The organism is Kitasatospora sp. NPDC048296 (assembly GCF_043201815.1).
Taxonomy (GTDB): domain Bacteria; phylum Actinomycetota; class Actinomycetes; order Streptomycetales; family Streptomycetaceae; genus Kitasatospora.
Genome location: NZ_JBICZB010000030.1, coordinates 626 through 58296 on the forward strand (window position 1 = coordinate 626; position 57671 = coordinate 58296).

44 protein-coding genes, 1 tRNA gene and 1 pseudogene are annotated in these 57671 nt (G+C 73.1%); 37 read left to right on the forward strand and 9 right to left on the reverse strand.

From position 1 onward, the window contains the following. Positions 1-858: pseudogene (locus tag ACGF12_RS19360) on the forward strand (tetratricopeptide repeat protein); the annotation flags it as partial. A gap of 84 nt (positions 859-942) precedes the next feature. Further along, complete coding sequence (locus ACGF12_RS19365) at positions 943-1830, forward strand: tetratricopeptide repeat protein (protein ID WP_393031313.1); 888 nt, start codon at positions 943-945, stop codon at positions 1828-1830. 75 nt (positions 1831-1905) lie between these two features. Here ACGF12_RS19365 and ACGF12_RS19370 read toward each other — a convergent pair whose 3' ends face one another. Beyond that, on the reverse strand, positions 1906-3276 hold the full coding sequence (locus ACGF12_RS19370; protein ID WP_393031138.1) for a DUF1015 family protein: 1371 nt from the start codon (positions 3274-3276) through the stop codon (positions 1906-1908). A 92-nt stretch (positions 3277-3368) separates the two neighbouring features. On the opposite strand from ACGF12_RS19370, the gene ACGF12_RS19375 reads away from it, so the two are divergent. Next, entirely contained in the window at positions 3369-3953 is a 585-nt protein-coding gene (locus ACGF12_RS19375; RefSeq protein ID WP_393031141.1) for a tetratricopeptide repeat protein, read from the forward strand. A 65-nt stretch (positions 3954-4018) separates the two neighbouring features. Beyond that, positions 4019-5056 carry an HAD-IIA family hydrolase gene (locus ACGF12_RS19380; protein ID WP_393031144.1) on the forward strand — a complete coding sequence of 346 codons (1038 nt, stop codon included), beginning with the start codon at positions 4019-4021 and terminating at the stop codon, positions 5054-5056. A gap of 31 nt (positions 5057-5087) precedes the next feature. On the opposite strand, the gene ACGF12_RS19385 is transcribed toward ACGF12_RS19380, so the two are convergent. After that, a complete protein-coding gene (locus tag ACGF12_RS19385) occupies positions 5088-5435 on the reverse strand; it encodes an SCP2 sterol-binding domain-containing protein (protein ID WP_393031147.1) in 348 nt (115 codons plus the stop codon). 162 nt (positions 5436-5597) lie between these two features. Between ACGF12_RS19385 and ACGF12_RS19390 the strand changes: the two genes are divergently transcribed. From ACGF12_RS19390 to ACGF12_RS19405, 4 genes are all read left to right on the forward strand, one after another. Further along, entirely contained in the window at positions 5598-6410 is an 813-nt protein-coding gene (locus tag ACGF12_RS19390; RefSeq protein ID WP_393031150.1) for a hypothetical protein, read from the forward strand. Continuing rightward, positions 6394-6591, forward strand: coding sequence for a hypothetical protein (locus tag ACGF12_RS19395; RefSeq protein WP_393031153.1), 198 nt, complete (start codon positions 6394-6396; stop codon positions 6589-6591). Before ACGF12_RS19390 ends, ACGF12_RS19395 begins: the two co-directional genes overlap by 17 nt. Positions 6592-6627: 36 nt before the next feature. Then, positions 6628-7434 carry a TlyA family RNA methyltransferase gene (locus tag ACGF12_RS19400; protein ID WP_393031316.1) on the forward strand — a complete coding sequence of 269 codons (807 nt, stop codon included), beginning with the start codon at positions 6628-6630 and terminating at the stop codon, positions 7432-7434. 96 nt (positions 7435-7530) lie between these two features. Then, on the forward strand, positions 7531-8439 hold the full coding sequence (locus tag ACGF12_RS19405; RefSeq protein WP_393031156.1) for an NAD kinase: 909 nt from the start codon (positions 7531-7533) through the stop codon (positions 8437-8439). Between the two features lie 19 nt (positions 8440-8458). Here the strand turns inward: ACGF12_RS19405 and ACGF12_RS19410 are convergent, their stop codons facing one another. Further along, a complete protein-coding gene (locus ACGF12_RS19410; RefSeq protein ID WP_393031319.1) occupies positions 8459-10075 on the reverse strand; it encodes a PLP-dependent aminotransferase family protein in 1617 nt (538 codons plus the stop codon). 257 nt (positions 10076-10332) lie between these two features. Between ACGF12_RS19410 and ACGF12_RS19415 the strand changes: the two genes are divergently transcribed. The 3 genes from ACGF12_RS19415 to ACGF12_RS19425 all read left to right on the forward strand — a co-directional run bounded on the left by ACGF12_RS19415 (position 10333) and on the right by ACGF12_RS19425 (position 14261). After that, positions 10333-11028 (forward strand): YitT family protein, encoded by a 696-nt coding sequence (locus ACGF12_RS19415; RefSeq protein ID WP_393031158.1) that lies wholly within the window; start codon positions 10333-10335, stop codon positions 11026-11028. 88 nt (positions 11029-11116) lie between these two features. After that, the gene (gene recN, locus ACGF12_RS19420) at positions 11117-12850 is read left to right on the forward strand and encodes a DNA repair protein RecN (RefSeq protein WP_393031322.1); all 1734 of its coding nucleotides are present in this window, start codon (positions 11117-11119) and stop codon (positions 12848-12850) included. Between the two features lie 232 nt (positions 12851-13082). Next, positions 13083-14261: a glycosyltransferase family 4 protein gene (locus tag ACGF12_RS19425; protein ID WP_393031161.1), complete on the forward strand. Its 1179-nt coding sequence runs from the start codon at positions 13083-13085 to the stop codon at positions 14259-14261. Here the strand turns inward: ACGF12_RS19425 and ACGF12_RS19430 are convergent. After that, entirely contained in the window at positions 14258-16255 is a 1998-nt protein-coding gene (locus ACGF12_RS19430; protein ID WP_393031164.1) for a glycoside hydrolase family 15 protein, read from the reverse strand. The genes ACGF12_RS19425 and ACGF12_RS19430 overlap by 4 nt on opposite strands. A gap of 718 nt (positions 16256-16973) precedes the next feature. Between ACGF12_RS19430 and ACGF12_RS19435 the strand changes: the two genes are divergently transcribed. The 10 genes from ACGF12_RS19435 to ACGF12_RS19480 all read left to right on the forward strand — a co-directional run bounded on the left by ACGF12_RS19435 (position 16974) and on the right by ACGF12_RS19480 (position 29596). Next, a complete protein-coding gene (locus ACGF12_RS19435; RefSeq protein ID WP_387623955.1) occupies positions 16974-18653 on the forward strand; it encodes a CTP synthase in 1680 nt (559 codons plus the stop codon). Positions 18654-18759: 106 nt separating this feature from the next. Then, positions 18760-19407 carry an NUDIX domain-containing protein gene (locus tag ACGF12_RS19440; RefSeq protein WP_393031167.1) on the forward strand — a complete coding sequence of 216 codons (648 nt, stop codon included), beginning with the start codon at positions 18760-18762 and terminating at the stop codon, positions 19405-19407. Positions 19408-19648: 241 nt separating this feature from the next. After that, positions 19649-21688: a tetratricopeptide repeat protein gene (locus ACGF12_RS19445; RefSeq protein ID WP_393031170.1), complete on the forward strand. Its 2040-nt coding sequence runs from the start codon at positions 19649-19651 to the stop codon at positions 21686-21688. Positions 21689-21949: 261 nt separating this feature from the next. Then, on the forward strand, positions 21950-23065 hold the full coding sequence (ald, locus tag ACGF12_RS19450) for an alanine dehydrogenase (RefSeq protein ID WP_393031173.1): 1116 nt from the start codon (positions 21950-21952) through the stop codon (positions 23063-23065). Positions 23066-23490: 425 nt separating this feature from the next. Then, the gene (locus ACGF12_RS19455) at positions 23491-24558 is read left to right on the forward strand and encodes a ParA family protein (protein ID WP_030245868.1); all 1068 of its coding nucleotides are present in this window, start codon (positions 23491-23493) and stop codon (positions 24556-24558) included. Then, positions 24555-25124: a hypothetical protein gene (locus ACGF12_RS19460; RefSeq protein ID WP_393031175.1), complete on the forward strand. Its 570-nt coding sequence runs from the start codon at positions 24555-24557 to the stop codon at positions 25122-25124. Before ACGF12_RS19455 ends, ACGF12_RS19460 begins: the two co-directional genes overlap by 4 nt. Before the next feature lie 151 nt (positions 25125-25275). After that, positions 25276-26202 (forward strand): segregation and condensation protein A, encoded by a 927-nt coding sequence (locus ACGF12_RS19465; protein ID WP_393031178.1) that lies wholly within the window; start codon positions 25276-25278, stop codon positions 26200-26202. A gap of 257 nt (positions 26203-26459) precedes the next feature. Further along, positions 26460-27053: an SMC-Scp complex subunit ScpB gene (locus ACGF12_RS19470; protein ID WP_393031325.1), complete on the forward strand. Its 594-nt coding sequence runs from the start codon at positions 26460-26462 to the stop codon at positions 27051-27053. Between the two features lie 62 nt (positions 27054-27115). Then, positions 27116-28351, forward strand: coding sequence for a pseudouridine synthase (locus ACGF12_RS19475; RefSeq protein ID WP_393031181.1), 1236 nt, complete (start codon positions 27116-27118; stop codon positions 28349-28351). A 237-nt stretch (positions 28352-28588) separates the two neighbouring features. After that, positions 28589-29596, forward strand: coding sequence for a helix-turn-helix domain-containing protein (locus tag ACGF12_RS19480; protein ID WP_393031183.1), 1008 nt, complete (start codon positions 28589-28591; stop codon positions 29594-29596). 15 nt (positions 29597-29611) lie between these two features. Here the strand turns inward: ACGF12_RS19480 and ACGF12_RS19485 are convergent, their stop codons facing one another. From ACGF12_RS19485 to ACGF12_RS19495, 3 genes are all read right to left on the reverse strand, one after another. Further along, positions 29612-29974 carry a DUF952 domain-containing protein gene (locus tag ACGF12_RS19485; RefSeq protein WP_387623976.1) on the reverse strand — a complete coding sequence of 121 codons (363 nt, stop codon included), beginning with the start codon at positions 29972-29974 and terminating at the stop codon, positions 29612-29614. 90 nt (positions 29975-30064) lie between these two features. Further along, positions 30065-31615 carry a mucoidy inhibitor MuiA family protein gene (locus ACGF12_RS19490; protein WP_393031186.1) on the reverse strand — a complete coding sequence of 517 codons (1551 nt, stop codon included), beginning with the start codon at positions 31613-31615 and terminating at the stop codon, positions 30065-30067. Positions 31616-31618: 3 nt separating this feature from the next. Next, on the reverse strand, positions 31619-33874 hold the full coding sequence (locus ACGF12_RS19495; protein WP_393031189.1) for a DUF4139 domain-containing protein: 2256 nt from the start codon (positions 33872-33874) through the stop codon (positions 31619-31621). A 347-nt stretch (positions 33875-34221) separates the two neighbouring features. On the opposite strand from ACGF12_RS19495, the gene ACGF12_RS19500 reads away from it, so the two are divergent. From ACGF12_RS19500 to der, 4 genes are all read left to right on the forward strand, one after another. Beyond that, a complete protein-coding gene (locus tag ACGF12_RS19500) occupies positions 34222-35307 on the forward strand; it encodes a prephenate dehydrogenase (RefSeq protein ID WP_393031192.1) in 1086 nt (361 codons plus the stop codon). A 44-nt stretch (positions 35308-35351) separates the two neighbouring features. Beyond that, positions 35352-36743, forward strand: coding sequence for a DUF4419 domain-containing protein (locus ACGF12_RS19505; RefSeq protein ID WP_393031195.1), 1392 nt, complete (start codon positions 35352-35354; stop codon positions 36741-36743). 86 nt (positions 36744-36829) lie between these two features. Beyond that, positions 36830-37567, forward strand: a complete 738-nt coding sequence (cmk, locus tag ACGF12_RS19510) for a (d)CMP kinase (protein WP_393031198.1) — start codon at positions 36830-36832, stop codon at positions 37565-37567. 154 nt (positions 37568-37721) lie between these two features. Beyond that, positions 37722-39179 (forward strand): ribosome biogenesis GTPase Der, encoded by a 1458-nt coding sequence (gene der, locus ACGF12_RS19515; protein WP_393031201.1) that lies wholly within the window; start codon positions 37722-37724, stop codon positions 39177-39179. Positions 39180-39359: 180 nt separating this feature from the next. Here der and ACGF12_RS19520 read toward each other — a convergent pair whose 3' ends face one another. Together ACGF12_RS19520 and ACGF12_RS19525 are read right to left on the reverse strand one after the other, a co-directional pair. Beyond that, the gene (locus ACGF12_RS19520; RefSeq protein WP_393031203.1) at positions 39360-39989 is read right to left on the reverse strand and encodes a hypothetical protein; all 630 of its coding nucleotides are present in this window, start codon (positions 39987-39989) and stop codon (positions 39360-39362) included. A gap of 200 nt (positions 39990-40189) precedes the next feature. Continuing rightward, the gene (locus ACGF12_RS19525) at positions 40190-41017 is read right to left on the reverse strand and encodes a hypothetical protein (RefSeq protein WP_393031204.1); all 828 of its coding nucleotides are present in this window, start codon (positions 41015-41017) and stop codon (positions 40190-40192) included. Positions 41018-41609: 592 nt separating this feature from the next. Between ACGF12_RS19525 and ACGF12_RS19530 the strand changes: the two genes are divergently transcribed. The 12 genes from ACGF12_RS19530 to ACGF12_RS19585 all read left to right on the forward strand — a co-directional run bounded on the left by ACGF12_RS19530 (position 41610) and on the right by ACGF12_RS19585 (position 57497). Beyond that, positions 41610-42410, forward strand: a complete 801-nt coding sequence (locus tag ACGF12_RS19530) for a transglycosylase family protein (RefSeq protein ID WP_393031207.1) — start codon at positions 41610-41612, stop codon at positions 42408-42410. Positions 42411-42661: 251 nt separating this feature from the next. Beyond that, positions 42662-43015, forward strand: coding sequence for a transglycosylase family protein (locus tag ACGF12_RS19535; RefSeq protein WP_393031210.1), 354 nt, complete (start codon positions 42662-42664; stop codon positions 43013-43015). Positions 43016-43059: 44 nt separating this feature from the next. Next, complete coding sequence (locus tag ACGF12_RS19540) at positions 43060-43749, forward strand: alpha-ketoglutarate-dependent dioxygenase AlkB family protein (protein ID WP_393031328.1); 690 nt, start codon at positions 43060-43062, stop codon at positions 43747-43749. Positions 43750-43919: 170 nt separating this feature from the next. Continuing rightward, positions 43920-44780 (forward strand): acyl-CoA thioesterase, encoded by an 861-nt coding sequence (locus ACGF12_RS19545; protein WP_393031213.1) that lies wholly within the window; start codon positions 43920-43922, stop codon positions 44778-44780. Between the two features lie 194 nt (positions 44781-44974). Beyond that, entirely contained in the window at positions 44975-45763 is a 789-nt protein-coding gene (locus ACGF12_RS19550; protein ID WP_393031216.1) for a DUF1684 domain-containing protein, read from the forward strand. 307 nt (positions 45764-46070) lie between these two features. Next, the gene (locus tag ACGF12_RS19555; RefSeq protein WP_393031219.1) at positions 46071-47321 is read left to right on the forward strand and encodes an MFS transporter; all 1251 of its coding nucleotides are present in this window, start codon (positions 46071-46073) and stop codon (positions 47319-47321) included. Positions 47322-47456: 135 nt separating this feature from the next. After that, a tRNA-Pro gene (locus ACGF12_RS19560) sits at positions 47457-47530 on the forward strand. A 525-nt stretch (positions 47531-48055) separates the two neighbouring features. Beyond that, positions 48056-49240 (forward strand): hypothetical protein, encoded by a 1185-nt coding sequence (locus ACGF12_RS19565; protein WP_393031222.1) that lies wholly within the window; start codon positions 48056-48058, stop codon positions 49238-49240. A 41-nt stretch (positions 49241-49281) separates the two neighbouring features. Then, positions 49282-50193, forward strand: coding sequence for an endonuclease domain-containing protein (locus tag ACGF12_RS19570; protein ID WP_393031225.1), 912 nt, complete (start codon positions 49282-49284; stop codon positions 50191-50193). Between the two features lie 323 nt (positions 50194-50516). Beyond that, positions 50517-52157 (forward strand): hypothetical protein, encoded by a 1641-nt coding sequence (locus ACGF12_RS19575; protein WP_393031228.1) that lies wholly within the window; start codon positions 50517-50519, stop codon positions 52155-52157. After that, entirely contained in the window at positions 52154-52897 is a 744-nt protein-coding gene (locus tag ACGF12_RS19580) for a hypothetical protein (RefSeq protein ID WP_393031231.1), read from the forward strand. The genes ACGF12_RS19575 and ACGF12_RS19580 overlap by 4 nt, the downstream gene beginning before the upstream one ends. Before the next feature lies 1 nt (position 52898). Beyond that, positions 52899-57497, forward strand: a complete 4599-nt coding sequence (locus ACGF12_RS19585) for a hypothetical protein (protein ID WP_393031234.1) — start codon at positions 52899-52901, stop codon at positions 57495-57497. The last annotated feature ends 174 nt before the right edge of the window (positions 57498-57671 follow it).

Here is a 57671-nt window from a genome sequence, read left to right on the forward strand (position 1 = left end):
CGTCCGGCCGGCGGTGGTTTCCGTCGCGACGACCGCCCCTCCGGTGGCGGCTTCAACCGTGACCGCGGCGACGACCGCGGTGGCTTCCGCCGTGACGACCGCCCGGCCGGCGGTGGTTTCAACCGTGACCGCGACGACCGCGGTGGCGACCGTGGCGGCTTCCGTCGCGACGACCGTCCGGCCGGTGGTGGTTTCCGTCGTGACGACCGCCCCTCGGGTGGTTTCCGTCGTGACGACCGTGATGACCGTCCGCGTCGTGACGACCGTCCGTTCCGTGACCGCGATGACCGCGGTGGCGACCGTGGCGGCTTCCGCCGTGACGACCGTCCGGCCGGCGGTGGTTTCCGTCGCGACGACCGCCCCTCCGGTGGCGGCTTCAACCGTGACCGCGGCGACGACCGCGGTGGCTTCCGCCGTGACGACCGTCCGGCCGGCGGTGGCTTCCGCCGGGACGACCGTCCGGCCGGTGGTGGTTTCCGTCGCGACGACCGCCCCTCGGGTGGTTTCCGTCGTGACGACCGTGACGACCGTGGCGGGTTCCGCCGCGATGACCGCCCCAGCGGTTTCCGTCGTGACGACCGTGATGACCGTCCGCGTCGTGACGACCGTCCGTTCCGTGACCGCGATGACCGCGGTGGCGACCGTGGTGGCTTCCGCCGTGACGACCGTCCGGCCGGCGGTGGTTTCCGTCGCGACGACCGCCCCTCCGGTGGCGGCTTCAACCGCGACCGCGGTGACCGTGGCGAGCGCGGTGGTGACCGTGGCGGTTTCCGTCGCGACGACCGTGGCGGCGACCGTGGCGGCTACCGCCGGGACGACCGTCGGGACGACCGTGGCGGCGACCAGGGCCGTCGGGACTACGACGACCGCCGTGGCAACTACGAGCCGGTCAAGCGACTGCCGATCCCGGAGGACGTCACCGGCTTCGAGCTGGACGCGGACGTGCGCCAGGAGCTCAAGAGCCTGCCCAAGACGCTCGCGGACGACGTCGCCCGCAACCTCGTGATGGTGGCCCGCCTGCTCGACGGCGAGGCGGAGGAGGCCTACCAGTACTCGCGCGTCGCGCTCCGGCTGGCCTCCCGCGTCGCGGCCGTCCGCGAGGCGGCCGGGTTCGCCTCGTACATGACGCAGCGCTACTCCGAGGCGCTGACCGAGTTCCGCGCCGCCCGTCGGATGACCGGCCGCGCCGACCTGTGGCCGGTGATGGCCGACTGCGAGCGCGGTCTGGGCCGTCCGGAGCGGGCGCTGGCGATGGCCGGTGAGCCCGAGGTGAAGCAGCTGGACAAGGCCGGCCAGGTCGAGATGCGCCTGGTCGCGGCGGGTGCCCGCAGCGACATGGAGCAGTTCGACGCCGCCGTCGTGACCCTGCAGAGCCCGGAGCTGGCCTCCAGCGCCGTGCACCCGTGGACCGCGCGGCTGCGGTACGCCTACGCCGAGGCGCTGATCGCGGCCGGCCGTGGCGACGAGGCCCGCGACTGGTTCGCCAAGGCGGCCGAGGCCGACACCGACGGTTCGACCAACGCCTCCGAGCGCCTGGCCGAGATCGACGGCGTCGAGTTCACCGACGCGCTCGACCCGGAGCTGGCCGAGGAGGAGGCCGACAAGGCCGAGGCCCCGGCGAAGAAGCGCGGCGGCGACATCGCCGACGACCGCGTGATCTTCGAGGACGAGGAGGACGTCGAGGAGTACTACGACGAGGACGACCTCGAGATCGACGAGGACTTCGACGGCGTGGTGCCCGAGCGTTCCCTGGACGCCAAGACCGAGGCCGAGGCCGAGCAGGCCGAGAAGGCCGAGAAGGCCGAGGACAAGGGCGACGCCCAGAGCTGAGCGCCCTGACCTGGCACACCGTGAGGCCCTGTTGTTCCCCGAGGGAGCGGCAGGGCCTCACGGCGTCCAGGGCGGTCAGCCCAGGGTGAGGTTGCGCAGCACCAGCCCGGTGGCCGGCTTCGGCCCGAAGGAGGTGGACTTGCGCGGCATGGTGACGCCCTGCTCGGCGAGCCGCCGCACCACGCTCTCCCGGACCGGGTGCAGCAGGACGGCGGTGCCGCCGGTGCGGGCCGCCTCGCGTTCGGCGGCCACTGCGGTGTGCAGGTAGCCGATGTCGTCCGGGCCGTCGGGGACGTGCCAGGTGTGGTCGAGCAGGGTGGCGTGCAGGACGGTGGCGTCCAGGTGGCGCCACTCCTCGGGCCGGTCGTGCGGCACGGTGGCGTCCAGCAGGGACTCCTCGGGTTCGCCGAGCAGCCAGTAGACGCCGTCGCCGCCGGTCAGCACGAAGCCGTTGCCGCCGTGCCGCTTCTGCTCGGCGAGCGCCTGGAGCGCGGCGGGCAGCGGGCCAGGGACCTCCTTGACCTTCCAGTGGTCACCGAGCTTGTTCAGCGCCTCGGCCACCGGCAGCCGGTACAGCACGCGGTGGATGGCCCGGACCCGCAGCGGGTAGCGGGCGGTGTCCACCAGGAGCACCATGCCGCGGTCCCACGGGCTGCGCGGCAGGTGGCGGTGCTCGCGCTGGAGCCGCAGGTACATCTCCCAGCGGTGGTGGCCGTCGGCGATCAGCGCCCGGCAGGTGGCCAGGTCGCGGCTGATCTCGGCGATCTCGGCGGGGTCGGTGACCGCCCACAGGCGGTGGTGGGTGCCGTCGCTGGTGGCGGTGGAGAGCAGCGGCTCGCCCTCGACCGTCCGTTCGAGGACGCCCGAGGCGCCGCCGTTGCCGCGGTAGGTGAGCAGCAGCGGTTCGAGGTTGGCCCGGGTGGTGCGCATCAGGCCGACCCGGTCGGCGACCGGCTGGGGCATGACGTCCTCGTGCGGGAGGACCACACCGGCCTCGGGCCCGCTCACCGCGAGGGCGCCGATCAGACCGCGCTGGAGCAACTCGGGGGAGTCGGCGGTGGCGGGCACCCGCTGCTCGTAGACGTAGATCGCGGGGAGCGGGTCGGCGGCGAGCACGCCCTCGCGCTGCCAGGCGGCCAGCAGCCGGGCGGCGTGGCGGTACTTGGTGTCGCGGTCGGGGCGGTCACCGGCGTCCTCCGGCTCGGGCCGGGGCAGGATCAGCCGGACCACGTTGAACGGGTCGGCGGTCTCCAGGTCGAGCCGGCGCCCCGGGTCGACGACGTCGTACGGCGGGGACATCACCGCGGCCAGCGCGCCGACCCGGTCGGGGACGTAGCGCAGTCCCCGGAAGGGGGACAGGGACAGGCCTGCGGTGGCGACGTGCCCGGGATCGCCGGGGCCGCCCTCGGGAGTCTCGACTCCGTCTTCTGCACTGGGTGCGCTCATTCTGGGCATGGTAACCGGGTACACGTTGTTGAAAGATCTGTATACCCGTGCCGTCTCGTGGGGCGGGCGAGCGATCGAGGGCGAGGTACGGCATGGACGACGGGCAGGGACGGTCGGACAGCGGCGGCCCGGGGGAGGGCGTGCCGATGGGGGGCATCCCGGCCCAGGGACGGTCCGGGGAGCCCGCCGGGGACGTGTACGACTGGTTCCGCCGGGGCGCGAAACTGCTGGCCCAGGGGCATCCGGCGGCCGCCGAGCAGCTGCTCACCCGGGCGGCGGACGCCGAGCCGCACTCGCGCAGCATCCGGGAGGCGCTGGCCCGGGCGCAGTTCGACGCCGGGTCGTACGCGGCGGCGCTGGAGAACTTCCGGGCCGTGGCGCTGGCCGATCCGGCGGACGACTACGCTCAGTTCGGGTGGGGCGTCGCGGCGGCCCGGCTGGGCGACTTCGAGACGTCCGTCGAGCACCTGGCGCTGGCCGTGGCGATGCGGCCGGAGACCGACCACTACCGGGAGGCGCTGCGGCAGACCCGGGCCACCCTGGCGGCCCGCGCCGGGGCGTTCGGCCCGCTGCTGCCCGGGGTCCCGGCCAGCGGCAGGAGCCAGGGCGGGGAGCCCGTGGCGGACGCCGGGGAGCAGGCGGGGGGAAAGCCCGAGGGCGTCAACGGCGACGCCTGAACGGGCAGGTACGAGCAGTGCAGTTGTCGAACGCGGTGAACCGCAGTGAATGAGGTAGCGCAGCCATGACCGAGACGGCCACCACCGTGCGACGCACCGCCCCCGGCGGCAGCGAGGGCCCGCTGACCGGGGCGTACGACACCGCGCTGCTGGACCTGGACGGCGTGGTCTACGCCGGCCCGCACGCGATCGAGCACGCGGTGGACTCGCTGGCGGCCGCCCGGACGGCCGGGATGCGGCTCGCGTACGTGACCAACAACGCCTCCCGCCCGCCGCGGGTGGTGGCCGAGCACCTGACCGAGCTGGGCGTGCCCGCCGAGCCGGCGGACGTCATCAACTCGGCCCAGGCGGCCGCCCGGGTGGTCGCCGAGAAGGTGCCGGCCGGGGCGAAGGTGCTGGTGGTGGGCGGTCTGGGGCTGGAGGAGGCGCTGGCCGAGCGCGGGCTGGTGGCGGTTCGTTCGCTGGACGAGGAGCCGCTCGCGGTGGTCCAGGGCTTCGACCCGTCGGTGGGCTGGCCGCAGCTGGCGGAGGCCGCGTACGCGGTGCGCGCCGGGCTGCCGTGGGTGGCCTCGAACACCGACATGACCGTGCCGACGGCGCGCGGGATCGCGCCGGGCAACGGGACGCTGGTCGCGGCGGTCAGGGCCGCGGCCGGGGTGGAGCCGGAGGTGGCGGGCAAGCCGCTGCCGCCGATGCACCGGGAGACGGTGCTGCGGACCGGCGCCCGGCGGCCGCTGGTGGTCGGGGACCGGCTGGACACCGACATCGAGGGTGCGTTCAACGGCGGGGTGGACAGCCTGCTGGTGTTCACCGGTGTGACCACCCCCGCGCAGCTGCTGGCGGCCCCGGTCGAGCACCGGCCGACCTACCTGGCGGCGGACCTGCGCGGCCTGCTGGTCCCGCAGCCAGCGGTGACGGCCCGGGACGGCGGCTTCGGCTGCGGCGGTTGGGTCGCGACGGCCGAGGGCGGCGAGCTGCTGTTGACCGGTGCCGGGGACCGCTGGGACGGCCTGCGGGCGCTGTGCGCGGCGGCGTGGACGGCGCTGGACGCGGACGGCGGGCCGGCGGACGGACGGAAGGCGCTGGCCGAGCTCGGCTTCTGAGGCTTCTGAGGCTTCTGACCCCCGGTGGCGGTCAGAGCAGGGTGCGCAGCCGCAGCAGGTCGCGGAAGCCGGCCTCCAGCCTGACCCGGCCGCTCGCCCAGGCGGAGGCGAAGTTGAGCGTGCCGCGGACCAGGGCGAGCAGGTCGTCGCTGGCCATGGTGAGCTGGATCTCCGCCTTCGCGGCAGGCGCGCCGGACGCGGCGATGACGTCCTGGATCCGGCCCTCGCGCAGCCGCCCGGTGAAGGTCAGGTCGAGGTCGGTGATCCGGCAGCTGAGCGAGCGGTCCATGGCGGCGGCCTTGCGGACGTCGCCGGTGGAGTCGGCCATGTTCCGGCTGAGCTGCTCCAGCGCCTCCCGGCACTCCTCGACGTTCGCCATGGCGGTGGCTCCATCCCCAGGTCACTACGGTGCTCTGAACTGCCCGGGCCACGGTACCTCAGGAGGGTTTTGGCGGTAGCGTCGTCAGTGGGGTGCCCGGAAACGGCCCGGGTACCGACGGCGACGGAGCGATGCGCGCGTAGGCGCTAAGGAGGCACCCGGATGCTGCCGAGGACGGTGCGGGGAGCGGTGGCGGCCGCCGCCGTGGTGGTGGAGGAGGTCGGCAAGCGGGTCGTCGAGACGGCGGCCGCGGTCCTGGAGAAGACCGGTGTCGACGTGACCGAGGTCGAGCGCAAGCTCGGCGGGCAGTTCCCGCCGTCCGCCAAGACGCTGCAGACGATGGCGGAGGAGGCCGTCACCGCCGGGCGGGCCGGGGTGGACCTGGCGGTCGGGGTGGCGCGCAACGAGGTGGAGAAGGCCTTCGAGCGGGTCGGCGACCAGGTGACCAAGGTCGGCGTGGTGCTGGCGTACCTGGAGAGCAAGCTGCGCGAGATCGAGGAGGAGCCGGTCGCGGCGAAGTCCGGGCCGGACCTGTACGAGGCGGCGGCGGAGGAGCCGACGCCCGCGCCGCGGGCGGACGATCTGTTCGGACGCGGCTGGGAGTACGAGAGCGAGCGCGTGGCGGGGGAGCCGATAGTGGCCGAGCGGGTGGATGTGGACGAGCCGGTCGAGGTCGATCCGCCGGTGCCGCCCGCGCCGCGGGCCGGGGAGCCGACGGCCGCGAAGAAGACGACGGCCGCGAAGAAGACGACGGCGAAGAAGGCGACGGCCGGGAAGGCTGCCGCGACGAAGACGACGGCCGGAAAGGCCGCCGCGAAGAAGACCACCACCGCCAAGAAGGCCACGGTCGAGAAGACCACCACCGCGAAGCAGCCGGACGCCCAGCCCAGGACCCCCGCCAAGCGCACGGCGACGAAGAAGACCACCGTCCGCAAGGCCACCAGCACGAAGAAGCCCGATGCCCGAGACAAGTGAGCACAGCCAGCCGGTCGAGCCGCTCGGCGTTGAACTGCTGCCCACCGGCCACCCCGGGGTGGACGCCGGGCTGGCCCGGCTGGAGGCCCTGGACGGGGTCCCCGCCGAGGCACACGTCGCGGTGTACGAAGATGTTCACCAGCGGCTCGCCGACACGCTGGCCGCACTCGACCAGGAATGACCCGTAGGACCCGTAGGAGCTGAAACACCAGTGGCAGTGGCACGACGCCGACTCGACGCGGAGCTGGTCCGCCGTAAGCTGGCCCGGTCGCGTGAGCACGCGTCCGAGCTGATCGCTGCCGGTCGGGTGACCGTCGGCGGCACCACCGCGACCAAGCCGGCCACCCAGGTGGAGACCTCGGCGGCGGTCGTGGTGGCCAAGGACGACAACGATCCCGACTACGTCTCGCGCGGCGGCCACAAGCTGGCCGGGGCGTTCGCGGCCTTCGTGCCGCAGGGCCTGGTGGTCGAGGGCCGCCGGGCGCTGGACGCGGGTGCCTCCACCGGCGGCTTCACCGACGTGCTGCTGCGGGCCGGGGCCGCCCACGTGCTGGCGGTGGACGTCGGCTACGGGCAGCTCGCCTGGTCGCTGCAGAGCGACGAGCGGGTCACCGTGATGGACCGCACCAACGTGCGCGAACTGACCCGGGACGCGATCGGCGGCACCCCGGTCGACCTGGTGGTGGGCGACCTGTCCTTCATCTCGCTGGGCCTGGTGCTGCCGGCGCTGGCCGCCTGTGCGGCGGAGGACGCGGACCTGGTGCTGATGGTCAAGCCGCAGTTCGAGATCGGCAAGGAGCGCCTGGGCAGCGGCGGGGTGGTGCGCAGCCCGCAGCTGCGTGCCGAGATGGTGCGCCAGGTGGCGGGGCAGGCGTGGGAGCTCGGGCTGGGCGTGCGGGCGGTCACCGCGAGCCCGCTGCCGGGGCCGTCCGGGAACGTCGAGTACTTCCTCTGGATGCGCCGGGACGCCCCGCAGCTGGACCCGGCGGAGGCGGAGCGGGCCGTGGCGGAGGGGCCCCGGTAGGTAGGGTGCTCAGCGAGCGTCCGGCCCGTCATGCTGTATGGCGCGGCCGCACCGGGCCAAGGGCGACCCGGGCAGGCGTAGGGAGAGGGCAGCGGCATGAGCGATGAAGAACGTACGGTCTTCCTGATCGCGCACACCGGCCGGGAGGCGGCGCTGCGCAGCGTCGAGGGCCTGGTGCACGGGCTGCTGAAGGCGGGGCTCCGGATCAGACTGCTGGAGGCCGAGGCGGTGGACCTCGACCTGCCGGACGGGGTCGAGAAGGTGGCCGAGGGACCGGGGGCGGCGGACGGCTGCGAGCTGATCCTGGTCGCCGGCGGTGACGGGACGCTGCTGCGCGGCGCCGAGCTGGCGCGCTCGCACGGGCTGCCGATGCTGGGGATCAACCTCGGCCGGGTCGGCTTCCTGGCCGAGGCCGAGCGGGACGACCTGGCCGTGGTGGTCGAGCGGGTGGTGGACGCCGACTACGAGGTCGAGGAGCGGATGACGATCGACGTGATCGTCCGCACCAACGGCGATGTGGTCCACCAGGACTGGGCGTTGAACGAGGCGTCCATCGAGAAGGCGTCCCGGGAGCGGATGTTGGAGGTGGTGACCGAGGTGGACGGCCGACCGGTCTCCAACTTCGGCTGCGACGGGGTGGTCTGTGCGACGCCGACCGGCTCGACCGCGTACGCGTTCTCCGGCGGTGGGCCGGTGGTGTGGCCGGAGGTGGAGGCGCTGCTGATGGTGCCGATCTCCGCGCACGCGCTGTTCGCCCGGCCACTGGTGACCTCGCCGGACTCGGTGCTGGCGGTGGAGGTGCAGCCCAAGACCCCGCACGGGGTGCTCTGGTGCGACGGGCGGCGCTCGGTCGAACTGCCCGCCGGGGCACGGGTGGAGGTGCGCCGGGGGCAGACGCCGGTGCGGCTGGCCAGACTGCACCGGGCGCCGTTCACCGACCGGCTGGTGGCCAAGTTCGCGCTCCCGGTGACGGGTTGGCGCGGGCGGTCGAAAACCGGACACTGAGGCGGAGTCCGGCGAACGGTCAGACCGCCAGCGGCTGGGCCCCGTCGGCCGAGCCGAGCCGGCCGCCCGCCGCCGCGCGGGCGGCCACCGCGGCGAGCCGCTCGACGGCGGTGGGCACGGCCGCGGCGGGCACGGTGAGCGGCAGCCGGATGTGGTGCTCGAAGGCACCGTCCGAGCCGAACCGGTTGCCGGAGGCGATCCGGATCCCGGCGCGCTCCCCGGCCTGGGCCAGTGCCGCGCCGGACAGGCCGCCGGTGGAGACCCACAGCGCCAGGCCGCCGAGCGGCATCGGGAAGTCCCAGCCCGGCAGGTGCCCGGGCAGCGCGGCGGCGAAGGCGTGCGCGGTGGCCCGCAGCCGGTCCAGCTGGTGGGCCCGGACGGCCTGGAGCGGCTCGCCCATCAGCTCGGCGGCGATCAGCTGGTCGAGGACCGGCGTGCCGACGTCGCTGTAGACCCGCTCGGTGGCCAGCCGGCGCACGAGCGCGGGCGCGGCGCGGACCCAGCCGATCCGCAGGCCGCCCCAGAGCAGCTTGCCGGCCGAGCCGACGGTGACCACCTGGGCCGCGCGGTCCAGCGCCGCCATGGGGCGCGGCAGCGGCGTGGACTGCGGCACGCCCCAGCCGAGTTCGGCGGTGGTCTCGTCGACCAGCACGATGCTCCCGGCGGCCCGGGCTGCGGCCAGCAGCTCGCGGCGCTGCTCCTCGTCGATCAGCGCGCCGGTGGGGTTGTGGAAGTCCGGGATGACGTAGGCGACCTTCGGCGCGGCGCCGCGCAGCACCCGCTGCCACTCCTCCAGGTCCCACTGCTGCTCGCCCGCTCGCCTCCGGGGCGCTCGGACCTGGTGCCGACGCTCCTCGCTCCGGCGCTCCTTCGTCGCTTGTCGCTCGTCGCTTTCGGCGCCGGCGCGCCCCTTCGGCTCGGGGCGGGACTGCGGCAGGGCGTACGGCACCGGCACCAGGCGCGCCCCGGTGAGGCGCAGGGCCTGCAGGGTGTGGGCGTAGCTGGGGGCCTCGACGGCGACCCGGTCGCCGCGGCCGATCAGCACCCGCTGGACCAGGTGCAGGCCGCCCATCGCGCCGGTGGTGATGAGGATCTGGTCGGGCGTGGTGGGCAGTCCGCGCTCGGTGTAGCGGCGGGCGACGGCCTCGCGCAGCACCGGGACGCCGGTCGGGTAGTGGCCGTGTCCGGCGGCGTAGTGCGGGAGCAGCTCGACGGCCCGGGCGGCGGCCTGCCCGATCCAGGGCTGCGGGGCGGGCAGCGCGGCGACGCCGAGGTCCAGGGTGCTGCCCTGCTCGTCCGGCGGGACGGGGTGCAGGGCGTCGCTGGGCGGCGGGGCGCCCTCGGGCAGGGTGGTCCAGCTGCCGGCGCCGCGGCGGCTGAGCAGGTAGCCGTCGCCGCGCAGGGTCTCGTAGGCGGTGGCGACGGTGGTGCGGCTGAGCTCCAGGGCGGAGGCGAGCTCGCGTTCGGCGGGCAGCCGGGCGCCGACCGGCAGCCGGCCCTCGGTGACCAGCAGCCGGATCTGGCCGGCGAGGGTGCGGTAGGCGGGGCGGCGCCTGGTGGCCGGCTCGGGGAGCCGGGCGGTGGCGAGCAGCCGGGCCAGTGCGGGCGGGGTGACGGTGGTGTGCCAGTCGGCCATGGCGCTCATTAGAGGACCATCCCTTCTGCAGCCCATAGGGGTTGACTCAGGAAACTCATGCGCCCACCTCGCTGCGCTCGGCAGGCGCTTCGCGCAGCCGCACCTCTTCGATGATGAGCTCGCGTCGCTCATCAGTCCACTTGCTCGTAATTGGCCCTGGAAGGGGCCTGTTTGGCCTGCTCATCATGGCAGGGCGGCCGTCGAGCCGCCACCACCGGGGCTGCCCCGGGGTGCGGAACCATCCACAGGAGCACCGATTGGCCACCACGACCACGACCCCGCCCGCCCCCGGGCCGACCCGGCCGGGCCCGGTCGTCCGGATCCTCGGCGACACCCACGCGCTGGGCCGCCGGCTCCCGCAGCTCGCCGTCGGCCTGGTCCTGTACGGCGTGAGCATGGCGCTGATGCTCCGCTCCGGCCTCGGCCTCGATCCCTGGGACGTCTTCCACCAGGGCCTGCAGCGGGTGCTCGGGCTGACCGTGGGCGCCTGGGTGACCATCTGCGGGGCCCTCGTGCTGCTGCTGTGGATCCCGCTGCGCCAGCGCCCGGGCCTGGGCACCGTCGCCAATGTGCTGATGATCGGCGCGGCCATGGACCTCACCCTGCGGCTGGTCGGCGGCCCCGCGGGCCTGCCCGCCCGGATCGCGCTGATGGCCGCCGCGGTCGTGCTCAACGGCCTGGCCTCCGGGCTCTACATCGGCGCCCGCTTCGGCCCGGGCCCGCGCGACGGCCTGATGACCGGCCTGCACCGGCACACCGGCCGCTCGCTGCGGCTGGTGCGCACCGGCATCGAGGTCATCGTGCTGGCGGCCGGTGTCCTGCTGGGCGGTACCGCCGGGGTCGGCACGGTCGTGTACGCGCTGGCCATCGGCCCGCTGGTACAGCTGTTCCTGCCCTGGTGCACCGCGTCGCCAGCCCAGGACACCTCGCCGCAAACGCCCCGGATGGGATGAACTTCCGGGCACGGAGTTGCCGCGCGCCGTTGCCGCTCGTCGCGCTCCGGGGCCGGAACCTCGTAAGGTCGTCTCCGTGTTGGACGAGATGCGGATACGGGATCTTGGGGTCATCGACGACGCGGTGGTCGAGCTGGCCCCCGGCTTCACCGCCGTGACCGGTGAGACCGGCGCCGGCAAGACCATGGTCGTGACCAGCCTCGGCCTGCTGCTCGGCGGCCGCGCCGACCCGGGCCTGGTGCGCAACGGCTCCGGACGCGCGGTCGTGGAGGGCCGGCTGGAGCTGCCCGCCGACTCCTCGGTGGCGGCCCGCGCCGTCGAGGCCGGGGCGGAACTGGACGACGGCGCCCTGCTGATCAGCCGGACCGTCTCTGCCGAGGGCCGCTCCCGGGCCCACGTCGGCGGACGGGCCGTCCCGGTCGGGCTGCTTGCCGAGCTCGGCGAGGACCTGATCGCGGTGCACGGCCAGACCGACCAGCAGCGGCTGCTGCGCCCGGCCCGCCAGCGCGGCGCGCTGGACCGGTACGCGGGCGAGGCGGTGGCCGAGCCGCTGGCCCGCTACCGGGAGACCTACCGCGCCCTGCGCGAGGTCTCGGCCACCCTGGAGGAGCTGACCACCCGGGCCCGCGAGCGCGCCCAGGAGGCCGATCTGCTGCGCTTCGGCCTGGACGAGATCGCCGCCGCCGAGCCGGTGGCCGGGGAGGACGTCGAGCTGGCCGCCGAGGCCGAACGGCTCGGCCACGCCGACGCGCTCTCCTCCGCCGCGACCCTCGCCCACGCCGCCCTGGCCGGCGACCCGACCGACCCGGAGGCGCTGGACGCGGGCACCCTGCTCGCCCAGTCCCGCCGCGCCCTGGACGCCGTGCGCCACCACGACGAGCGGCTGGCCGCCCTCGCGGACCGGCTGAACGAGGTCGGCTACCTGCTGGCAGACGTGGCCGGGGACCTGGCCGGTTACGCCGACGACCTGGACGCCGACCCGGTGCGCCTGGCCGCCGTCGAGGACCGCCGGGCCGTGCTGGCCCAGCTGCTGCGCAAGTACGGCGGCGAGGAGAACACCCTCGCCGAGGTGATCGCCTGGGCCGAGGCCGGGGCCGCCCGGCTCGCCGAACTCGACGGTGACGACGACCGGATCGACCGGCTCGGTGCCCAGGAGACCGAGCTGCGGACCGAGTTGGCCGAGCTGGCGGCCGAGGTGTCGGCCGCCCGGCGGGCCGCCGCCGGCCGCTTCGCCGGGGCCGTCTCCGCCGAACTCGCCGAACTGGCCATGCCGCACGCCCGGGTGACCTTCTCGATCACCCAGCTCGACGACCTGGCCGGGATCGAGGTCGACGGCCGCACCGTCGCGTACGGGCCGCACGGCGTGGACGAGGTCGAGGTGCTGCTCGCCCCGCACCCGGGCGCCCAGCCGCGCCCGATCGCCAAGGGTGCCTCCGGCGGTGAGCTGTCCCGTGTGATGCTCGCCGTCGAGGTGGTCTTCGCGGGTGCCGACCCCGTCCCCACCTACCTGTTCGACGAGGTGGACGCGGGCGTCGGCGGCAAGGCCGCGGTCGAGATCGGCCGCCGACTGGCCAAACTGGCCGAAACCGCGCAGGTCGTGGTGGTTACCCATCTCCCGCAGGTCGCCGCCTTCGCGGACCGGCACCTGGTGGTGGAGAAGACCAACGACGGCACCGTGACCCGCTCCGGCGTCAAGGTGCTGAACGACGAGGAGCGGGTGCGCGAGCTCTCCCGGATGCTGGCCGGCCTGGAGGACTCGGAGCTGGGCCGCGCCCACGCCGAGGAGCTGCTGGCCACCGCCCGGGCCCCGCGCCAGCGTTAGGCCTGTCCGGCGGATCCTCGCCGGACCCGGCGAGGATCCGCCGGACAGGCCCTGAGCCGGTCGCTCCGTCGGGTCCGGCGGCCCTCGCGGCACCACGACGCGCCCTGGTGGCGCCGACTGTCCAAGAGGGCCGCCGACCTGGCATGGTGGCGGCTGGACACTGGCTTTCCAGTCCCGAGTGCCGCCGGGCGGGCAATCCTCGCGAAGCGGCGCGCGAACCTGATCGAGTCGGATGCGAGACGACGTGGACCATTCCGCCGCCCGGGCCACCGCGGCCGCCCCGGAACCGGGGCAGCTGCACGTGGTGCTCGTCCTGGCCGCCAGCACCGGCGGCATCGGTGCGCACGTGCGCTCCCTGGCCCAGGGCCTGGTCGCGCACGGGGTGATCGTCACGGTCTGCGCGCCGGCGGGCACGGACGAGCTGTTCGGCTTCTCCCGCACCGGCGCCCGGTTCCACACCGTCGACATCACCCCCACCGCGGGTGCCCGCAGCGACGCCACCGCGATCGGCGAGCTGCGCCGGGCCTTCACCGGCGCCGACCTGGTGCACGCCCACGGGCTGCGCGCCGGGCTGCTCTCGGACCTCGCGCTGCGCACCGCCGGCCGCTTCCCGGGCCTGCGCCCGGAGACCCCGCTGGTGGTCACCTCGCACCACGCGCTGCTGGCCACCGGCATGGAGCGCCGGCTGCAGCGGCTGATGGAGCGCCGGGTGGCGCGCGCCGCCGACCTCGTCCTCGGTGCCTCCTCCGACCTGGTCGCCCGGGCCCGCGAACTGGGTGCCACCGACGCCCGGCTGGGCCCGGTGGCCGCCCCGCCGATGCCCGAGGGCCGGCTCGGCCGCCCCGAGGCGCGCGCCGCGCTGCTCGGTGACGGCCCGGACCGCCCGCTGGTGCTGGCGGTCGGCCGGCTCGTCCCGCAGAAGGCCTTCGGGCTGCTGCTGGACGCCACCCGGGAGCTGTCCGCGCTGGACCCGGAGCCGCTGGTGCTGCTCGCCGGGGACGGCCCGGAGGCGGGCCCGCTGCGCGAGCGGGTGACGGCCGAGAAGCTGCCGGTGCGCCTGCTCGGCTACCGCACCGACGTGCCCGACCTGTTGGCCGCCGCCGATGTGGTGGTGGTCTCCAGTCGCTGGGAGGCCCGCTCGCTGGTGGTCCAGGAGGCGATGCGGGCCGGTGTGCCAGTGGTCGCCACCGCCGTCGGCGGCATCCCCGAGCTGGTCGGTGACGCCGCCGTGCTGGTGCCCCCGGGCGACCCGGCGGCGATCGGACGGGCGGTGCGCGGGGTGCTGGCCGACCCGGCCCGTCGCGAGCAGCTGGTGGCGGCGGGCCGGCAGCAGGCCGAGACCTGGCCGGACGAGGCCGCCACCGTCGCGCAGGTGCTCAGCACCTACGACGAGTTGGTGCAGCGTTCCTAGACGGTCGCCTGCTCGACCCGGTCGGCGGCCAGGCCGTCCGGCTGGGCCGACAGGTAGGCGGCGCCGCAGGCGGTCAGCCGCAGGGCGGTGTCGATCAGCGGGACGTGGCTGAAGGCCTGCGGGAAGTTGCCGACCTGGCGCTTGAGCCGCGGGTCCCACTCCTCGGCGAGCAGCCCGAGGTCGTTGCGCAGCGAGAGCAGCTTGTCGAACAGCTCGCGGGCCTCCTGCACCCGGCCGATCATGGCGAGGTCGTCGGCCAGCCAGAACGAGCAGGCCAGGAAGGCACCTTCGTGGCCGGACAGGCCGTCCACGTTGTTCCCCGACTCGTCGTGGGTCGGGTAGCGCAGGACGAAGCCGTCCTCGGTGGACAGTTCGCGCTGGATCGCCTCGATGGTGCCGATCACCCGCTTGTCGTCCGGCGGCAGGAAGCCCACCTGCGGGATGAGCAGCAGCGAGGCGTCCAGCTCCTGGCCGCCGTAGTACTGGGTGAAGGTGTTGCGCTCGGGGTCGTAGCCCTTCTCGCAGACGTCCCGGTGGATGGTCTCGCGCAGTTCCTTCCAGCGCTCCAGGTGGCCGTCGGAGGGGGCGTCCTCGGGGGTCTGCTCCAGCAGCTTGATGGTGCGGTCGACGGCGACCCAGGCCATCACCTTGGAGTGGACGAAGTGCCGGCGCGGGCCGCGGACCTCCCAGATGCCCTCGTCCGGGTTCTGCCAGTGGTCCTCCAGGTACTCGATCAGGCGCAGCTGGAGGTGGAGGGCGTGGTCGTTGCGGACCAGACCGGTCATGTGGGCCAGGTGCAGGGCCTCCACCACCTCGCCGTAGACGTCGAGTTGGAGCTGTCCGGCGGCGCCGTTGCCGACCCGGACGGGCTGGGAGCCCTCGTAGCCGGGCAGCCAGTCCAGCGAGGACTCGGTGAGCTCGCGCTCGCCGGCGATGCCGTACATGATCTGCAGGTTCTCCGGGTCCCCGGCCACCGCGCGCAGCAGCCACTCGCGCCAGGCGCGGGCCTCCTCGCGGTAGCCGGTGCGCAGCAGCGAGGAGAGGGTGATCGCGGCGTCGCGCAGCCAGGTGTAGCGGTAGTCCCAGTTGCGCTCGCCGCCGATGTCCTCCGGCAGGGAGGTGGTGGGGGCGGCGACGATGCCGCCGGTGGGGGCATAGGTGAGGCCCTTGAGGGTGATCAGCGAGCGGATCACGGCCTCGCGGTAGGGGCCCTGGTAGGTGCACTGGTCGGCCCACTCGTGCCAGAAGTCGGCGGTGGCGTCGAGCATCGCCTCGGCGTCCGGGACGGCCGGGGCGTCGAGGTGGGAGGCCTGCCAGGTGAGCGCGAAGGCGATCCGCTCGCCGGCCGTGACGGTGAAGTCGGCGTAGGTGGTGAGGTCGCGCCCGTAGGTCTCGGCCTCGCCGTCCAGCCAGACCGAGTCGGGCCCGGCCATGGCGACGGTGCGGTGGCCGCCGTCGGCCTGCGCGACCCGGTGCACCCAGGGGACGATCCGGCCGTACGAGAAGCGCATCCGCAGGGCCGAGCGCATCCGCACGGTGCCGGCCACGCCCTCGACGATCCGGATCACCTGGGGGACGGCGTCGCGGCCGGCCAGCGGGCGGGGCGGCATGAAGTCGATCACCCGGACGGTGCCGCCCTGGGCGTCCCACTCCTGCTCCAGGATCAGCGAGTCACCCCGGTAGCGGCGCCGGTCGGCGGGCAGGGCGGGGGCGGCGGCGGTGGCCGGGGGGACGCGCAGGTCGGCGGTGTCGGTGAAGAGGGTCCGGCCGTCGGCTCCGGCAGGTGCGGTGGCCGGAGCGGGGACCTCGGTCGCGACGGCTTCGGCCGGGCCGATCCGCCAGAAGCCGTGTTCATCGGTGCCGAGGAGGCCGGCGAACACCGCCGGCGAGTCGAAGCGGGGAAGGCAGAGCCAGTCCACCGCCCCGTCCCTGCTGACCAGGGCAGCGGTCTGCATGTCCCCGATGAGTGCGTAGTCCTCGATACGGCCGGCCACGTGGATCTCCAGTTCGCAATGTGGTCAGGGCATCGGCGAACGGGGGAGCGAGCGGTCTGCGGGGCCGGAGGTTCACCCCGGGACGTCCGGTCCGCCGGGGGGTGGTGGCGGGCCTTGCTGGAGTGTCCGCGCGGGGCTCGGTGGAGCCCCTGAGGTGGGTGGGGAGGAGCTGGAATACGGGGAGGTCCGGTCGCGCATCGGGGACCGGGAGTGTCCTGACGCTCCCACGCCCTCCGCGTGCTCGTGCTGTCGCGATGCGTCCGTGCAGCTTACGACGGACGAAAGGGGCGAAGCACGCGGACGCTGCCCCGTGTGGCGCCGCAATTCGGCGGAAATGCCGTGCATCGCGGAGGCGTGGCGCAGGATGGTCCGGAAGGATCATCACCGGGTGGCCGTAACGGAGGAGCCGGGATGGCCCGGACGGAGACCGCGGGCTGGCCCGGTCCGGCCGGTCGTGCGACCGGTGTGACCCGTGCGGCCGATGGTGCGCCGGTGGTGCGCCAGGCGCACGCTCCCGGAGTGCCGCGCGCGGGCCGCACGGCATCCGGGTCAGGTCACTGATACCCTGGTATCCCGTGGACCGGCGGGATAAAACGCCCCGGACCAGCCGAACCGACGACCCTTCGAGCGCCGCCTACCGAGTCGGCCTCCCGTCGCCCGGCAGTCGCGAGCCTCCCGCCCACGTCACCTTCGACACGCGACCCACGGGAGCCCCCTCTTGGCACAGCCCCATTCCGGCAAGGCAGCGAACGGCCGCGCCGTGACGACCAAGCACCTCTTCGTCACCGGGGGTGTCGCCTCTTCGCTCGGCAAGGGGCTGACCGCCTCCAGCCTCGGCGCGCTGCTCAAGGCCCGCGGCCTGCGCGTGACGATGCAGAAGCTCGACCCCTACCTCAACGTGGACCCGGGCACCATGAACCCGTTCCAGCACGGTGAGGTCTTCGTCACCGACGACGGTGCCGAGACGGACCTGGACATCGGTCACTACGAGCGGTTCCTGGACACCAACCTGCACGGCTCGGCGAACGTCACCACCGGCCAGGTGTACTCGACCGTCATCGCCAAGGAGCGCCGCGGCGAGTACCTGGGCGACACCGTCCAGGTCATCCCGCACATCACCAACGAGATCAAGTCCCGGATCCGCCGGATGGCGACCGAGGACGTCGACGTGGTGATCACCGAGGTCGGCGGCACCGTCGGCGACATCGAGTCGCTGCCGTTCCTGGAGGCCGTCCGCCAGGTCCGCCACGAGGTCGGCCGGGACAACGTGTTCTTCGTGCACGTCTCCCTGCTGCCGTACATCGGCCCCTCGGGCGAGCTGAAGACCAAGCCCACCCAGCACTCCGTCGCCGCGTTGCGCAACATCGGCATCCAGCCCGACGCGATCGTGCTGCGCGCCGACCGCGAGGTCCCGCAGGCGATCAAGCGCAAGATCTCGATGATGTGCGACGTGGACGAGGAGGCCGTGGTCGCGGCCATCGACGCCAAGTCGATCTACGACATCCCCAAGGTGCTGCACGGCGAGGGCCTGGACGCCTACGTGGTGCGCCGCCTCGACCTGCCGTTCCGCGACGTGGACTGGACCACCTGGGACGACCTGCTGCGCCGCGTCCACGAGCCGCAGCACATCGTCAAGGTCGCCCTGGTCGGCAAGTACATCGACCTGCCGGACGCCTACCTGTCGGTGACCGAGGCGCTGCGCGCCGGCGGCTTCGCCAACAACGCCCGGGTCGAGATCAAGTGGGTCACCTCGGACGACTGCGAGACGCCCGAGGGCGCCCAGGCGCAGCTCGGCGACGTGGACGCGATCTGCATCCCCGGCGGCTTCGGCGACCGCGGCGTCAACGGCAAGGTCGGCGCGATCACCTACGCCCGCGAGAACAAGGTCCCGCTGCTGGGCCTGTGCCTGGGCCTGCAGTGCGTGGTCATTGAGGCGGCCCGCAACCTGGCCGGTCTGCCCGAGGCCAACTCCACCGAGTTCGACGCCGCCGCCAAGCACCCGGTCATCTCCACCATGGCCGAGCAGCTGGCCATCGTCGACGGCAAGGGCGACCTGGGCGGCACCATGCGCCTGGGCCTGTACCCGGCCAAGCTCGCCGAGGGCTCGATCGTCCGCGAGGTCTACGGCGGCGAGCAGTACGTCGAGGAGCGCCACCGCCACCGCTACGAGGTCAACAACGCCTACCGCGCGGACCTGGAGAAGACCGGCCTGCAGTTCTCCGGCCTCTCGCCCAAGGGCGACCTGGTCGAGTACGTCGAGTACCCGCGTGAGGTGCACCCGTACCTGGTGGCCACCCAGGCCCACCCGGAGCTGAAGTCCCGCCCGACCCGCCCGCACCCGCTGTTCGCGGGCCTGGTCAAGGCCGCCATCGACATCAAGACCGCGGCCTCCGAGTAGTCATATCCTTCTCGGCCTCGGTCGTTCACCGGACGGCGGCCCCGCGATTCCCGCGGGGCCGCCGTCCGGCGTTAGATTGTGTCGCACTGACGAAAAGGGGAGAGCGATGGACGAGCAGAGCGACCAGGTGATCGCCGACGTGGCCGAGGAGTGGGAGGTCCGCGGCAGCGCGACGCCGTTCCAGGGCAAGGTCACCGGCGTGCGCAGCGAGGAGGTCCGGATGCCCGACGGCAGCTGGGCCCGGCGCGACTACCAGACCCACCCCGGCTCGGTCTCGGTGCTCGCCCTGGACGACAAGCAGCGGGTGCTGGTCCTGCGCCAGTACCGCCACCCGGTCCGCCAGCGGCTGTGGGAGCTGCCGGCCGGCCTGCTCGACGTGCCCGGCGAGAACCCGTGGCACGCCGCGCAGCGCGAGCTGTACGAGGAGGCGCACTGCAAGGCCGACACCTGGCGGATCCTCGCCGACTACTACACCTCCCCGGGCGGCACCGACGAGGCGCTGCGGATGTTCCTGGCCACCGACCTGTCGGCCGCCGAGGGCGAGCGCTACCAGGCCGAGGGCGAGGAGCAGGAGATCGAGGTCGCCTGGGTCCCGGTGCCCGAACTGATCCGGCTGATCCAGGCCGGGCAGCTGCACAACCCGACCCTGATCACCGGCACCCTCGCCGTGCACGCCGCGCTCACCGCCCCGGACGGCCTGGACGGGCTGCGCCGGCCGGACTCGCCGTGGCCGGCCCGGCCCTTCGAGGCCTGAGCGTCCTTCGAGGATGCGGGGCCGTTCGAGGCACGGGCGGACCGCCCGGGTTGATGCCTTGGGGTGATTTGCCGGTTCGTACGACCGGATGTCATCTCGGCTGAGCCGGACGGTCGAACTACGCTTCGCAGACGGGGCGCCCGTGCCGGGCCGCCTTCGCCGAGCGCCGGACGCTGACCAGCCGGACGCCGGGCGCGGGATGACGTCGGGAGTGGCACGGGTGGCGAGGAAGACGGCGACGATGGACCCCGGCCCTGACATGCCCGCGAGCGCCGTCCCCGGACTGGAGCGGCTGCCGGCCGGGCCCACGGTGTTCGCCGGGCGGCGCGCCGAACTGGCCGCGCTGCGGGCGGCCGCCACCCGTCCGGTGAGCGGCCGCTGCCCGGTGCTGGTGCTGGCCGGGCGCCCCGGCTCCGGCCGGACCGCGCTGGCCGCCCGCTTCGCCCGTACCGTCGCCGCCGACTACCCGGACGGCGTGCTGTTCGCACGGCTGTCCGCCCCCGACGGCGGGCGGGTGCAGCCGGCGCGCGCGGCCCGACTGCTGCTGGAGCAGCTCGACCCGCAGGCCGCCGTGCCGCTGCCCGGGGCGGTCGAGGACGGGCGGGACGAGCCCGGTTGCGTGGCGCTGCGGGAGGCGCTGGCGGGGCTGCGCGTCCTGCTGGTGCTGGACGACGTGCGGGACGCCGGGCAGGTGTGGCCGCTGCTCGCCGACGAGCCCGGCTGCCTGGTGCTCGCCACCACTGCCGGGCCGCTCACCGGGATCGAGGACATCGACCCGGTGATCCTCGGCGGGCTGGACCGGCAGGCCTCCGGCGAACTGCTGGCCGACCTGGTCGGCGGCACCCGGATCTCCTGCGACCCGGTCGGCGGGGCCGACCTGGCCGAGGCCTGCGCCGCCCGGCCGGCCGCCCTGCGGCTGATGGCGGGGTGGCTGCGCGGCAACCCGGAGATCGCGGTCACGGACGCGGCGCGGCAGCTCAACCTGGTGGTGGGGGAGGAGTCGGCGGCCGCCGGTGGCGAGGGCGGCAAGGCGGGCAAGGCGGGCAAGGCGGGCAGGACCGGTGGGGCCGGGGCTGCCGCCGAGGCGGGGAAGAAGAGGGAGGGCCCGCAGCAGTCGGCGGAGGACAAGGCCGCGGAGCCCGTCGCCGCGCCCGAGCCAGCCGGTGACCCGTCGACCTGGGTCAGGCCGGAGCCCGAGCCGGCCGAGCCGGTGCCCGTACCCGACAACGATCCGCTGATCGGCGCGTTCACCCTCGTCTACCGCACCCTGTCGCGCGCCCAGGCGCGGATGCTGCGCACCCTCACCCTGGCCCCGGCGCAGACCGCCGACCCGCGCACCGCCTCCGCCCTGGTCGGCTGCCCGGCGGCGGAGGCCGCCGCGACGCTGGCCGTGCTCGCCGAGCGGGAGCTGCTCGGCGAGGAGGCGCCGGCCGGCGACGGCGCCCCGCGCTACCGGGTGCCCGGACGGCTCTACCCGCGGCTGGTCCGGCTGCGCGAGCGGGAGGACCGGCCGGCCGAGACCGAGCTGGCCCGGGCCCGGCTGCTGGAACGGCTGGTCCGGCTCACCGAGTCGGCCCGCGCCCTGCTCGACCCGGCGGGCGGCCCCGGGCCCGAGCCGTTGCCCGCCGCGCTGCGGTTGCGCTCGGCCGCGCAGGCCCGGGACTGGCTGCTCGGCGAGCGGGAGCTGCTGCTCGGCGCGGTGGCCGACGCGATCGGTCAGGGCGATCTGGACGGCTCGGCCGGGCGGCTGGTCACCGCGCTGCTGCGGTCGCTGCCGCTGACCGGCGCCGCCCCGGCCGACCTCTACCGGCTGCACGAGCTGGTGCGCACCGTCGCCGAGCGCAACGGCCGGCCCCGCCGGGCCTCGGCCGCGCTGCTCAACCTGGGGGACCTCCAGGTCGCGGCGGGCCGCTGGGAGCAGGCCGCCGTGCACTACCGGGCCGCCCTGGAGCACGCCCGTACGGTCGCGGACGAACCGCTCTGTGCCCGGGCCCTGGAGGGCGCGGCCGGCTGCCACCGGGCGCTCGGCGACGCGGTGCGCGCCGCCGACTGGTACGGGCGGGCGCTCGGGCTGCGGCAGTCGCTCGGGGACCACGCGGCGGAGGCCCGGCTGCTGGCGCGGGTGGCCGAGGCGCACACCGCGCAGCGCCGTTTCGAGGAGGCCGATCGGGAGTACCGGGCCGCGCTCGCGGTGCTGCGCCGGATCGGCGACGAACGGGGCCGGGAGGCCGTCGGGGCGGCCCTCGCGGACCTGCGGGAACGCGTCGCCGCCGGGTTGTGAGGGCGCTTTCGGATGTATCGTCGGAAGTGCCGGGTTGCGACACTTATGGCAGGTAAGCTCCGGCGGAAGCCTACGAACCTGCCAATGTGTTCAGCGAAATTATTCGATTTGGAAGGCTGACAGGCCGCCTGGGCTTCATTACACTCGAACTCAGTCGCGCAGCGATCCCCTGCCCCGGGCTGCCCGGAGGCTTCCCCACGTGCGCGTCGCCCACCGGTCTTCTCCGGTCGGGACCCCCATGGCAAGAGGACGTGTTTAGCCGTGAAGGTCGGCATCCCCCGCGAGGTCAAGAACCACGAGTACCGCGTGGCCATCACGCCCGCCGGCGTGCATGAGCTGGTCCGCAACGGACACGAGGTCTACATCGAGGACAACGCCGGTCTCGGCTCCTCGATCCCCAACGAGGAGTACGTGGCCGCCGGCGCCACCATCCTCCCCACCGCCGACGAGGTGTGGGCCACCGCCGACCTGCTGCTGAAGGTCAAGGAGCCCATCGCTTCCGAGTACCACCGGCTGCGCAAGGGGCAGACCCTCTTCACGTACCTGCACCTGGCGGCCGACCGGGCCGGCACCGACGCGCTGATCGCCTCGGGCACCACCGCCATCGCGTACGAGACCGTCCAGCTGGGCAACGGCGCGCTGCCGCTGCTCGCCCCGATGTCCGAGGTCGCGGGCCGCCTGGCCCCGCAGGTCGGCTCGTACCACCTGATGCGTCCGGCCGGTGGCCGCGGCGTGCTGCCCGGTGGCGTGCCCGGCACCCACCCGGCCAAGGCCGTCGTCATCGGCGGTGGCGTCTCCGGCTGGCACGCGGCCACCATCGCCATCGGCATGGGCTACGACGTGACCCTGCTCGACCGCGACATCAACAAGCTGCGCGAGGCCGACCGGATCTTCGGCACCAAGATCAAGGCCATCATGTCCAACTCCTTCGAGCTGGAGAAGGCCGTCCTGGACGCCGACCTGGTCATCGGCGCCGTGCTGATCCCGGGCGCCAAGGCCCCGAAGCTGGTCACCAACGAGCTGGTCTCCCGCATGAAGCCGGGCTCCGTGCTGGTCGACATCGCCATCGACCAGGGCGGCTGCTTCGAGGACTCGCGCCCGACCACGCACGACGACCCGACCTTCCAGGTCCACGACTCGGTCTTCTACTGCGTGGCCAACATGCCGGGCGCCGTCCCGAACACCTCCACCTACGCGCTGACCAACGCCACCCTGCCGTACGTCATCGAGCTGGCGAACCGCGGGTGGAAGGAGGCGCTGCGTCGCGACGAGGCGCTCGCCAAGGGCCTCAACGTGCACGAGGGCCAGATCACCTTCCCGGCCGTGGCCGAGGCCTTCGGCCTGGAGTCGGTCACGCTGGAGAGCGTGCTCGCCTGAACACCCTGACCGCTCGGCGGTCGTTCGCCCTCGACCCGATCACTTCGGGTCGGGGGCTTCGCCATGCCCGTGAACAGTCGGTGGACCGGGCGGGTCGCTCTGTCGTCAATTCCCGTGGGTCGTATCACTCGACCGCAGAAACGTTAGGGTCATAGGCCTACTCATCCCTTGACAGCAGCCCGCCCGATAGTCGACACATCGTGCCCACTACCGTGGATTGTGTTGCTGCGAACGCCTTGAACGGCCTAGAGTCGCAAACCGTCGGCGTGCTGCCACGCTGACGAATCGACATAGAGTCCTGGATCCCCAAGGAGGTAAGACGACTTGTGAATGAGTCGACAATTGCTCCCGGGGGTGGTCAGCCAGGACTGGCGGAGCTCACCGCCGGCCAGCCGAGTGAGGGGTCCGGGGCCCGGCAGTCCACCGTGGGCTCGGCCGAGGTCGGCTCGGTCGCACTCCGTACCTTCGAAGCACGCCAGAACACAGCGCAGGTGACCACGGTGACCGATCACGACGCCGACTTGGCCGCCTACGGCCTGGCCTACGGCGAGTTCGCCTACGGCGCCTACGACGACCCGGACGCCGAGTACGAGCCGGACCCCGAGTACGCCGCCACGCTGGCCCCCGACGCCGCGCGCCAGCGCCGCGAGCGGGTCGGCCCGACCGGCCGTCCGCTGCCGTACTTCCCGATCCCCGCGCCGGTCGCCGAGCACGGCCCCGCCCAGATCATCGCCATGTGCAACCAGAAGGGCGGCGTCGGCAAGACCACGTCGACCATCAACCTGGGCGCGGCGCTGGCCGAGTACGGCCGCCGGGTGCTGCTCGTCGACTTCGACCCGCAGGGCGCGCTCTCGGTCGGACTGGGCGTCAACCCCATGGAGCTCGACGTCACCGTCTACAACCTGCTCATGGAGCGGGGCCTGACGGCCGATGAGGTGCTGCTGAAGACGGCCGTCCCGGGCATGGACCTGCTGCCCTCCAACATCGACCTCTCCGCCGCCGAGGTGCAGCTGGTCAGCGAGGTGGCCCGGGAGTCCGCGCTGGCGCGCGCCCTGAAGCCGCTGCTGCCCGACTACGACTACGTCATCATCGACTGCCAGCCCTCGCTGGGCCTGCTGACGGTCAATGCGCTGACGGCCGCTCACAGCGTGATCGTGCCGCTGGAGTGCGAGTTCTTCGCGCTGCGCGGTGTCGCGCTGCTGACCGAGACCATCGAGAAGGTGTGCGAGCGGCTCAACCCCGAGCTGCGCCTGGACGGCATCCTCGCGACCATGTACGACTCGCGCACCGTGCACAGCCGTGAGGTGCTGGCGCGGGTCGTCGAGGCGTTCGGCGAGCACGTCTTCCACACCGTCATCGGGCGGACCGTGCGCTTCCCGGAGACCACCGTCGCCGGCGAGCCCATCACCACCTACGCCACCAACTCGGTCGGTGCCGCCGCCTACCGCCAGCTCGCCAGGGAGGTGCTCGACCGGTGCCGCCCCGCCGAGTGAGTCTCCCGGGTGCCGACGAGCTGTTCCGGACCACCGGCGGGATGGCGCTGTCGCCGTCCCTCGCGCCGCGTCCGGCCGCCGAGGCATCCAGACCGGAGACCGCGCGGACCGTCAACGGCACGGACGGCGCCGAGGGCGCCCGGCAGGAGCAGCAGTCGGCCGCCGGGGTGCCCGCGCAGCCGCCCGCCCAGCGACAGGCCGGGGACCAGGGTGCCGGATCGGCCGGACAGGCCGTCTCCGGCGGCCGCGGCGCCGCAGCCGCCCCGGCGGGCCGGGCGCACGCGGGTGCCGCCGAGGAGCAGACCGGTGCCGCCGGGCGCGCCCGGCCGCGGGGACGCGCGCCGCGCCGCCCCAGCGGGCGCGAGCGGCACGACGAGAAGATCACCGTGTACGTCTCCGCCGAGGAGCTCATGGACCTGGAGCACGCCCGGCTGGTGCTGCGCGGCGAGCACGGCCTGGCCGTGGACCGCGGGCGGATCGTCCGGGAGGCCATCGCGGTCGTCCTGGCGGACCTGGAGCAGCGCGGCGAGGCCTCCATCCTGGTCCGGCGGCTGCGCGGTCGGTAGGACGGCGTCCAGGGCTGTCCGCCGGGCGTTGAGCGCCGCCGGCCGGGCGGCCGGGCGCTGAGGCCGTCGTCCGGGCCCCGGGGTCCGTCGGGCGGCGTGTCGACGGCCCCGCGGCGGGGTGGGCGGCGGGGCCGGGCGAAAATGGACCGTCATGCCGAGCACCGTCGAACCAGCCGCCACCGCCGTGAACCCCACCGAGGAGGAGTCCCGGGGCGGTTTCCGCGTACGGCTGGACAACTTCGAGGGCCCCTTCGACCTGCTGCTCGGCCTGATCGCCAAGCACAAGCTGGACGTCACCGAGGTGGCGCTGGCCACGGTGACGGACGACTTCATCGCGTACATCCGGGCGATGGGACCGGACTGGGACCTGGACGCGGCGACCGAGTTCCTGGTCGTGGCCGCCACCCTGCTGGACCTCAAGGCCGCGCGGCTGCTGCCCGCGGCCGAGGTCGAGGACGAGGAGGACCTCGCGCTGCTGGAGGCGCGGGACCTGCTGTTCGCGCGGCTGCTGCAGTACCGGGCGTACAAGCGGGCGGCGGCGCTGTTCGGCGAGCGCTGGGCGGCCGAGCTGCTGCGACGGCCGCGGACCGTCGGGCTGGAGCCCCGGCACGCCGAGCTGCTGCCCGAGGTGGTGATCACCGTCGGGCCGGAGCGGCTGGCCCAGCTGGCGGCCAAGGCGATGGAGCCCAAGCCGAAGCCCGTGGTGTACGTCGACCACATCCACACCCCGCCGGTCAGCGTGCGCGAGCAGGCCGGGCTGGTGGTCGACCTGCTCACCGGCCTCGGGGAGGCCTCCTTCCAGCAGCTCGTCGCGGACGCGCCGGACACCCTGGTGGTGGTCGCCCGGTTCCTGGCGCTGCTGGAGCTGTACCGGGAGCGGGTGCTCGCCTTCGAGCAGCCGGAGGCGCTCGGGGAGCTGCGGGTGCGCTGGGTGGCCGAGGAGGGTCGGTGCGCGGTCGAGGTGACGGACGAGTTCGACCGGCCGGCGGGCGAGGTCGCGGGCGAGGTCGCGGAGAAGGCCGGGGACAAGGCCCCGGACGGGGTCGCGGGCGAGGCGAAGGAGGACGGGCGGCGATGAGTGCCGGGAACGACGGCGGGCGGCCGGTGCGGCGCCCGCTCGGGCTGCCGGGGCAGCCGCGGGCCGAGGAGTGGCTGGAGCCGGCCTTCGAGCTGCTGCCGGAGCCCGTGCCGGAGCCCGTGGCGGCCCCTGTGGCTGCGGTGGGCACCGAGCCGAGGGTGGTGCACCAGAAGTCGGCCCCGTCGGCCTCCGACGTGCCGGGGGAGCCGGAGGAGCCGGCCGGGCCCGGGCTGCGGGCCGAGCTGGAGGCCGTCCTGATGGTCGTCGACGAGCCGGTCACCGAGGAGCGGCTGGCCGGGGTGCTGGAGCGGCCGCGGGCCGAGGTGGCCGCGGCGCTGCGCGAACTGTCCGCCGAGTACGAGGCGGCGGGCCGCGGTTTCGACCTGCGGCCGGTGGCCGGCGGCTGGCGGTTCTACAGCCGGGACAGCTGCGCCCGGGCCGTCGACCGCTTCCTGCTGGACGGCCAGCAGGCCCGGCTGACCCAGGCCGCGCTGGAGACCCTGGCCGTGGTCGCGTACCGGCAGCCGGTGTCCAGATCGCGGGTTTCCGCCGTCCGCGGTGTGAACTGTGACGGCGTGATGCGTACCCTGGTACAGCGAGGACTGGTGGAAGAGGCCGGATCCGAGCCCGAAACAGGTGCGATCCTGTATCGGACGACGAACTACTTCCTGGAACGGATGGGGCTCCGCGGCTTGGACGAGCTGCCGGAGCTCGCTCCCTTCCTGCCCGAGGTCGACGACGTGGAAGCGGAGTCCCTGGAGGGCACGATGATCGCGGAGGCGGTCGCCTCCGCTGCCGCACAGGCCGCGGACGGCAGTGGCGAGGCCGGTCGGGCAGCGCCTGATCGGTAGGGGGAGGTGAGGTCGGCCGAAACGACCGCACATCCCAGACGGAACGACGTACGGACACTTTGATGCGTAGCAGTGGCAACGGCAGGAACAGCAGCGGCGGCGGCAGCGGTCGCGGCGGACAGGGCGGGGGCCGGGGCGGCTCCTACGGCGGCAGCGGCGGCGGCCGCGGCGGCTCGGGCTCGCGCGGGGGTTCGTACGGCGGTGGCTCGGGTTCGGGCTCGTACGGTGGCAGCTCGGGCTCGCGCGGCGGCTCGTACGGGCGGGACAGCCGCCGGGACGACCGGCGCGACGACCGGCGCGATGACCGCCGCTACCCGGACCGCCCGCTGCGGCCCGAGGAGCGCAAGTACGACCGCCCCGAGTACGGCGGCGGCCCCAACGCCACCCCGGCCCGCGGCGGCTTCGCCGGTCGGCGCCCCGGCCCGGCCCCGCGCCCGCGCCGTGAGGGCCAGGGCGCCCCGGGCGACCCGCGCCGCCAGCCGCAGCGCTCGCGCGAACTGCAGGCCAAGATCGAGGACGCCGTCCTCGCCCGGCACGACAAGCCGGCCGTCAAGCTGCCCAAGACCTTCGGCGAGCCCGAGGGCGAGCGCCTGCAGAAGGTGCTGGCCCGGGCCGGCGTCGGCAGCCGCCGCGCCTGCGAGGAGCTGATCGAGCAGGGCCGGGTCGAGGTCAACGGCAAGCGCGTCACCGAGCAGGGCAAGCGGGTCGACCCCGAGAAGGACGAGATCAAGGTCGACGGTCTGACCGTCGCCACCCAGTCCTACCTGTTCTTCGCGCTCAACAAGCCGGCCGGCGTGGTCTCCACCATGGAGGACCCGGACGGGCGCCAGTGCCTGGGCGACTACGTGACCAACCGGGAGACCCGGCTGTTCCACGTCGGCCGCCTGGACACCGAGACCGAGGGCATCATCCTGCTCACCAACCACGGCGAGCTGGCCCACCGCCTCACCCACCCGCGCTACGGCGTGACCAAGACCTACCTGGCCGCGATCCAGGGCCCGATCCCGCGCGACCTGGGCAAGCAGCTGGCCCAGGGCATCGAGCTGGAGGACGGCTTCGCCCGCGCCGACAGCTTCAAGGTGGTCTCCAACGTCGGCAAGAACTACCTGGTCGAGGTGACCCTGCACGAGGGCCGCAAGCACATCGTCCGCCGGATGCTCGCCGAGGCGGGCTTCCCGGTGGAGAAGCTGGTGCGTACCCACTTCGGCCCGATCGCGCTCGGCGACCAGAAGTCGGGCTGGCTGCGCCGTCTGACCAACCCCGAGGTCGGCCAGCTGATGCGCGAGGTCGGCCTGTAGGCCCTGGGGTCCGTCCCCCGGGTTTTCACCGGTCGTTCGTCGGAGGGTCCCCCGCCCGTGGTGGCGGGGGACCCTCCCGCGTGTATGTGAGTCGGGACGCAACCCCTGGTCACGGCCTTGTCAGCGTCATGATCCGTGGCAGAGGATGGCCACTGGACCACCGCCCCGCCCTGTGGCGGGACTGCGCCAGGACGGGCGCCGGTGGGGTGTGCGGGGCGAGCAGGGGGAGACGGCGTCGTGTCCGATGCAGTACTGGGGCGGTCGGCCGGACAGGCCCTCGGCCCACTGGGGCTGGCCGAGCCGGACGGGCAGGTCTACGCGGCGCTGGTGGCCAATCCGCAGTCCACCGCGGAGGAGCTGGCCGAGAGCTGCGGCCTGACGCTCCAGCAGAGTGTGCGCGCGCTGGACCGGCTGGCGCAGCAGGGCATGGCCACCCGCGCGCCGGTGGACCGGCAGCGCTTCCTGGCGGTCGCCCCGGACGTGGCGATCGGCACCCTGATCGGCCACCGGGAGTCCGAGCTGCGGCACGCCCGCGCCGAGATGCACCGGCTGATGGACGCCTTCCGGGAGGCTTCGCGCTACACCGACCCGGCGCACTCGGTGGAGGTGCTGACCGGCGGCGAGGCGATCGCCCAGCGGCTCGAGCACATCACCGAGACCAGCCAGTACCAGGTCCGCGGCTTCGACCGCCCGCCGTACATCCAGGACCCGGTGGCCCCGATGCCGTTGCAGCGGCGGCGGCTGCGGGAGGGGCTGAAGTTCCGGACCATATACGACCGGGAGGCCGTGGCCTGGCCCGGCCGGCTGGAGAAGAACATCCTGGTCGGCGTCGCGGACGGGGAGGAGGCCCGGGTACGGCCGACCCTGCCGATGAAGATGATCATCTCGGACGACCGGATGGCGGTCATCCCGATCAGCGTCGGCGACAGCGTGCTGGACGCCGCGTACGTGATCCACCCCTCGGCGCTGCTCCAGGCGCTGGACACGCTGTTCGAGGCGGAGTGGGAGCGGGCCGTGCAGCTGCAGGCCGCGATCGGCACCGGGGACGCCTCGCCGGAGCCGGAGGCCGACCACCGCAAGCTGCTGGGCCTGCTGGCGGCGGGGCTGACCGACGAGTCGATCGCCCGCTCGCTGGGCTGGAGCGCCCGGACGACCCAGCGGCGGCTGCAGAGCCTGATGCGCTCGCTGGGGGCCACCACCCGCTTCCAGGCCGGGATGGCGGCCCGGGAGCGGGGATGGCTGTGAGCGTCCCGGAGCCGGTCAGCTCCAGGGGCTGAGCGAGACCCAGCGGCCGTCCGGGCCGCGCTCGACCTTCTCCAGGCCGACCACGGCGGAGCGGTTCAGCCGGCCGTAGATGTGCGGGAAGAGGATGCCGGGGGTGGCCCCGGGCGGCGGTGCTCCGTGCGGGGCCTCCCACTTGACCATCGGTTCCACCAGCGACTCCTCGATCAGCAGCACCATCAGCGGGTCGGGCGTGTCGGCGAAGAAGGCGTTGGCCACCGCGAGTGCCGTCTGCTCGTCCGCGGAGCAGTGGATGAACCCGTCGGTGAGCAGTGACGCGGCGGCGTACGGGCGGCCGGGGTCGGACAGCCAGTCGTCCAGGGGAGCGAGGTGGAGGATCATGTTCCTTTTCTACCCGTTTCAGTCCTGAGCGGTCGTCACGAGCGGTCGGGAGTCATGGCCCGGCCGCCGGTCACAGCCGGACCTCTCCGGTCACAGCCCGGCCACCTTGGCGGAGGCCGAGATCTCGTACACCAGGGTGAGGGTGCGGCGGGCGCCCGGGCCCAGCGGGACGTCCCAGCGCACGATGCCCTCGGCGTCGAAGGAGTCCGGGGGCGGGGAGCACTCCTCCTTGCGCAGCCGCACCTCGACCGCCGCGATCTCGGAGACCGGCACCCGTTCGCGCAGCGTGACCAGCTGTTCGTCGTGCTCCTCCGGGCCGGAGAACCGGGACAGGTGCAGCCGGACGGTGCGGGTGGTGGTCTGGCGGCCGGTCAGGGCGGCGGTGGCCTGGCGTTCCTCGGTCTCGCGGACCACCCGGTAGCCGTCCGAGCTGCCGAAGGACAGCTCGGCGTCGGCCCCGGCGGCGGTGAAGCGCAGTTCGCCGCGGCCGGTGAAGCCGCTGCCGCGGACCAGCTCGACCGGGCCGGCCAGCAGCGGGTGCCCGGCCGCGTTGCGGAACCGGACCACCCGGGTGACCAGCGGGGACAGCTCCGGGGCGCAGGCGTACTCGCCGTTCGCCGGGCCGGTGAAGGCGCCCAGCGGGACCTTGTGCGCACGGCCGTCCGAGGGGACGGTGGCCGGGGCGGGGGCGGGCAGCACCCGTACCTCGCCGCCGTCGTCCAGACCGGGGACGGCGGAGGTCGGGCCGAGGGTGCTGATCTCCTCCTCGCGCAGTTCGACCTCGACCGTGCGGCGCTCCTCGTCGGTGCGCTCGCGCAGCGTCAGCAGGTCCTCGGTGAGCGCGGGCGGGTCGGTGGCGAGGGCGGAGCGGGCGGTGGAGAAGGTGAGCCGGGCGCCGGCCCAGTCCTCGCCGGTACGCTGCCAGACCACCGCCTCCGACTCCAGGCGCAGGCCGCCGCCGTCGTCCAGGGTGGCCCGGTAGGACGGGCGCCAGAGCGCGCAGGGCACCAGGTGGCTGACGGTCAGCGCGGCCGGGCCGGGCCGCTCGGCCTCGACGGTCAGCTCCAGGTGGGCGACCAGCTCGGCGGGCTCCTGCTCGGCCTCGTCCAGGGCGATCAGGGCCTGGGAGCGCTCGTGGTCCAGGCGGCGCAGCCGGGAGTGGGTGGCACGCAGCTCCTCGCCGTAGCGCTCGCGCTCGGCGTCCACCCGGTCCAGCTCGCGGGCCCAGCGGGTGCGCTCGATCTCGCCGACGCCGGCGCCCTCGCCGACCTCCCGCAGCAGGTCGGCGCTCAGCTGGGCGAGCAGGGCGAGGCGGGCCTCCAGCCGGGCCCGGGTCTGGTCCGCGAGGCGCGACTCGGCCTCCAGACCGTGCAGCCGGTGGCGCAGTGCGGAGTCCTCCGGGCCGGGCGGCAGCGGGGCGCGGGGGCTCCAGGTGCGGACCAGCCGGGCCTCCAGCACCCGGGTGCCGGGGGCGGTGGTCTCGGCGCGCAGGGTGCGGTCGACGGCGAGGGCGGTGAGCGGGCCGAGCCGCAGCCGCTGGACGCCCTCGGCGAGCTCGACGGTCACCGTGCGCTCGACCTGGGCGCGGTCCTCCAGGCAGGTGACGGCGGTGACGGGGAGGGGGGTCGTTTCTCCGGTCATCTGTCAGTTCCTCCGGTTTCCGCCCACGATGGCCTTTCCGGCCGGGATCTTGATCTGGTAGCCGCCGTCCAGCTCGGCGCGGCCGCCCGGTGGCAGGTCGACCCGCCAGAGCCGGGTGCTGGGCGGGCAGTCCGGTGTCGGTTCGGTCGGGGCGTGCCAGTCGGCGCGCTCCTCGATCCGGATCTCGGCGTCGGAGGTGACCGGCACGCGCTCGCGGACCTCCACGGTGACGGTGCGGCCGAGCCGGTTCGCCAGCCGGACGTGCACCCGGTGGTCGAGCACGGTGCTGTTGCCCTTCAGCATGCCCGTGGCGGACTCGCGCAGCTCGGTGCGGCGCGCCACCTCGATGCTCTCGGTGACGCCGATGCCCAGGCGCCGGGTGCCGCCGGGGGCGAGGGTGGGCAGGGCGGCGGTGAGCAGGAACTCCTCGTCCACGGTGACCTCGACCGGGCCGGCCAGTACGGCGCGGTCGGTGCGGTTGGCGAGCACCAGGGTCGCGTACACCTTCTCCTCGACGGCCGGGACGGTGACGTACTCGGGGCGGGCGGAGAGCGGGATCTCGTCCACCGTGACGGTGTGCCAGGTGCCGTCGGACGGGATGTCGGCGGGGGCGGCGGCGTCGAAGCGGTGGTCGAAGGAGCCGGCCGACTCGCGGGGCGGGACGGCGTGGCGGGGGAGGGCGAGGTCGCGGAGCCGGCCGCCCTCGCGGCCGCCGGGGAGGAACCGCTCCAGCTCATCGCGCTCGACCCGTACGGGGTTCGGGCGCAGGGTGCCGCGCCGGTCGGCGGGGGCGTCGGGGCCGGCCAGGAGGAGGCCGGGGTAGTCGAGCAGGGTGGTGTCGAGGGCGAGGCCGGTGGTGGCCGGGGGCGGGGTGGCGCGCGGGCTGCGGAGCCGCGCTCGGCGGGGCTCCTGTGGCATGGCGCCGCCTGGGGCCTGGGGCATCGGTGCGGGAGCGGGAGCGGAGAGCGCGGGCGGGGCGCCGTAGCCGGCGAAGCCGGGCGGCGGGGGCGCGGGCACTGCCCCGTGGGGTGGCGGCTGGGGTGGTGCCAGGGGCGGTTCCTGGCCCGGTTCCTGGACGCTCAGCGAGCCGCCGCCGTACGGGCCGGCGGGCGCCGCCTCGTCCGCGAACAGCGCGGGGCGGGCACCGCCGGGGCGAGGGCCGGACGGGCGGGCGCCGCCGGTACGGCCGGCCATCCGGGCGGCCTTGGCGGCGACGGGGGCGGACACCGGGAGCGGGGTGTCGCGCTCGGCGGCGGCGCGGGTGGCGGTGGCCGCGTCGTAGCCGGTGAAGAGGTCGGACAGGCCGGCCGGGGGTTCGCGCCAGCCGGAGGGCGGCGGGGCGGGCTGGCTGCGGCCGATCCGCAGTGAGCTCAGCTTGGGCAGGTCGGTGCGGCGTTCGAGGTCGGCGGTGGACAGGGCGAGTCGGACGCCCGTCCAGTCCTCGCCGGTGTGCTGGGCGACGGCCGCGCGCAGGACGAGATGGCCGGTGTCGGAGCCGGTGCGGTGGGAGAGGCGGTAGGCGGGCACCCAGCGGGCGGTGGGGACGCTGTACTCCAGCTCCAGCTCCAGTTCTGGTTCCAGGTCGGGCTCCGGGCCGGGCTGTCCGGTGTCGGCCGGGCCGGTGGTGTGCAGGGTGAGCAGCACGGTGTCGACGGTCTCGATCAGCGCGGTCCGCTCGGCGGTGGACGCCCGCTCCAGTCGGTCGGCCGCCAACTCGCGCTCGTGGTCCGCGAGTTCGATATCCAGGGTGAGTTGCTCGGCGCGCTCCTGGAGTCGGGCCAGCCGCTCGTCGACGAAGTCGGCGAGCTCCAGCCAGGCCTCGGCGGGGGTGCGGCGCAGCGGCTCGCCGTGACGGCGCTGCGGCGGGACGGCGCGCAGTGCGGCGGTTTCGGCGATCGCGGTCAGCACCAGCCGGTGGCGCTCGTTCAGTGCGCTCTGGCGCTCCATGGCCTCGTCCAACTCGTGGCGCAGAGTGGTGAGTTCGCCCGGTTCGAGGAGCTCGGCAAGGGGTTCGAGGCGGGCCTCGGTGACCGTCGTGCCGGCGGGGCCGGAGAGCACCCGGGCGCGCAGCGAGTTGCCGTCCATCGAGTCGGGCAGGCCGGTCAGCCGCAGCCGTCCGTCGGGCGGGACCGGGACGGTGGCCCGGCGGCGGCACACCGCGCCCTCGGCGTACACCACGACGGAGTCGAGCACCGACGGGTGCGCCGGTACGGCCGGAGGTTTCGACGGCCCGGTGTGACTGCTGTGCTGATCGTCCATGCGTAACCCCTTCGTTCGCGTCCGGTGCGGCGCGTCCCGCCGGGCGCCGTTGTGCCGCGTCGGCCCCGGGCGGCCAGTCTGCCCCGGCTCGGGGCGGGCGTCGCCGGATTTCCCGGGGCGCGGCGTGTGCACTGTGGGAGACGGGGGCCGAGGCGCCGCGGTTGCCGCCGGCCCCGCCGCCGGCGGGGCCGGGGCCGGGGACAGGGGCGGGGCGGGGCCGCGGCCGGGGTCCGGCGGGTGGGAGGATGGGCGCGGGTGCTCCCGGCCGGTCCAGGCACCCGGCGAGAATCGTCAGAGGATCGTCGAACCGTCGAGTCGAGAACCGTGATCGAGGAGAGCCACCCGTCATGCGCACTGCCGTCGTCGTCGGTACCGGGCTGATCGGTACCTCCGCCGCCCTGGCCCTGTCCGCACGCGGGCTGACCGTCCATCTGGAGGACGCCGACCCGGACGCCGCCCGCACCGCCGAGTCGCTCGGCGCGGGCACCATCGAACCGGCCGAGGGCCCGGTCGACCTGGCGATCATCGCCGTCCCGCCCGCGCTGGTCGGCAAGGTGCTCGCCGACTGCCAGCGCCGCAACCTGGCGCACTGGTACACCGACGTGGCCAGCGTGAAGGCCGGCCCGGGCAGCGAGGTCGCGGCGCTCGGCTGCGACACCGTCCACTACATCGGTAGTCACCCGATGGCGGGCCGGGAGCGATCCGGCCCGCTGGCCGCCCGCGCCGACCTGTTCGAGGGGCGCCCCTGGGTGCTCACCCCGACCGCCGACACCGACACCGACACGCTCAACGCCGTGCTGGAGCTGGTCGCGCTCTGCGGTGCGATGCCGATCGTGATGGACGCGACCCAGCACGACCGGGCCGTCGCCCTGGTCTCGCACGCCCCGCAGCTGGTGTCCTCGCTGGTCGCGGCACGGCTGGAGCACGCAGACGAGACGGCCATAAGGCTGTCCGGCCAGGGCGTGCGCGACGTGACCCGGATCGCCGCCTCCAGCCCCGCGATGTGGGTCGACATCCTGTCCGCCAACGCGGGCGCCGTCGCCGACGTGCTGGAGGAGGTCGCCGCCGACCTCGGCGAGACCGTCACCGCGCTGCGCGCCCTCGCGGCGGCAGAGGAGGGCCAACGCCGGTCCGGTGCCCAGGGCATCGAGGCGGTCATGCGGCGCGGCAACACCGGCCAGGCCCGCATCCCCGGCAAGCACGGCGCGCCGCCCACCCGGTACGAGACGGTCGCGGTGGTGCTCGGCGACCAGCCGGGCGAGCTGGGGCGGCTGTTCGGGGAGGTCGGCGACGCCGGGGTCAACATCGAGGACGTCGTCATCGAGCACTCGGACGGGAAGCAGGTCGGCTTCGTCCAGCTGGCGGTGGCGCCGACGGCCGTCAAGCGGCTCGCGGCGGCGCTGCGGGCGGGCGGGTGGAGCGTTCGGGACTGAGGTCTGTTGCGGGACCGAGGTCTGTCGGATGAGGGGGGACAGGCGTGATTGTCGACATTCCGCTCGGGGACGGGCGGGAGCCGCGCGACGCGGCGCAGCTGGAAGTCGTCGGGAACGACGGGTTCCTGGCCGCGGTGGTGGGCGGGGAGTTCACCGTCCACCACCGCAGTACGGAGACGCTGCTGGCGGCGCCGGGTCAGCGGCGGCCGGAGGGCGAGGGCGAGCCGACCTGGAGCCTGCTGCTGCGCGCCGTCCACCTGGCGTTCTGCGGGCACCTGCCGCTGAGCCTGTCGCCGGACGTGCTCTGGTACGCGGTGGTGCACGAGGTCGCGGTGCACGTACGGCTGAACGCCGGGGACTACGAGGGCGTGTTCACCTCGACCCCCGGGGCGAAGCAGACGATCGTGGTCCGGGACGACAGCCTGTTGGACGCCGACCCGGACTGGGCGCGCTCGATCCGGCTGGTACGGGATCGGCTCGCGGCGGCGATCGGGCCGGAACTGGTGGAGCTGTTCCAGCCGGCCTTCTCGACCACCACGCCGGACGACGCCTCGGCTGCGCTGGTGGCGCTGATGGACGTGGTCAGCCCGTACTACGAGTTCCTCTGGATCTCGCTGTGCGGCATCCCGCGGATCCGGCTGGAGGGCACGGCCGAGGACTGGGCGCTGCTGGCGCGGAAGGTCGGGGAGCTCGCCGAGTGGTTCGAGCCGCTCCGGCCGTGGCTCGCCGAGCTGCGCCCGGTGGTGGCGGAGATCGCGGCGACGGCGGCGGGCGGACCGGTCGACCAGGAGTTCTGGCGCTCGCTCTACAAGTGGGATTCGGAGTCCGGTGGCGACTTCGTCTCCGGGTGGATCACCGCCTTCTTCGCCCACACCCAGACCCTGTCCGGGCCGAAGGCGCGGACGGACTTCGGCTGGCGGGCCGGGCGGACGCGGTTCACCGAGAACGCCTTCCCGTCACATGTGTCGAAGGTGCCTTTCGAGTGGCAGACGCCGGCCGGGATCCGGCGGATGGCCTTCGTCGGCGGGGTGCTCGGCATCGAGCGGGACGGCGAGTACGTCCGGCCCCGGCTCGGGAACGCGGTGCTGCGGATTCTGCGGGAGGCCCCGGATCCGGTTGCCGAGCAGGCCCGGCTGGCCGCGGAGCAGTTGCCGCAGGGGTGGACGGTCGAGCGGGTGCGGGACGTGACCGGGGTCGCGTTCGCCCGGCTGCTGGAGGCGGATCTGGAGGTTGTCCGGGAGGGGCCCGGTCATGCCGGGCTGGGTGCCGTGATCGAGCTGGGTGCGGTGATCGAGCTCGACCCGCCGCTCTGCCTGGTCCGGCTGGACGAGGAGTGGTGGACGGGGCTCCTGATGCGCCGCCGCGGTGAGGTCGTGCCGGAGGTGCCGCAGGGGCCCGACCTGGAGGCCGCCCTTCGGAGGGTCCGCCCCTGGTGACCCGCCCGGGACGGGGTCCGGCGGCGGTCCATTAACCTTGAGGGAGACAAATCCCCGGCCGTCCGCCCGCGCAGGCGTCGGCTTCCATGCTCAGAGAGAGGTTCGCCCCCGTGGACACTGCCGACCGAGCGCACGCCCCGGTCGTCGTCGCCATCGACGGACCCTCCGGCTCCGGCAAGTCGACCGTCTCGCGGGCGGTCGCCGCCCGGCTGGGCCTGAGCTTCCTGGACACCGGTGCCATGTACCGGGCGATGACCTGGTGGATGCTGGCCAACGACGTCGACGTCAATGACGCGGAGGCGGTGGCCGTCGCGTGCGGCAAGCCGGTGATCGTGTCGGGCACGGACGCCGACGGCCCCACCATCACGGTGGACGGACAGGACGTCTCCGGCCCGATCCGGGGCCCCGAGGTGACGGCGCAGGTCAGCGCCGTGGCCGCGGTGCCGGCGGTGCGGGCCCGGCTGGTGGAGCTGCAGCGCGGCTGCGCCGAGGTCGCCGAGCGCGGCATCGTCGCCGAGGGCCGGGACATGGGAACCGTGGTGTTCCCGGAGGCCACCGTCAAGGTCTTCCTGACCGCCTCCGAGCGGGCCCGGGCCGAGCGCCGGGCGGCCGAGCTGCGCGCCAAGGGCGTGGACGAGGCGACCATCACCGCGATGGCCGCCGACCTCGCCCGCCGCGACGCCGCCGACTCCTCGCGCGAGACGGCGCCGCTGACCCAGGCCGGCGACGCGGTGCTGGTGGACACCAGTGACCTCACCCTGGAGCAGGTGATCGACCGGATCGCCGCGCTGGTGGAGGAGCGGGCCGGGCTGTCCTCGGTCTGACCAGCCGGCCATCCGGCCATCTGGTCGTCCGACCACTGAATGAACCGCGGGTCGTCGAGGCGCCGCGGAGGAAACCATCGCGCTGCCCCGAGCGGGGCAGGTACGCACGGCACGCCCCTGGGAAGGGCCGGGCCGGGAAACGGAACAGACGAACATGACCGCAGAGCACTCCGACACCGGACACGGTGAGCTGGACGCCGCCGACTACGCCGAGTTCATGGCCCTCGCCGCCGAGGAGGGTTTCGACCTCGACGGCTTCGACGGCATGGACGGCGCCGAGCACGTCCGGCTGCCCGTGCTGGCCGTCGTCGGCCGCCCGAACGTCGGCAAGTCGACCCTGGTGAACCGCATCATCGGCCGCCGCGAGGCCGTCGTCGAGGACAAGCCGGGCGTCACCCGCGACCGGGTCACCTACGAGGCCAGCTGGAACGGCCGCCGCTTCAAGGTGGTCGACACCGGCGGCTGGGAGATCGACGTCCTCGGCATCGACGCCCTGGTGGCCGCGCAGGCCGAGCTGGGTATCGAGCAGGCCGACGCGGTGCTGTTCGTCGTGGACGCCACCGTCGGCGCCACCGACACCGACGAGGCCCTGATCAAGATCATCCGCCGGGCGGGCAAGCCGACCGTCCTGTGCGCCAACAAGGTGGACGGCCCGTCCACCGAGGCCGAGGCCGCCTACCTGTGGTCGCTGGGCCTCGGCGAGCCGTACCCCGTGTCCGCCCTCCACGGCCGCGGCTCCGGCGACCTGCTGGACGCCGTCATGGACGCCCTGCCCGAGGCCCCGCCGCAGACCTTCGGCGACGCCGCCCCCGGCGGCCCGCGCCGGATCGCGCTGATCGGCCGCCCCAACGTCGGCAAGTCCAGCCTGCTGAACAAGGTCGCCGGCGAGGAGCGCGTCGTCGTCAACGAGCTGGCCGGCACCACCCGTGACCCGGTCGACGAGATGATCGAACTCGGCGGCAAGACCTGGAAGTTCGTGGACACCGCCGGTATCCGCCGCCGGGTCCACCTGACCGCCGGCGCCGACTTCTACGCCTCGCTGCGCACCTCCTCCGCGCTGGAGAAGGCCGAGGTCGCGGTCGTCCTGATCGACGCCAGCGAGACCCTCGCCGAGCAGGACACCCGGATCATCTCGATGGCCGTCGAGGCCGGGCGCGCCGTCGTCGTCGCCTACAACAAGTGGGACCAGCTGGACGAGGAGCGCCGCTACTACCTGGAGCGCGAGATCGAGCGCGACCTCGTCCAGGTGCAGTGGGCCCCGCGCGTCAACGTCTCGGCCAAGACCGGCCGGCACATGGAGAAGCTCGTCCCGGCGATCGAGACCGCGCTGGAGGGCTGGGAGACCCGCATCCCCACCGCGCGCCTGAACGCCTTCCTCGGCGAGCTGGTGGCCGCCCACCCGCACCCGATCCGGGGCGGCAAGCAGCCGCGCATCCTGTTCGGCACCCAGGCGGGCATCCGTCCGCCGCGCTTCGTGCTGTTCGCCTCGGGCTTCCTGGAGGCGGGCTACCGGCGCTTCATCGAGCGCCGGCTGCGCGAGGAGTTCGGCTTCGTGGGGACGCCCATCTCGATCTCGGTGCGGGTGCGGGAGAAGCGCAACAAGAAGAAGTAGAAGCAGCGGTTCTCGGACCGCGTTGGAAGGGCTCCGTCACGGTGGTGGCGGGGCCCTTTCGGTGTTCCGGGTGCGGTTCTCCGCGTGCCGCTTTACCGGGGGCGTTCGTGCGGGCGCCGTTCTCAGGGGGTCTCAGGGGGGCTCAGGGGGACGTTTCCACGGGCGCCGTTCCTACGGGCGTCAGTGGTGGTCGCCGGTGCGGCCCGGGGGGAGGGAGAGCATCTGACGGTGGCGGCCGCCGGTGGACGGGGTGTCGGCGAGGCCGACGGTCGTGCCGAGCGTCGGGGAGGGGGCCGGGGGCGGCGCGGGCACGGCGTGCGGCACCGGGCCGAGGTAACCGGCGGCGACCCAGCCCTGGCCGTTGGTGAACTGGGCGCCGGGCGGTGCGGCCGGGGCGGCCTGGCCGAAGCCGTCGCTGGTGGGAGCCGCGGTGGGAGCGGTGGTGGGGACGGCGGGCTCGGGGTGGGGGTGCTGGTGGGAGTACTGCTGCTGGGCCGGCAGGAACTGGGGGAGGCCGGGCACCTGGCCCGCGTAGGTGTGGAAGGACTGCTGCTGGGGCGCGTAGGGGCGCTGCTCGCCGAGTCGCGGATAGCCGTCGCGGACCGCGAAGCCGGTGAACTTCAGGTCCTCCTCGCCGGAGCGGTCCCCCGGCAGGGCGCGGAACAGCCGTCGGTACTCGGAGTACAGCTCGTCGTAGATCGGGGTCGTCGAGTGGGGGTGCTCCGCGTCGTACGACGGGCGCATGTTGGGGATCGCGCGGGGAGTGGTGGCGGACCGGCCGGAGGGCGCGGAGACGTCGTAGCTGTACACGTAGGGGCCAACGAGTGAGAGGCGGCGGGGATGCGGGCCGTTCGGCGTACGGCGGCGCCTGGGGGTGTTCCCGGCGCCGGGGCTGAGCGGCGGGGTCTGAGCGATGGGGTCTGAGCGATGGGGGCGGGCCGGGCCCTGGATGGTGGCCGCTGCCGGGTCGGTCCGGCAGCGGCCACCATCCGGCGCGTCGGAGCAGCCGATCAGGTGCCGGCGAGCGGCAGGGAAGCGGCGACCACCTGGCCCAGCGCCACCGCCCGCTCCAGCGCCTGGCGCAGCAGGTCCTCGCGGGGCTGACGGCCCACCATGCCGGCCGGCACGGCGTACATCGTCACCTCGGAGAGCTGACTGGCCGCCATCCGCCAGGCGTCGGTGACCTGGAGCGGCTGGTGCGCCTGCCACCATCCGGTGCTGCCGCCGGCCGCGGCGGGCTGCAGGATCGCGTGCAGCTTGCCCATCGCGACCAGGACCGACCAGCCGGGCAGCTGGTCCGGGGTCTCGTCGAGGTCGGTGACCCGCTGGAAGCCGGCGTCCTGGAGGAGGTCGAGGAACTCGTCCTCGCCGGAGGTGCTGCCGGGGCGGCCGACCGGGCCGGTGGGCTCGACCACCAGCGAGGCGTGGCCGACCTTGCCGTGCAGGACCAGCCCGCAGGTGATGCCGAGGATGGCGGCCTGGCCGGGCGCGGTCGGCTGGGCCAGGGGCTCGGTGGGGGCGGCCGGGGCGGGGACGGCGAGGTGCGGGGCGGCGGCGGGCTGGGTCTGGCTGATGCTGCGGACGGCGCCGGCCAGCTGCTCCTCGGAGACCGGGACCACCTGGGAGGGGATGCAGCGGGAGTGCGCGAAGGCGAGGACGGCCGTCTCCTCACCGACGAACAGCACCGTGCTGGTGGGGTCCGCGTGGGTGTTGCCGGGGGTGCGGCAGGAGGTGCATTCGTAGCTGTCGGGGGCGCGGCCGCCGCCGAGTAGGCGGTCGGCCTCGTCGTCGCCGATCTCGGACCGGACCTCGTCGCTGACGTCGAGCATGCGCGGCACAGGGTCTCCTCGGGTGGATGCGGATGGTGTTCGGGGGCGGACACGGGGAGGTCGACATGCCCAACGGGCCCTTGTGTCAGGCGTCACGGGTGCTCGTCGAGGCTGACGGGAATTGCCCCGGATCCGACCGCGCCACGTGTTCTCCTGGTCGCAATCTGTCGATGTCGGTGACAGGACTGCCGGAATGAAACCGTGAGGTGAGTCACGCCACCTCGGTGTTTGATCTAGGAATCAATGGCCAAAACGGACATTTCGGTCAAGATTGCATGGCTATTACCGCCGGTAACCCTTCGCTGAGCTGGGCAGACCGGTGGAGTTTTGGTTTCCCCGCCGACCGGCTCGTAGCTTCTTGGGCGGCGCAACGAGCGCCACCCGGGCTCACCCCCGACGCACAGCCCCCCGGCTCAGGCCGGGCGCGGCAGGTGCCCGCCGACGCGACCGCTCGAACAGGTCGTCGGCGTGCGGCTGGGTGGCCGGGGCGGCAGCGGCACGTCCGACACGTGCACGGCCGCCCGACGGACGCGGCAAGCGAACGCGGCCCTCTCCAGGGCCTGGTTCCGCATGCCCGCCCGGGGCTGTCGAGAGGAACCTCATGACCTTCCGTAACGAGAACGCCGCTGCCACCACCTCCGCCGCCACCAAGCGCAACCGCGTTCGGATGGCCGTCGTGGCGGGCGCCGCTGTCGCGGCCCTGCCGGTGGCCGGCCTCGTCACGGCCACCTCGGCCTCCGCTGCCCCCGTCTCCACCTGGGACGCTGTCGCCCAGTGCGAGAGCGGCGGCAACTGGGCCATCAACACCGGCAACGGTTTCTACGGCGGTCTGCAGTTCACCTCCAGCACCTGGGCCGCCTACGGCGGCACCGCCTACGCCGCGCAGGCCAACCAGGCCACCAAGGCGCAGCAGATCTCCGTCGCCGAGAAGGTCCTCGCCTCGCAGGGCCCCGGCGCCTGGCCGGTCTGCTCCGTCAAGGCGGGTCTGACCAAGGGCGGCGCCCCGGCCGCCGTCGACACCTCGGCGGGTTCCGGTGCCGCTGCCGCCAAGCCGGCGCAGACCCCGGCGCCGAAGGCCGCCGCGCCCAAGGCCGCTGCCCCGAAGGCCGCTGCTCCGAAGGCCGCTGCTCCGAAGGCCGCCGCCCCGAAGGCCGCCGCCCCGAAGGCTGAGGCTGCGCCGAAGGCTGACGCCGCGTCGAAGAACGACGCCGCCAAGTCCTGGACCGGCTCCAACGCCGCCAAGCCGGCGGCCAAGGGCAGCTACACCGTCAAGTCCGGTGACACCCTGAGCTCCATCGCCACCGCGCAGGGCCTGGACTGGCACGAGCTGTACAAGAACAACGCCAAGGTCGTCGGTGGCAACCCCGACCTGATCTTCCCCGGTCAGACCCTGAGCATCTGAGGCTCGGGCTTCCACGCGACCTGTCGCTCTCGGGCTTTCGCCTCTCGGGCTTCGGCGCTCGTGCTTTCGCCGCTCGGGCGGTGATGCTCGGGCTTCGGCGCTCCGAATCTGACGGCCGCTTCTCCGCTGTGCGGGGGAGCGGCCGTCGGCGTTCTCGGCGTGTCGGGGTGGGTGGGGGGACGGGCTGTCTAGGGTCGGCTGCCGTGCCGGAATCGTCTGACGAGCGGGTTGGGGGAGTCGGGGTACTACGGGTGGGGGTCGCTGTCGCGGTGGTGATGGTCGTCGCCGCGGTGGTGGTGATGGTCGTCGTCTCGGGCGGTCTCCGGGCCGGTGCGGCGATGCGGGTCGCCGACCTGGTGTGGGACGGGCTCGCCGAGTGCGAGAGCGGCGGCAACTGGCAGGCGAACACCGGCAACGGCTTCTACGGCGGGCTGCAGATCCGGCCCTCCACCTGGGAGGAGTCCGGGGGCCTGCACTTCGCGGACCGGCCCGACCGCGCGAGCCGGCGGGAGCAGACGACGGTCGGGGAGGAGATCCTGCGGCAGCAGGGGTGGGAGGCCTGGCCCTCCTGCGCGCGGGAGTTGGGGTTGATCGGCGGGGCGTAGGCGGGTGGGCTGCCGTCCGGGTGGTGGGGGAGGATGGTGGGGTGATCCAGGGCGAGCTGTTCGGTGACCTGCCCGGGGGCTCCGCGGCCCGGGAGCGCGTCGAGCCCGCGCCCGGGGCCGTGCTCCTGCCCGGCTGGCTGGACCCCGACGCGCAGCTGAGCCTGATCGCCGCCTGTCGGGAGTGGGCGCGCCCGCCGGCCGGGCTGCACGCGGTGCGGATGCCGACGGGCGGGGTGATGTCGGTGCGGATGGTCAGCCTCGGCCGGCACTGGTACCCGTACGGGTACGCGCGGGTCGCCGAGGACGGTGCGCCGGTCAAGCCGTTCCCGCCGTTGCTCGGGGACCTGGCCCGGCGGGCGGTGGCGGACGCGTACGGGGAGCGGGTCGGCGAGATCGCGGGAGCGGCGGCGTACGAGCCGGACGTCGCGATCGTCAACCACTACCCACACGGCGCGAAGATGGGCCTCCACCAGGACCGCGACGAGCGGACGGACGCGCCCGTGGTCTCGCTCTCGCTCGGCGACGGCTGCGTGTTCAGGCTCGGGAACACCGAGACCAGGACTCGGCCGTGGACGGATCTGGAGCTGCGCAGCGGGGACCTGCTGGTGTTCGGCGGGCCGGTCCGGTTCGCGTACCACGGGGTGGTGCGGACGCTCCCCGGGACGGCGGATCCGGGGCTGGGGCTGGTCGGGCGGCTCAACATCACGGTGCGGGAGTCGGGGTTGGCGGAGTAGGGGCCCGTCGTGAGGTGTCCGCGTCGTGAGGTGTCCGTCATCTGTGCGCATGATCGATTACTCGTTCGAGTGAATTGGTCGGTCGGGCCCGGTGCGCGGGAATGACCCGGGTCGCCGGAGAATTCGATTGAGCTGGAGAATCGATCGAAGTCCTGAGAGGGAGCGCGCGCATGGGTACCCCCGTCGACGACCTTGTGGATCTGCTCGACCTGGAGCAGATAGAACTGAACATCTTCCGCGGGCGCAGCCCCGAGGAGGCACTGCAGCGCACCTTCGGCGGCCAGGTCGCCGGACAGGCGCTGGTCGCGGCGGGGCGAACGGTGGAGGGCGGGCGTCCCGTCCACTCGCTGCACGCGTACTTCCTGCGCCCCGGGGTGCCCGGCGTGCCGATCGTCTACCAGGTCGACCGCATCCGCGACGGCCGCTCCTTCACCACCCGTCGGGTGCTCGCCATCCAGGGCGGCCGGTCGATCTTCGCGCTCACCGCCGACTTCCACAGACCGGAGGAGGGCGGCATCGAGCACCAGTACCCGATGCCGGCGGTCCCCGCCCCCGAGAAGCTGCCCAGCGCCCTGGAGGAGGTCGGCTCCCGGCTCGGCGAGCTGCCCCCGTTCATCAGCCGCCACCAGCCCTTCGACATCCGCTACGTCGACCGGCTGCGCTGGAGCAAGGAGGAGCTGGCGGGCGTCGAGGCGCGCAGCGGCGTGTGGCTGCGCACCAACGGTCCGCTGCCGGACGACCCGCTGATCCACGTCTGCGCCCTCACCTACGCCAGTGACATGACGCTGCTGGACGCGGTCCGCGCCCCCGTCGAGCCGCTGTGGGGCACCCGGCACTTCGACATGGCCTCACTGGACCACGCGATGTGGTTCCACCAGCCGTTCCGGACCGACGACTGGCTGCTCTACCAGCAGGAGTCCCCGATCGCCCACGGCGCGCGCGGCCTCGCGCGCGGGCAGATCTTCGACCGGAACGGGCAACTGGTGGTGTCGGTGGTGCAGGAGGGCCTGTTCCGGCCGCTGAAGGGCTGAGCTTCGGGTGTTGCCGCCGTATTGCTCCTCCTTGCGGTCCCGTTGCAGTCTGCTTGCGGTATCGGCGGCTTCCCGGGAGCGGGGAATGATCCGGCCCGGCGGGCGGTGTTGTGGAGGATGAGGTTGTCGAGGATGACCGAGACGGACGGCTCGAACGGCGGGCCGCCCGCAGACCGGACCGGGAGGGTTGACCGATGACGGCGACGGCAGCGGAGGACTGGAAGCACTGGAGCGACAGTCGGGCGGCATCGGTGAGCGCGCCGCACGGCCAGCTCGCACTCACCGGCACGCACTGGCTGGAGCCCGAGCCCGCCGAGGTCCCGGGCCTGCCCGGGCACTGGTGGGCCGACGCCGAGGGCGTCCGGGTACGGGCGGCTGCGGCCGACGGCATCAGCGTCGCAGGCGCGAACGGGCCGGTGGACGGCGAGGTGCTGCTGCGCCCGGACACCGACCGGGCCGCCGACACCGCCGTCCTCGGCGACCTGCTGCTCGTCCCGATCGAGCGGGAGGGCGAGCTCGCCCTGCGGGTGTTCGACCCGGCCGCGCCCGGCCGGGCCGCCTTCGCGGGCATCTCGGCCTACCCCTACGCCCCCGAGTGGGCCGTACCCGCCGTCTACACCCCCTTCGACGACGAGACGCAGTCGGTCGTCGTCCCGAACGCGGACGGCAAGGACCGCCCACTGGCCGTCACCGGCAAGATCGAGTTCACCGTGGCCGGCGAGCACCGCACGCTGACCGTCGGCCGTTCCGGCGCGCGCCTCAGCGGCGTCATCGCGGACGCGACCAGCGGCGTCGACACCTACCGCTTCCGCTTCATCACCCTGCCGGTGCCGGACGCGGAGGGCCGCACCGTTCTGGACTTCAACCGGGCCTACCTGCCGCCCTGCGCCTTCGCGGACCACTTCATCTGCCCGTTCCCGCCGCCGGGCAACCGGCTGGACTTCGCGGTGGAGGCGGGGGAGAAGCAGGTGCTGACGCGGTAGTCCGGCGGGGGTTCGGCGGGGCGGGGCGCCGGGCGCCGGGCGCGGGGTGCCGGGCGCGGGGTGCAGGGCGCGGGGCCGACCCGGTGTCCGCGCTGGTGTCCGCGCCGGTGTCCGACCCGGTGTCGGCCCCGGTGTGGAGTGGGTGAGGGGCGGGGCGGAGCATGGGGCTGTGTCGACCAATCATCCTGCCAATTCAGCCACCGATGCCGCCCCGCCCTCCGAACCCGCTCCATCGTCCGACCCTGCCCCGCCCTCCGACCCCGTTCCGTCAGCCGATTCCGCTTCGTCGTCCGGACCGGCCTCTGAGGTGGTCGTGGGGCCCGCGCCCTGGTACCGACGGGCCTTCGCCGATCTCAGCCCGCTTCGCGACCACCCCGACTACCGCCGGGTCTGGTTCGGGCAGGTGGTGTCCTCCATAGGCCAGCAGATGACGGCCGTGGCCGTTTCCGTCCAGATCTACGCCATGACCGGCTCGGCCTTCGCGACCGGCCTGGTCGGGCTGTTCTCCTTCGTCCCGCTGGTCGCCTTCGGCCTGTACGGCGGCGCGATCGCCGACACCGTCGACCGGCGCAAGCTGGGCCTGATCGGCTCGGCCGGCCTCGCCGCCGTCTCCGCCGTCCTCGCCGTCCAGGCCATCGCCGGGCTCGGTCTGGTCGCCGTCCTCTACGCGGCCGTCGCCGTTCAGGCCGGGTTCTTCGCGCTCAGCTCGCCCGCCCGCTCCGCGATGATCCCCCGGCTGGTCCCCAGCCACCAGCTCCCGGCGGCCAACGCCCTGGCCACCGTCAGCATGAACCTCGGTATGACCGTCGGCCCGATGCTCGGTGGCGTCCTGATCGGCGCCTACGGAGCCCAGGCCGCCTACCTGGTCGACACCGCCGCCTTCACCGGCACCCTCTACGCGATGTGGCGCCTGCCCGCCATGCGACCGCTCGGTGAACGCAAGGGCCGCGCCTCCGTCCTCGACGGGCTGCGCTTCCTGCGCGAGCGGCCCAACCTGCGGACCAGCTTCCTCGCCGACCTGGCCGCGATGATCTTCGGCCTGCCGCGTGCCCTCTTCCCGGCGATCGCCGTCACCTTCTACGGCGGCGACGCCCGCACCGTCGGCCTGCTGGTCGCCGGCCCCGCCGTCGGCGCCCTGATCGGCGCGCTGTTCTCCGGCTGGGTCAGCCGGGTCCACCGCCAGGGCGCCGCCGTGCTCGCCGCCGTCTCCGCCTGGGGCCTCGCCATCGCCGCCTTCGGCGCCCTCCACAACCTCTGGCTCGGTCTCCTGCTGCTCGCTGTGGCCGGCTGCGCGGACACCATCAGCATGATCTTCCGCAACACGATGATGCAGGTCGCCGCCCCCGACGAGATGCGCGGCCGCCTCCAGGGCATCTTCACCGTCGTCGTCGCCGGCGGCCCCCGCCTCGGCGACTTCGAGTCCGGCGCCGTCGCGGCCCTCACCAGCCCCGCCACCTCCGTGATCACCGGCGGCCTCGCCTGCGTCGCCGCCGTCCTCCTCCTCGCCGCCCGCCGCCCCGCCTTCCTCACCTACGACGCCCGCCACCCGACCCCCTGACCCACCCACCCCAAACCTGGCAGCGAGCACCCCCCGACGTGCTGTATTGTTTTCCACGTCGCCGGGACAACCGGAGACAAGGTCGAAAAGCCACCCGGCTGAGCCCCCCAGGCCCCGCCGCACGGCACGAGACCACGGGACGTGGCGCAGCTTGGTAGCGCACTTGACTGGGGGTCAAGGGGTCGCAGGTTCAAATCCTGTCGTCCCGACGTGAGTCGGAAAGGCCGTTGGCCGGGAGAAATCCCAGGTCAGCGGCCTTTCGCATGACGCCCCGTCAGTGAAACGAGCCACCTGCGAACACCCCTAAACGATCTTGCTGGGGACCAGCTGGGGACCAGCGCGCTCCCGACGGACCCTGCAGGCCCGCTTCCAGAGACCCGCTGGCCGAAGGCCCACCTGTCCCTACCCCGCCACAATAGCGGCGGAACCAGCGGCAGGAACACTTCGTTCCGGGAATTCCTGCGCTGCTCCGGTGCCGCCCGCTCGGCGAAATTCCCGGCAGGCCAGGGAATCGACGCCCGCCCTGGTGATGACCGACGTCCGACTTCGCCCCGGGAGCTGGAAGTTCACCGCCCCGGCAGGCCGGAATGCCGACCGACTCGGTAAATCCGGTCCCATTGCTGGTGCCGCGCACCGTTGTTGACCCTCCACAAGGACGGTCCGGGGAGCCGAGCTTTTGCGGCAACGGCCGGCGGGCCGGCGAGGCTGTCGTAGGGCGGGCCTAGGCTTCGCCCATGAGTACGGTGCACGCCAGGGTCTGGCGCTTCACGGTCGAGAAGGGGTCCGCCGGCGCGGAGGCGGTCCAGGCGGTCGAGGTGGGCCAGGGGCCTCTCCCGGTGTCGCTGGCCGCGCTGGTGAACATCAATGCCCTGGCCTGCGACCTGCGCCGCACGATCGACCAGCGCGTGCGCAACCACGAGATCAGCCTGCTCCTCAGCTACTTGACCGGCGATGTCGGCGCGGGGCTGCTTGGGGTCGACTGCGGTGCGCTCGACTCCAGCTCCCTCCACATCCGACGCTTCGTCAGCGAGTGCACTGGGCTCGGCGTCATGACCGCCGCCAGCGAGACCCTCTTCGACTGGAAGTCCGGCGTGAACGGGCTCAGCAGCTTCGACGTCCTACCCGACAAGCTCGTGGGGGTCTACGGGAAGTCCGGCGTTCGCCCGGATCTGCTCTACGACCTCGCCGCTGGTCCGGTCGCCGGTGAGGCGCGCGGTCGGCGTCGCGATGCTGAGCCCATGCTTCCGGTGGCCAAGGGGACCGCGGCACAGAGGAGGCGGCTGGAGAAACTCGCGACCTGGTCGGCGGAGCACGGTGGCCACGACTACTTCATGAGCTGGGTGTGGCTCGGCACGGGCGGCGTCTACGTCGACATATTCCTGCCCGAGGACTCCCCGGCCATGGCGGGCCTGAAGACCGGGTGGATCGAGAAGCCTGGAAGTCAGCAGCCCTGGCACTTCCGCGTCCCGCGGCCTGACCCCCGTCGACCGGTGCAGCTGGATTCGGAGGGTGACATCGACCAGCCCCTTCTCCTGAGGAAGCGGGGCGCGGATGCCCAGGACGGGATGGCAGGCGAAGAGGCGTCGCCGGCCGACCGCGCCCGGCGGATGATCGAAGGGGCGATGGACCGTGCCTTTGAGCAGTCGCGGATGGACGAGGTGGGCAAGCTCGACGGAGTGCCGGTCTGCGGTACCTGGATCCGGGCCGAAGCCGCCGGCTCGGCACGCCACAAGGTACTGGTCGGGGTACTCGGCGAGCACGTCCAGGTGGACCTCCGCGCCCAGCGCCGCCGCATGGCCGCAGAGTCGGGAAACCGGCTCGACCTGTTCCTCGAAGGCCGCCTGCTGACTGTCGTGCACCCGGTGGGTGAACGGCTGCCGAGTTGGCGGCGGATCGCTGAGGAAGCCGTCGGAAGGTAGGCAGCCCCTGAGGGCTGCACACAACGGAGGAGAAGAGCACGATGCCGGACTCGTTGCCCGACGGCACCCAGCAGCAAGAGCCGACCTCCCCTCAGGGCAGTGAAGGGCCTGCGGCGGAGCAACTTCAATTCCTCGTAGGTGACTTTGCCGAGCGTCGCAGGCTAGCCATCCTGTGGGCGTGGGCACTCAACCCGTCCGGGCTTGAGCGCGCCTTGGAACGGGTCCGACCTGGCGATGTCTGCACGAAGCGGCAGATGGCATCTGAGGCCCCATCGGAAGCCGTGCTCGGCGACGATGGCCGGTTCCACGTCCGTGGCTCGCGGATGCTCTGTTCGATTCCTGAGCGCGGGATGCCGGAGTGGGTGGCACCTCGTGAGGGCTGGGAGCGGCCCCGGCCAGAACCATCGGCAAGCTGGCGGCACGAGGCGCAACTGCGGTGGTGGGTCGACGAGGCGGGACGGGCGCTCCGGACAGCCAGTCAGGCGATCACCGATCCGAACGTCCGGGAGCTGACGGCGGTATGGCATGTCACGGCGCCGGACGGCGCCGGCGTAGATCCGGGATCGGTTCCCCTGTCTCAACGCTGCCCTATCGCACCGGCCTACCTGTGGCCGCCGGCCAGGTCGACCAGCCCGATTGGGATACTGCGGAGCCGACTGGCTTCGAGGTTCGGCCCCCGCTGTTCCCTCTGCGGCGTTCTGCCCGGCTCTGTGGTTGACCATGATCATTTCGACGGCCTGGTGCGAGGTCTGCTCTGCGGGGTGTGCAACACCGGCCTGGAATCCTGCCTTCATGTGGACCGATGCCCGCGTGCCCTGTACCTCAACGATCCCCCGGCCGCTGCTCTCCGGTTGACTTACCCGAGCGCACGCAAGACCGTCAAGGAGTTGCGGCACGCCGAGCGCAGGATCGCCGCGCTTGGGTTCGATCCGTTCGAGCTCCTCCGTTCGTAGACGTGACGAGGAGGTGCCCGCATGCCGGGCTGGGTGGCGCTGACCGTAGCCGCTGCCGGTGAGGGCGCCTGCAGCTCGAAATGCCGTCCGGTTCGCGCGCGGCCGGCGACAGGTTGTGGTAGGCGCTCGAACCGTGTGACCGCACGGCCAGTTCGCTGTACGCCCTTGGCAGTTGATGCGGCACTCCGTGCATCACCTGCGCCTGGTGGAGCGGGGCGCCGACTGGCGCAGAAAGTAGTTCCATCGCATGAATGAGTCCGAGTGGGTGATTGATTCGCCGTGTTTTAGTCCGATTTGTCGGACTGTGCTGCTGCACTCGGAACATGACAAGAACACGAGATGCCCGCCCGGGAGATCCACCTTCTTCCGGTGCGGACGAAGCGGATGCGCTGGTTGAGCGACTGCTTGACCGTGAGGAGCGTCGACTGCTCTCCGCGGCGGCGCAGCGGGAGGACAGCGACAACTGGTTCGGCCTGGTCGCGGACGCGGGCTTTGTCCGGCGATGCACGGTGTTGGCGCGTGCAGCCCCGTTGCACCGGATCGACCAGCGGCAGGCGTGGCAGCAGTTCCCTGACGACTTGTACGACCCGCGCGCACTGGCGCTGGCAGCTCTGGAAGCCGTCGTCAGTCGGCAGGGCATGGAGCTGGAGGCTACGACCGAGGAAGTGGTCGAGTACCTGGCTTCGCTTGCACAGGCCGCCGCGCCGGAGAGCAGCGCCGAGGAGCACGTTGCCGTTGCACGGTTTGTCGTGCGCGAACTGCTCAACGACCACGGCGGTGGGGCGGAGTTCTCGATTCCCTACAGCGACTACCGCCAGGGACACAGCCGCGGGGAGCTGTCCTTCAGGTTCCTTGAGGAGGCGTTCGGCCGGCACGGGCAGGCGGTGCTGAAGGCCAGCGCATCGGCGGTGAACCTGCTGCTGGTTGGCCTGGACCACGATCTGGAGGATCAGCAGGCCGCCAATGACGCGATGCTCCGGCGGCAGGTGTCAACGGGGCGCTGGGGCCGGGCCGAGGAGAGCGCGGCGCAGAGCCTGAAGCTCTCACTGCTGTACGCCGAACAGGTCCGGTCACTGCTGGCCGAGACCGAGCGCGATGTGCGCTCGGTGGACTGGGACGTCCGTGTCCCAGCGCTCCTCGGCTCCTCGCGGGCGCACCTGATGGAGCGGCAGGCCGTCGAATGCGACCTGATGGAGTGGATGCGCCAGGCACGCAACGACGTCGACGACGCCGAGGTGCGCCGGACCTGCGTGAGGATCCTGCACCTCCTGGAACGGGCCCACTTACGGCACACCCAGCTTCTGGAGCGGGTGATCGGGGCCCGGCCCGCGTTCCTGAGAGCCCAGTCGGACCAGTGCTTCAAACCCGTGCCCCGACTCTCGGTGATCGGCCTCCAGGAGGACCTGCTCGATCCGCTGCTTGAGCTCGGGGCGGAGCAGGCCGAGCAGGTGGCGGCCCTGTTCGCCGACGCCTGCGGCGGCCCGATCGTCACGCGCAAGCCGCGGCTGCGCGACTTCTGGGAGCTGCTGCTGGCACCGGTCCGTGAAACTCGCGAGTCGTTCCCGGACGACCCCGTGGACCTGATCACCGACGAGGACGAGGACAGCCTGGGGTACGCGGCCCAGGACTTCGCCGCAGCTCGCCGCCTGCTGGAGCAGGCACTGCAGGGCCCGGTGCGCCTGTCGGTGCTCCTCGCACAGGCGGAGAAGTCCGATCCGGCCGTCGCCGACATCCTGGCGCTGTGCGTTCTGCGTGCCTTCGCCCCCGACGCCGAAGAGGACGAGGTCTGCTCCACAGACCTGGCGGACCTCCTGGAGGAGCGCCTGGTGGTCCTGGCCGACGGCTCCACCTTCGATCTCGGGTTCATGACCGGCACCGACCTGCTGCTGGTGCCGGCCGCGCCGCTGATTCCCGACCCCGTGAACCCGGACAGCACGCCCACCGCCGAGGAGGCCACCACATGACCGCACCGACCACCGCCGCCCCCGACCTCACAGACGCGTCAGCGCTGGTGGGATTCGGGCTCCAGCCGCGCCTTCGACCTCTCCAGCACCCGCGCTACCGAGACCTCGTTCAGCGCTGCCGGCTCGACCGCACCTTCAGAACGGCAGTCGAAGCCTTCGCCGACGGCCTGGAGATGGACCTGATCGAAGTCCACCCAGTGGAAGGCCTGGTGCTCCACCCCAGGCATGGCTCGCTCTTCACCTTCCGGCTCATGGACCACCCGACCCTCAAGAGCGACCAGCGCCTCGTCCTCGGCCTGGCCCACGTGGGCATCGCCGCGCGCGTCTACCCCTTCCCGGCCGATCTGGAAGAGGACACCGTCAAGCGAGTCTCGATCGACGAGGTCGACGGGTTTCTGCGACACCTCGTCAAACGGCTTCAGGACGCAACCCGGGACAGCGACGGCCTGGCCCTACCGCACGCGGGCCTCGACGCCGCCTGGCGCTGCTACGCCAAGCTCACGCCGGGCCGGCCCACCCCCACCGGCCGCCTCAGCCAGTCGAGCAGCCAGAGATGGATCAGAGACGCCCTCGACTGGCTGGTCGACCAGGGCATGGCCTACAACGCCGAGAAGGACCTGGGCGCCGGCCACTTCCGGCTCGCTCACCGCTTTCGCCTGCAGGTCCGTGAAGCAGCGGCCGGAGCCGCCTTCGCCCTTCTGAGCGACATCCGTCGCGCCCAACTCGTAGAGGAGGACTGACATGTACTGCGTACGACGTGTTCGGCTCGACAGCATCGGCCACCGCTCCGCCCGCTTCGGGTCGCTCATCCTCGACCTCACCGGCGGCCCGAGCACCGTCGATGGAAGACCGCTCACCTCGCAATCGGTGGTGGACGCCATCCTCTGGCTGCGCAACGGCGGAGGGAAGTCGAGCCTGCTCGCCCTCCTCTTCAGTCTCCTGCTGCCCGCCAAGGTCGACTTCATCGGTTACGCGGATGACAAGTCCCTCGCCGACTACATCCCGGACGGCAAGGTCTCGCACGTGCTCGTGGAATGGGAGGATACGGAGCACCCGGAAGCGGGCGCGACGCTGGTCACCGGCGGCGTCTACCAGTGGCAGGACGGCCAGTGCCCGGCCGATCCGAGCGCAGGATGGGACCGCCTGATCCGGCGCTGGTACCTCTTCCGGCCGGCCGCTGGAATCCTCGACCTGGACTCGATCCCGATCCGGCACGACAACGGACAGCTCAGCCAAAGCAGCTTCCTGCGCGCGATCGAGGAGACCCACAAGGCGAACCGCCACGTACGGCTGGTGGTCGCGAAGGAGCAGTACCAGTGGGCCGAGCAACTGCAGCAGTACGGCCTCGATCCCCAAGTGTTCAAGATCCAGCGGGAGATGAACAAGGGGGAGGGCGGAATCACCGACCTCTTCCGCTTCACGACCTGCGAGGAGTTCATCGACTTCCTCATTGACATGGTCGTGAACCCGGCCGGACCAACCGCGGCACGCGGCGTACTTACCGAGCACGCCGACAAACTCGCCACTCGCCCGGCCCGGGAGCTGGAGGCGCGCTTCCTCGGTGAGGCCACCCTGCGCCTTCGGCCGGTGCAAAGCTGCACCGCTGAACTCGTCGCAGCCCGGCATCAGCTCGAACAGCACGTCCAGGTCGCCGACAGAGCGTGCGAACACATCAGGACCCGGGCCGAACAACTCCGACAGCAAGGTCAGACCACCAGCACGGAGGCCGACCAGGCCCGGCAGGACCATCGGGAAGCCAAGGGCCAGGCGGCAGAGGCGGGGCGCCGGGTGGCCGTGCTGGCTGCGGAGGAAGCGCGCTGGTGCGTCGAGGATGCGGCCCAAGCCCAAGCCATGAGCGCCGGGGCCGTCGCCGGTGCCGAACTGGAGAACGCAGCGTGGAAGGCCGTGGAACCGCTGCTCGAACTGAACGCCAGGAGCCACGAGCTTGAGGAGACCCGCGAGCTGCTGGCCCGCCGCGACCAGGAGCAGGCCCCTCTGCACCAGGCGCTCGAACGGGCCGGCCTGGCCCTTCACGCCGGGCTCACAGCAGCTGTCGCGCAGGTCACCACCGAGCTCGGCGATGCCAAGTCGGCCCAGGCCAGCGCCAAAGCGGCAGCCAAGGACGCCCAGCAGGACCTCCTGGCAGCCCGGTCAGCGGAGACGCTGGCCGACAGCCGGCTCACGGAAGCCATCAAGCGGCTCGGACAGATCCACGAGCGCGTGCGGGCTGCACGCACGGACGAAACCCTCCAGAGCGACGAGGAACCCGCCCACGCCCTGCAGAGGCTGCACGACCTCGACCGCGACACCACGGAGCAGCTCCACCGCCACCAGGTCCAGGAGGAGCAGGGCCGCACCCGCAAGGCAGAGATCGCGTCCGAGCGAGCAGCCAACGCCACCACCCTCGGAGAGATCCGCGAGCGCCACACGGCCGTCTGGGACCAGATCACCTCCCTGCAGAGCCAGCGCCGCGACCTCGAGGACGAGCCCCGCCTGAAAGAACTGACAGGCACGGGCGACGAGACCCGGCTGGATCTGGATGGCGTCGGCACCGACCTCGTGGCACTGGTGATGGAGCAGTTCCACGCCGCGGACACGACCCTCGCCCACGAGCGGGCGGCAGCCGCGCAGGACGAACGCGTACGCGACGCCGTCACCGAAACCGGGCACCTACCGGCCTCCTGGGACATCGAACAAGCCGTCAAGAGCCTGCAGGAGCTGGGAGCGCCCGCCATTTCCGGCCTCCAGTTCCTTCGCGAGACCTTCCCCGCGCACCGGCACGACGAGATCATCGAGACCATCCCGCACCTCGTCGGCGGCATCGTCCTCTGTGGCCCCGTACCCGGAGATGACCTGGCAGCGCTCGTACGGCGTGCCAACGTAGCCCCCACCTCCGTCGTAGCCGTCAGCATCGACACCCAGGCACGACAACTCCTCGCCGACGCTCCAACCGGACGGAGCATCGTCCTCCCGATCCATCCCGGAACCATCAGTCCACAAGCAGCCGAGGACGAACTCCAGCGCGTCACCCGCAGACTCGACAGCCTGGCCGACCGGCTGCGCTCCATCACGGAGCGCCGGGAAGCGGACCGACGGCTCGCACAACGGCTCACCGACCACCTCGCCGAGTTCGGCCCGCTCCCGCGAGCCGCGCTCGAAACCACCTTCTCCCGCCTCGACGCGCGGCTGACCGCCGTCCAGGACCGCGAGCGCGACCTTGCCCGCGAGGACAAGGAGACCGAGTCAGCTCTGCACCACACAGCCCAGCAGATCAAGCACTGCAACAGCGAACTGCTGCGACTGGCGACCCTGCTTCCGCGGGTACGTGGACTTGCCGCGGACACCGAGGCGATTCCCGGCCTGGAGACGGAGGTCGAGGACGCTCACGAGGAGATCGCGAGACAGCAGAGTGCCGGGCAGGAATGCCGGCGCCGCAACGACGAAGCCCAGGAACACGCGAGCGCCTACGCGGTCACCATCCAACGCTGCACCCACAGCCTTGGATCCCGGCGGAAGGAACTCGCCGCAATCCGAACCCACTTGCCCCAAGACGCGCTTCGCGAGGACGCCGCCCCGCCGCCCACTGGGAAGGGCACCATGGCGGCCGTCGAGAAGCTGCGCGACCGTTGGAACCAGGCCTGGCACGACTGGAAGGCCGGTATCAGCGACGACGGGCTGCAACAACGCCTCGAAGCATGCGAAGCCGCCATCACCAAGCAGACCGCTCTGCTGGAGCACACCAGTATCGCAGCCCGCGAACGCGCCGCGATCATTGTCACCGGAGCGGATGCCGCCGAGCCCCAGCGACGATCCCACTGCCTGGAACTCGCGGAGCAAGCACTGGTCAGCGCCCGCGACACCCAGTCCCAGGCCAACCTCCTTCACCGGCAGGCAACCGACCAGCTCAGCGCGGCCCAGCGAGCAGTTCAACGGCTTGTCCCTCCGCTCGCCGCCATCACCTGCGGCAGCACGCTCGAGGCACAGCAGGCGCTCCGCGAAGCCCGCCAGACGGCCAAGCAGAACGAGGCCCGCATCCACGAACGCGAGCTGGCAGCCGAGCGACTCCAGCGCGAAGCCGATGCCGCTCACAGCAGAGCAGAGCAACTGCTCCAGACAGTGCAGACGGTGACCTCGACCGCCGACCGCTACCGAGAGGTGCCGGCCCCCGACGGATCCGACCGCACCTACCTCACCGCCGATGCGCTCCTGCACGACCAGTACCAGCTCACCGCACACACTGCCCGATCCCTGACCCCCGAGCAGGCACGCGACCTCCAGACCGCACTGACCACGAACCTCGACGACGCCGGCCGCACCCGCGACCGCGCGACCCGCGCACTCGACCGCGCAACCCGCAGCGTCGAACTCCTATCCCAGCAGCCCGAGTACACCCAGGTCGTCGACGGGCGACTCCTCACCCGCCTCCAGCACGACCTCGCCGCCCCAGCACGACTGGCTCAACTCCTCAACGACATCCAAGACCGCGAACGCATGGTCAACGACCAGCTCGCCGAACTCGCCGAGGACCAACTCATGGTCGTCCAGACGTGCGTGACCCTGGTCAAGGCAGTGCTCGACGACCTCAAGGAGGTATCCCGGCACTCCCAGCTCCCGCACGGACTCGGACGCTGGTCCGGCCAGCGATTCCTCGGCTTCGAGATCCGCCACGAACCCGCGGACGACGAACTCGCCCGCCGAATCTCCGCAGAGATCGACCGACTCATCTCAGCACTGCCCTCCGGCTCCACCGGCAAAGCCAGCGCCCTCCCGGAGGCCATCACCCTCACGAAGCGACTCGTCCTGGCAGCCCTCGGCGGACACGGAAACGTCCTCGCGAAAGTCATCAAGCCGACCCAAAACCTGGACACGGTCGAACGCGACTCCGTCACAGAGATCAGGAAGTTCAGCGGCGGCGAACTCCTGACCGTCTCCGTTCTGCTCTACTGCACCCTCGCCAGAATGAGAGCAGCCCAGCGCGACCGGAAGGCTCCCGGCGGCGTTGGCACCCTCATCTTGGACAATCCGTTCGGCAAAGCCAACTATCTGCCGTTCATCGGCCTTCAGCGGCGCGTAGCCGAAGCCCACGGCATCCAGCTCGTCTACACGACCGGCACCAACGACCTGCCGGCCCTCGGCCGCTTCCCCCTGATCATCCGACTGCGCAACGGCGTCGACGCCCGCACCCGAAACCGCTACGTCCAGATCGCAGACCGCTACGGCGACACGGTGACCCAAGGACTCACCCGAACCGACACCGACACCATGACATCAGCACGCCTGCTGCGCCGTACCCGCCCCGCCCAGGACGGCCAGCAGCGCGCAGCGGGGGAACCGGCGTGACACCAGCGGATCGCATGGCCGCACTCCTCGAACAGCAGACCCGCCAGCGCGTCGACTTCGACGCGCTGGCGGGCGCCGCCGATCAAGGAGACTCCAGCCTTCCCACGTCCCCGCGCCGGCGCCAGGCCCTCGCTGCCGCAGCCGACGAACTCGTCCAACGAGGACTCGTGTCCC

Coding starts and splice junctions, on each gene's coding strand:
- ACGF12_RS19475 (WP_393031181.1), top strand. CDS start 27,116: ATGCGTAGCAGTGGCAACGGCAGGAACAGCAGCGGCGGCGGCAGCGGT.
- ACGF12_RS19550 (WP_393031216.1), top strand. CDS start 44,975: ATGACGGCGACGGCAGCGGAGGACTGGAAGCACTGGAGCGACAGTCGG.
- ACGF12_RS19375 (WP_393031141.1), top strand. CDS start 3,369: ATGGACGACGGGCAGGGACGGTCGGACAGCGGCGGCCCGGGGGAGGGC.
- ACGF12_RS19565 (WP_393031222.1), top strand. CDS start 48,056: ATGAGTACGGTGCACGCCAGGGTCTGGCGCTTCACGGTCGAGAAGGGG.
- ACGF12_RS19370 (WP_393031138.1), bottom strand. CDS start 3,276: ATGAGCGCACCCAGTGCAGAAGACGGAGTCGAGACTCCCGAGGGCGGC.
- ACGF12_RS19410 (WP_393031319.1), bottom strand. CDS start 10,075: ATGGCCGACTGGCACACCACCGTCACCCCGCCCGCACTGGCCCGGCTG.
- der (WP_393031201.1), top strand. CDS start 37,722: ATGACCGCAGAGCACTCCGACACCGGACACGGTGAGCTGGACGCCGCC.
- ACGF12_RS19490 (WP_393031186.1), bottom strand. CDS start 31,615: ATGACCGGAGAAACGACCCCCCTCCCCGTCACCGCCGTCACCTGCCTG.
- ACGF12_RS19445 (WP_393031170.1), top strand. CDS start 19,649: ATGGACCCCGGCCCTGACATGCCCGCGAGCGCCGTCCCCGGACTGGAG.
- ACGF12_RS19440 (WP_393031167.1), top strand. CDS start 18,760: ATGGACGAGCAGAGCGACCAGGTGATCGCCGACGTGGCCGAGGAGTGG.
- ACGF12_RS19425 (WP_393031161.1), top strand. CDS start 13,083: ATGCGAGACGACGTGGACCATTCCGCCGCCCGGGCCACCGCGGCCGCC.
- ACGF12_RS19570 (WP_393031225.1), top strand. CDS start 49,282: ATGCCGGACTCGTTGCCCGACGGCACCCAGCAGCAAGAGCCGACCTCC.
- ACGF12_RS19470 (WP_393031325.1), top strand. CDS start 26,460: ATGGTCGTCGACGAGCCGGTCACCGAGGAGCGGCTGGCCGGGGTGCTG.
- ACGF12_RS19575 (WP_393031228.1), top strand. CDS start 50,517: ATGACAAGAACACGAGATGCCCGCCCGGGAGATCCACCTTCTTCCGGT.
- ACGF12_RS19495 (WP_393031189.1), bottom strand. CDS start 33,874: ATGGACGATCAGCACAGCAGTCACACCGGGCCGTCGAAACCTCCGGCC.
- ACGF12_RS19465 (WP_393031178.1), top strand. CDS start 25,276: ATGCCGAGCACCGTCGAACCAGCCGCCACCGCCGTGAACCCCACCGAG.
- recN (WP_393031322.1), top strand. CDS start 11,117: ATGCGGATACGGGATCTTGGGGTCATCGACGACGCGGTGGTCGAGCTG.
- ACGF12_RS19485 (WP_387623976.1), bottom strand. CDS start 29,974: ATGATCCTCCACCTCGCTCCCCTGGACGACTGGCTGTCCGACCCCGGC.
- ACGF12_RS19380 (WP_393031144.1), top strand. CDS start 4,019: ATGACCGAGACGGCCACCACCGTGCGACGCACCGCCCCCGGCGGCAGC.
- ACGF12_RS19585 (WP_393031234.1), top strand. CDS start 52,899: ATGTACTGCGTACGACGTGTTCGGCTCGACAGCATCGGCCACCGCTCC.
- ACGF12_RS19500 (WP_393031192.1), top strand. CDS start 34,222: ATGCGCACTGCCGTCGTCGTCGGTACCGGGCTGATCGGTACCTCCGCC.
- ACGF12_RS19580 (WP_393031231.1), top strand. CDS start 52,154: ATGACCGCACCGACCACCGCCGCCCCCGACCTCACAGACGCGTCAGCG.
- ACGF12_RS19385 (WP_393031147.1), bottom strand. CDS start 5,435: ATGGCGAACGTCGAGGAGTGCCGGGAGGCGCTGGAGCAGCTCAGCCGG.
- ACGF12_RS19390 (WP_393031150.1), top strand. CDS start 5,598: ATGCTGCCGAGGACGGTGCGGGGAGCGGTGGCGGCCGCCGCCGTGGTG.
- ACGF12_RS19530 (WP_393031207.1), top strand. CDS start 41,610: ATGACCTTCCGTAACGAGAACGCCGCTGCCACCACCTCCGCCGCCACC.
- cmk (WP_393031198.1), top strand. CDS start 36,830: ATGCTCAGAGAGAGGTTCGCCCCCGTGGACACTGCCGACCGAGCGCAC.
- ACGF12_RS19545 (WP_393031213.1), top strand. CDS start 43,920: ATGGGTACCCCCGTCGACGACCTTGTGGATCTGCTCGACCTGGAGCAG.
- ACGF12_RS19405 (WP_393031156.1), top strand. CDS start 7,531: ATGAGCGATGAAGAACGTACGGTCTTCCTGATCGCGCACACCGGCCGG.
- ACGF12_RS19395 (WP_393031153.1), top strand. CDS start 6,394: ATGCCCGAGACAAGTGAGCACAGCCAGCCGGTCGAGCCGCTCGGCGTT.